Genomic DNA, 57,671 nt, shown 5'->3' with positions numbered 1-57,671 from the left:
CTATCCGCAAACTACCGAACAGCTACCACAGGTGATCAGGGAGGCTAACTCCAACAAATGGCGTGTTCTCCCTTGTGGTAGTGGTAGCAAGCTTAGTTGGGGTGGGTTAGTTAAGGGGGTTGATGTTGTAGTTAGCACAGAACGCCTTAATCAACTGATTGACCATGCTGTGGGTGATTTAACGGTGACAGCAGAAGCAGGGATGAAGTTCTCTGAACTCCAAGGGATTTTAGCCAAAGCTAACCAATTTCTCGCCCTTGATCCAGTCACACCATCAGCTACTTTGGGTGGAATTGTTGCAACTGCTGATACGGGTTCCTTGAGACAGCGCTACGGGAGTGTGCGTGACCAATTACTAGGGATTACTTTTGTTCGTGCTGATGGTCAAGTTGCTAAAGCTGGGGGACGAGTCGTCAAAAATGTCGCTGGATACGATTTGATGAAACTGTTTACAGGTTCTTACGGCACATTAGGCGTCATTAGTCAAGTTACGTTTCGTGTCTACCCAATTCCGGAAATCTCTGCAACGGTTGTACTGAAGGGTAAGGCGGAGGATGTGCGCCAAGCTGCTGCTATTTTACGTAATTCGGCGTTAACGCCTACTCAGGCTGATTTAATCTCAAACCAACTGGTGTCTGAGTTAGGTTTGGGTACGGGGATGGGGTTGATTGTAAGGTTCCAAAGTATTGCTGAGAGTGTGAAGGAACAGTCAAATCGGTTGGCGGAAGTGGGGCAAAATTTGGGTTTGCAAAAGGCGATTTATGCAGGGGCTGATGAAGCTGATTTATGGAAAAGATTACGAGAATCTATCTATTTTGCTGGCGATGAGTCGGCAATTATTTGCAAAATAGGAGTGTTACCTACTGCGGCGGTTGAAGTTTTGACACGGGCGCAAAAGGGTTTAATTCACATAGGTAGCGGTTTGGGGATGTTATGGTTTGAGGGTGAGAAGGGATTGGTGGAGATGCGATCGCTCTGTGAAAATCATAGAGGGTTTCTAAGTGTGTTGACTGCGCCTGTGGGGGTGAAGCAAAAATTGGATGTGTGGGGTTACACTGGCAATGCTGGGGAGATGATGCGGCGGATTAAGTTGCAGTTTGATGAGAAGGGTATTTTAAGTCCTGGTCGCTTTGTGGGTGGGCTTTAGGAAACGAACCGCAAAGAATACAAAGGGCGCAAAGGAAGAGGGGAGAGGGATGATATGCAGGTTTCGGAAGGTTTTGAGGGAAAGACGGCGAGTTTGAAGAATTTGCAGGGTTTTGATGGGAAGAATCCGCCTGATCCGAAGTTGATTGATTCTTGTGTGCATTGTGGGTTTTGTCTTTCGACTTGTCCGAGTTATCGGGTGATTGGGAAGGAGATGGATTCTCCCAGGGGACGGATCTATTTAATGGATGCGATTAATGAGGGTGAGATTGCTTTGAATACAGCGAGTGTTGAGCATTTTGATTCTTGTTTGGGTTGTTTAGCTTGTGTGACGACTTGTCCTTCGGGGGTGCAGTATGACAAGTTGATTTCGGCGACTCGTCACCAGGTGGAGAGGAATTATTCACGTGGTTTGGCGGATCGGTTGATTAGGCAGTTAATATTTTCTTTGTTTCCTAATCCTGATGCTTTACGGATTTTACTTGTGCCTTTGTTGGTGTATCAGAGGTTGGGTTTTTCTAAGTTTTTTCGGGTGACTGGGTTATTGAAGAATATATCACCTCGGCTAGCGGCGATGGAGTCGCTTTTACCAGAGGTGACGCTGAAGTCTTTTCAGGATAATTTACCAGATGTGATCCCGGCGCGGGGTGAGAAGCGTTATCGAGTTGGGGTGGTTATTGGATGTGTGCAACGGTTATTTTTCTCGCCTGTGAATGAAGCGACGGTGCGGGTATTAACGGCGAATGGTTGTGAGGTGGTAATTCCTAAGTCTCAAGGTTGTTGTGCGGCGCTTCCGGAACACCAAGGACAAACTAAACAAGCTAAGGCTTTGGCGAGGCGGATGATTGATAGTTTTGAAGGTACTGGTGTGGATTATGTGATTATCAATGCTGCTGGTTGTGGTCATACTTTGAAAGAATACGGACACATTTTGAAGGATGATCCAGAGTATCGGGAGAAGGCGAAGCAGTTCGCAGCGAAGGTAAGGGATGCACAAGAGTTTTTAGCAACGGTTGGGTTGACAGCGAAGTTGTCACCGTTGGCTGGTAAATCACTGAGTTTGGTTTATCAAGATGCTTGTCATTTGCTGCATGGACAAAAGATTAGTGTGCAACCGCGTCAGTTGTTACAGCAAATTCCAGGGGTGAAGTTGAAGGAACCTTTAGATGCAGCTATATGTTGTGGTAGTGCAGGGGTTTACAATATGCTGCAACCGGATGTTGCTGAAGAGTTGGGTAGGCAAAAGGTGCGGAATTTGTTGAATACTGGTGCTGATTTGATTGCTTCACCAAATCCGGGTTGTAGTTTGCAGATTCAAAAGCATTTGGAGTTGCAAGGAAAGGATGTTGCGATTATGCATCCAATGGAGTTGTTAGATTGTTCGATTCGGGGTGAGAAGTTGGAAGTTTAACCTCACCTCTAGTCCCTTTTCTTGGTAAAGAAAGGTGAATAATGGTGAGGATTTGATAGTGCGATCGCATTCCCTGTTCCCTTATTTCTGTAGCGATCGTACACGCAAATATGGTTCTTGATTTAGGTGCAATTAAATTTCAATCAGACTATAAGCATCTACCTGATGCATAAACCTATTGGCGACTTCACCCGGATGATACTGGCAGAATCTATTTATGGTAAAGTCCTTATAGGATAAGAATATTAACCTTAATTAAAAAATACCGAAATCTCTGTTTTCACCTGTATAATAGAGCCTTTATATTATGTTCGCTTGAATACTTCTGCTATTGCGTAGGCTGATAAGGGGTAATTGGTAATTAAGATACTGATAATTCCATGCCCAATGCCCAATGCCTAAAAACAAAGCATAGCATCACAAGCAATTAGCCAAATGCAGCCAAATTATTTACATTTCTTGAAATTCTCTGTATGTAGCTAAATATCAAATTCTTATCAGAGAATTTATAAAATATTATACATAATTAAACTTGATAATTGTATAATAACTTGCAAAGGGGATTTAACCCCCTTGTTTTTCACCCGCAAGCTAGTTATCAGGGTAGCCAAGTAATTACCAGGGTATCTACCTTTTTTATAGGCATTTACCGTTAATCTTAAATTTTACTAAGTTGCAGTAGCTGACTGATTAATTGTGTCAGTACTGCCATGCTAACACTTGTCATTTTTTCATGTCAATGATTCATGTAAAAATGACAAAAAATCATGTCAGACAATTTAGATATCATGAGAGAGAATAGAAGACAAATGTGATATCTATACAGTTCACAAAATGACCGACAGAAGGCGTTGTGAGGATTACAAACAAGTCAGCGGTTACGTCCCGGTAGGGTTGGCACGGGAATTCAAAAGCATCTGCGCTCGTGAGGGTGTGTCTCAAAGCGACGCATTAGAAGAGATGATCCGTGAATGGCTGGGCAAAAAAGCAGCTTCCAACTCCTCCCAACTAGAACAGGCAAATCGCCTGATTACAATTGCTGATGTAGTTCGAGCCAACATGACAAAGCTTAAGCGCTGTGGAGTCAAAAACCTACAAGCGCTTGCCAAAGGAGAAGTTCTGCCTACACCAGGGGACTTCGCCATTATTATGTCTAGTTTGGCTATCCCTGAGGAAGAACAAAAAATGATTTGGCAAAAAACTTTTAGTTCCCTAAACAATGATTTTGGTGGTGTGAATGAGTGCGAGCGTTCTGAAAGTCCTAAACCAACCGGGCTGGAACTATAAATTGTCTTATGATGGGGTTTCTATCCTTGCCCCAACCAAGAAAGATGCTACCAACCTTGCTCAAAGTTACGGATATGCTTTGAGTGAAACCGCAGCCAAAATCAATGGCAAGGTGCGAATTGGGTGGAGACACTGCAAGCGACCTATCGAGTTTTATGGGTGGATGGCATCCCAGAAACCCCCAACACCCGCCGAAACTGCCGAGTGCATGTTACCTATAGGAGGTGAAGTTTTTTGCAGTCAGCTGTCATTACCGGTAGGGTTATTAAAACGCATGGTTGCTGCTGCTGAAAGTGAACGCCCGATTAGTATCATCAGACAAGATAACAATAAACAAATAATTGTTAACCAGTTAATGTCTGATATGTTACAAACTCCCCCAGAGGTTGCTACTCAAAGAGTGATGAATAGGTTCTGGCTACCAGAAGATTTAGCAGAACTGGAACGAAGATTAAGTCAGCAAAGCAGATTCACTATGACTTACCGGGGTGGGCTAAACGAACAAACTTGGGCAATCCTCACAACCCAATTCGAGAGTTTTGAAGTTGATGGCATCTGGTACAGACAGGCAACCACCCTAGCAACTCCTGAATTGATACCGATCCCGCCAGAGGCTTTTGTTCCAATTTAAACAGATAATTTGAGCTACTTCAACACATGAAAAATCATCATCAGGTGCATAACATCAATATATTTGTTCAGGGATGCACTGCCGCAAGTGTGGGGAGATGGGGTGGTGGGGGGAGTGTGTAGACGCGCTTTGCACGGCTTCCCGTAGGGTGGAGTGTGAGGAGTAAACAACTAACAACTAACCACCAACCACTAACCACTAACAATTAACTAACTTTCTTTATTCAAAACCGAAATTTCCCGAATACGCCATCCATCAGGTTTGCGAACCAAGTTATATCTAACTCGCACCGTTTCTTTAGAGGACTTCTGCTGGTTTAGTAAGCCGTTTTCATAAAAACTGGTTGCTTCAGTTACGGAAGCTTGCACCGCAGCATGTTCCTGGTCAGTAGGAGCAATCTCTAAAGATTCTATTTTTAGGCTATGTTCATACTTGCGATAACGGTTATCAGCTTTGTCCTGTCGGGCAATGAGTCGCCATTGAGTAAGGGCTGAGCCTATTAAAATATTCTCCAAACTATCAATTTCATGATTTGGCCCCAAGGCAGCAGATTTAGTTGCTAACCAAGTCTGAATCACCTCTTCTGCTGTCGCTTCCGTGAGATTCCCGGTGGGAAACTGAGGTTTACTGTTACGCTCAGGAATAGTTAATGGTGGTTCATTTATTTGGATTGATAATTGTGGATCTTGTAAAGTTGGTGCTGGTCTCAATGCGTTATGTACGAATTTTACAGTTGTTGAAATTGCCAGCCATAAAACTAATAGACTTGCTAAAGTAGTCCCCAACACCCACAGTAACCGCATTTTGGCATTGCCCCCACGAGAAGCAGAACGCCTCCGCCGTTTAGCAGCAGCCACCTGCTGCTCTCTATTGTGTCCTCTGGAATAAGCAGATGGGCTGGATTTGCGCCTTCTTGGGGTTTGTGCTTGAGAGGGTACACCACCTCTAGCAGAACCATTCATGTAATAGTTATTACTTCTGCTTACACGTTCCACACCAGAAACGGGAGTAACAGGCATGTCTAGCCCTGTACCCTCGTTGGGTGAATGGGTCGGTGATGTTGGAGAGGATGAAGATGAATGGGTTCTAATATTGGGAAATTGCCCGTAAACTACATTAGGGTTGCTGCGGTAACTTTTAGGATTGATCTGGGTTGGAGAATGTGAAGGTTGGTTAGTTATTGACCCTTCATAATTAGTTTCTGGCTGCGTGGGTAGCTGTTCTAGATAAGTTTGTACCCGTCGGTCAGCAAAATAATCTTTCAGGGAAGCTTGCTGCTTGGCTAAATCTCGGAAGTTAGGAAAAACATCGTTTTGCAACCAATGTTCACCGTATAAGCACAAGCCTGGAAGTAGATCGGGAGAGTTTTGAGAATGTTCCCGAATAAAAGCTAGGGCTTCGTATTCCTGACTCAGTTCTAAGGCGCGAGTAGCTTCTTCTGTTTGACCCAACATCAAGGCACATAAAGACTGTTCTAAATGCACATCTTGGCGCTTGCCTAGGCGAATCAGCATCTGTTTTGCTTGCTGAATCAAAGCTGGTTGACGTTGGCTGAATCCGCGTGCTATCAATGCATAAACAGCCAAGTATATAGCTACGGCAGAAGGACGTCTACTTTCCGCTTCAAATAATTGATGTTGTTCTGCTACTGTCAGGTGGTTACGCAGTTGCTGGATAAAGCGGAGAAAGTCATCAATGTTGAGACCAGAGTAGTCATTTCCTGTGCCATCAATACCACCCCGATCGCCTAAGATATCTTGTAGTAATTGCAATCCTTGCTTGCGTTCGGCAGTTTTTTCTAGGGGTAAGGCAAGTAACTCTAAAATTCTGTATGGTCGCAGTCTGTAAAGATCTGCCTGAATTTCAGCTTGCACCTTTGGGAATAGACCAAAATGTGCTAGCAATTGGTCACCTGTTTCCAGGGAAGCAGCTGCATTTTCGTAATGACCCTGTTGCCATTCTTCTCGACCTAGTTCTAGGCAAGCCAGAGCAACTGTCAAAACAACGTCTGCTCTTTGGGGGTCTGTATCACTAAAATCACTAGTTTCTGAAGTTTTGCCTGCTTGGACACCAGTACTGTTGTTGTTAGTCAAGTACGGATGACCTAGCTTTAGTACCAGTTCGTATTCTCCTAACTCTTGCAGAATCAGCAAAGCACCTGCTAATTCGTCCGGGTTAATTTCGATGCTGAGACCTTGGGACTCAATTGAGTCACTGTCAGCAGCACGGTTTTCCACTGCTACGGTAGGATTGTTTTCCCTCTCGGAACCATAGGCATGGGCAAGATAAAGTTGATCGTAGGCTCTGCGTTCTTTAGGATCTGATAAAACCACGTAAGCTTCTTCAATAAGTTGTTTGCGAGAGTTAATCGCTACCTGGGAATACTCGCGTCGCGGCAATTGCTGTCGGCGATCGCTATAAGCCTGCCGCAATTGTTCCTCACTTGCTGCCAAAGGCAGTCCTAAAATTCGGTAGTAATCTAGCGGGATTCGCACAGCCTACTTCCCCTGCAGCGCGATCGACATAATTCTAAGAGAGTATTCCAAGAGTGTAAAACCGTGCCATAATAATAACTCGTTGTTTTCAGACAACAAGTGTGTTTTGCAACAAGTTTTATTCTGCCCCTGCAATTTATTTGAGAGCAGCGCCAATCATATTCTATTGGCAGATATTTACTATTTTTTTCCGGCGGGAATGTAGGAGTTAAACATTCCTGCGACTGCTTCTGAGCAAAGTTTCCAAACATGCCATCAGGCAGACGCCGTTTCATAGGTTTGCCGCTGCTGGCGAGCGAACCGAAGTATAACATAGTTAGATATTTATGGCAATTATCTGGGGAAGTAAAAATATAAAAGATTCAATTTTTTAATTTGTTAATGGCTACGCAGAAAGCAAGCTATCCTGGTTGATAGTCTTGGGTCTAGGGTTGTTATCTTAACTCCTCCAAGAAAAAAAATAAAACAGTAATAGCAAAGGACTGTTTAATTTTTAACTCGTTTTTCGAGTCTAAATTATTCAATTCTTTTAAAAATGGTAACTTTAAGTGTTACTACAGGGATACTAAAAAATAATGGTTCAAGAACGCACTTTACCCAAATTTGACATTGCTAGCGCCCAGATAGACAGAGAAGAAGGACTGCGATTGTATCAAGATATGGTACTCGGACGCACCTTTGAAGACAAATGTGCCGAAATGTATTACAGGGGCAAAATGTTTGGTTTTGTCCACTTGTACAATGGTCAAGAGGCAGTCTCCACAGGCGTGATCCAAGGAGCAATGCGACCAGGAGAAGATTTTGTTTGCAGTACCTACCGCGACCACGTTCATGCTTTAAGTGCGGGAGTACCAGCAAAAGAAGTAATGGCAGAGTTATTTGGTAAAGCCACAGGTTGCAGTAAAGGACGTGGTGGTTCCATGCATATGTTCTCTGCTAAACATCGTTTGCTGGGTGGTTATGCTTTTGTCGCAGAAGGTATTCCAGTAGCAGCTGGGGCAGCTTTTCAAAGTAAATACCGCAGAGAAGTGCTAGGTGATACCAGTGCTGATCAAGTTACAGCTTGCTTTTTTGGTGATGGTGCTTGTAACAACGGTCAGTTTTTTGAGACCTTAAATATGGCTGCGCTGTGGAAATTGCCAATCCTTTTTGTTGTTGAGAATAACAAATGGGCTATTGGTATGGCTCATGAACGGGCAACTTCCGACCCCGAAATTTATAAAAAAGCCAGCGTCTTCAACATGGTGGGTGTGGAAGTAGACGGTATGGATATTATGGCAGTGCGTGCAGTGGCCCAGGAAGCCGTAGCCCGCGCCCGCGCAGGTGAAGGCCCAACATTGATTGAAGCACTGACTTACCGCTTCCGGGGTCACTCTTTGGCAGATCCCGATGAGTTACGCAGCAAAGATGAGAAAGAATTTTGGTTTGCCCGCGATCCAATTAAGAAATTTGCTGCTTATCTTACAGAAAGAAACCTGGCGACAGCGGAAGAATTAAAAGAGATTGACCGCAAAATCCAGCAAGAAATAGAAGAGGCGGTGAAGTTCGCTGAAAGTAGCCCAGAACCAGATCCAAGCGAACTGTATCGCTACGTCTTTGCGGAAGACTAGTAGAAATTATGAATTATGAATTATGAATGCTGAGACATTTTATAACTTCATAATTCATTCTTTAGTCCTAATGTGAATTCAAACTATGGCAAAAATCCTGTTTTTAAGGTCGAACACAGATGCACACAGATGAACACCGATAATCTATCTGTGTTCATCGGTGTACATCGGTGTTCGTTAAACAAAATTAAAATCTGGACTATTGCCAAAAAACCTGATATTGCTTCTTTAATTTACCTTAGACGTTATTTATTATTCCATCACTCCAAAGCAGTGTTTTCTATCTCTATTCAACAAAAACAATACAAAACCTACATTCTCACGCACGAAACCGCCAACTCTCAGCTAGAAGTTGTTCCAGAACGTGGCGGTATCATTACTCGCTGGCGTCTTCAAGAGCAAGAAATTCTCTACCTAGATGCAGAACGCTTTGCTAACCCAGAGTTGAGTGTTAGGGGTGGTATCCCGATTTTGTTCCCCATCTGCGGCAATCTACCCGAAAATACTTACACTTACAACGGTAAGCATTACACTTTAAAACAACACGGTTTCGCTCGTGATTTACCTTGGCAAGTAACTGATCAAGTTACTCAAGATGCAGTGATTTTGAGTCTTACTCTCAATAGCAATGAACAAACACAAGCAGTTTATCCTTTTGATTTTCAGCTAATTTTTAATTATAGAATCCAAGGCAATACCTTAGAAATACAGCAACAGTATACAAATCTCTCCTTGGAAGCAATGCCCTTTTCTTTTGGGTTTCATCCTTACTTTTTCACCCAGGATAAAACACAATTGCAGTTTGAGATACCTGCTCAAGAATACCAAGACCAAAGAAGCAAAAAAATCCACTCTTTTGCAGGTCAATTTGATTTCAATCAAGATGAAATTGATGTGGCATTTAAACAACCAGCTAGTCAATCAGCCAGTGTGATTGACAACAGCCGGAAATTACAACTGACGCTGGAATACGACAACATCTTTTCGACGCTCGTGTTTTGGACACTCAAGGGCAAAGACTTCTACTGTCTAGAACCCTGGAGTGCGCCTCGTAACGCCATTAACACTGGTGAACACCTGACAGTTTTGCAACCAGGAGCTACTTGTACAGCAAATGTGAGAATTTTGGCAAAATTTTTCTAAACCCCTTTACAAATCCCAGGCTATATGTGATATAGTGGTGAAGTTGCAAATCGCGACATGGGTCGCTAACTCAAAGGTAGAGTACTCGGCTTTTAACCGATTAGTTCTGGGTTCGAATCCCAGGCGACCCATATAGAAAAGATGGATAATAAATATAGACAACTATCAGGTAGATTTATGTTGAGCCATAGGCAAAGTTTTTCTACAGAAATCACCCATCACTAGTTATAATTTCCTATAGGCTCACAATATTTTCTTAAGATTGGCGTAATATTTATTTACGCTAGATTGCAAACCGACTAGCTGACAACACAATTAGGAGGACTATCTATGGCGCTCGTGCCAATGCGGCTGCTGTTGGATCACGCGGCTGAAAACAATTACGGTATTCCAGCTTTTAACGTGAACAACATGGAGCAGATTCAAGCAATTATGCAAGCTGCCCATGAAACAGATAGCCCCGTGATTTTGCAAGCTTCTCGTGGCGCTCGTAAATACGCTGGTGAAAACTTCCTGCGTCATTTGATTTTGGCAGCTGTGGAAACCTATCCCCATCTTCCCATTGCTATGCACCAAGATCATGGTAACGAGCCTGCCACTTGCTACTCAGCAATTAAGAACGGCTTTACCAGCGTGATGATGGATGGTTCCCTGGAAGCTGATGCTAAAACCCCAGCTAGCTACGAGTACAACGTTAATGTCACTCGTGAAGTAGTAAAAGTTGCTCATGCTTTGGGTGTCAGCGTTGAAGGCGAACTCGGTTGCTTGGGTTCTCTAGAAACTGGTATGGGCGACAAAGAAGATGGTCACGGTTTTGAAGGTAAGCTATCCCATGACCAACTGTTAACCGACCCTGACCAAGCTGTTGATTTTGTTGAGCAAACCCAAGTAGATGCTTTGGCTGTTGCGATTGGTACTAGCCACGGTGCTTACAAGTTCACCCGCAAGCCAACTGGTGAAATTTTGGCAATCAGCCGCATTGAAGAAATTCACCGCCGTTTGCCTAACACTCACTTGGTAATGCACGGTTCCTCCTCCGTACCTGAAGATTTGATTGCTTTGATTAACCAGTACGGTGGTACAATTCCTGAAACCTACGGTGTACCTGTAGAAGAAATCCAAAAAGGTATCAAGAGCGGTGTACGCAAAGTAAACATCGACACCGACAACCGCTTGGCAATTACTGCTGCTGTGCGGGAAGCTTTGGCAAAAGATCCTAAGGAATTTGACCCCCGTCACTTCCTCAAGCCTTCTATTAAGTACATGCAAAAAGTATGTGCTGAACGCTACCAACAATTTGAAACTGCTGGTAATGCTAGTAAGATTAAGCAGGTTTCTTTGGACGAGTTTGCTGCTAAGTATGCTAAAGGTGAACTCAGTGCTGCTATCAAGAAAACTGTTGCTCTGTAATTTAGACACATAAGTAAATAGGATAGGGACACAGCAGTGAGGTGTCCCTAAACTGAGGATTCTCATCCTAGTTGACTGAACCGGGTAACAATTATGTTCCCCGGTTTTTTAATTTGATGATCTTAACTATTGTGCTGTTGGACTAGAAGTAGGACTTACTTGAAAATTAGGAGGTAAAATTACCTGGTCGACTATGTGAACAACACCATTGCTAGCTAAGATATCGGCTTGAGTAACTTTCGCACCGTTAACTGATATTGTTCTGGCAGTACTATTAACATCGATTGTGACAGGAGTACCCTCGACTGTTTTTACGTCTCCAGATGTCAATTGAGTAGAGGTGACTTGTCCAGGGATAACGTGGTAGGTGAGGAGTTGCACTAGTTGTTGTTTGTTTTCTGGTTTGAGGAGATTTTCTAAAGTACCTTGTGGTAAAGCGTTGAAAGCAGCATCAGTAGGTGCAAAGACTGTGTAAGGCCCTTGTGCTGTTAGTTGTTCTTCTAAACCTGCTGCTTTTGTTGCTTGCGTCAAAATTTTAAATGATCCTTGGCTGGCTGCTGCCTGGGCAAGTTCTGCAAAGTTTTTGTTTGCAGTTGTACCAGCAGGAGTTTGTGTTGCAGGTGCAGTAGTTGTGGGAGTTACTTCAGCTACGGGTGAAGTATTTTCTGTAGGTGTTTGGGCTGAAGGGGTGGTATTTTCTGCACTTGGTTGACCACAGGCAGACAAGACAAATAGACTACCCACACTAACTATACCGAACAAAGCTTTTTGTAAAATGCCTTTGTTTACTTTCATGGCTTTTGACCAAAATCAAGCTAAATAAACTACATATTTACAAAAGTTAATTTTTTTGACAAAATGATCCCTCAACCCTGCGACATAGTTTTTATAATATGGGTTAGTTAGCTGCGATCGCACAAATAAACTGAAGCAATTCAAAAGATATCGATGAATAGGCGCTTCACTGAAATGTATTGAGAAGTAGGATGTAGGATGCGATCGCGCCTTAGGCATTTGGTTAGATTGACAACGCCGTTAGTTGTTTAGCTAAGGAACGCTGGGAAAAAACACACATAAATCAGCTAGCCTTTAAATTATCAAAGTTTTTCAACACAACTTGGTACAATATGGATCGATCTTGTCAGTCCACTCTTATGTTGAATAATTCAAAGCAGGACTACATGACAACCACCAATACCCCCACTTCACTGCCTTTACCTCCCGGTAGTTTTGGTTTACCTTTAATTGGGGAAACAATACCATTTTTAAACGATCCAAATTTTACCGAAAAGCGATACAAAAAATATGGTTCTCTATTCAAGACTCATATATTTGGACGTCCAACTTTAATAGTTACAGGTGCAGAAGGGAACAGATTTTTATTCAGCAACGACCATAAATATTTTTCCAATAATTGGCCTTACAGCACCAGAATACTGTTAGGCCCTGCATCTTTATCAGTTCAAAAAGGTACAGAACACCAAAATCGCCGTAAACTACTATCTCAAGCTTTTCAACCAAGAGCTTTAGCTAGTTATGCCATTACCATGGAGCAAATTACCCATCAATATTTAGATAGGTGGGAAAAACTTGCTACATTCGCTTGGTATCCAGAACTGAGAAATTACACTCTTGATATTGCCTGCAAGTTGCTTGTAGGAGTTGATTGTGCTTCCCAAACTCAATTGGGTGAGTGGTATAAAATCTGGGTGAATGGTTTATTCACCCTACCAATAAATTTACCCTGGACTAACTTTGGTAAAGCATTACGTTGTCGAAAATTATTGTTAGCTGAAATTGAAAAAATTGTCCATCAACGTCAAGAAACCGGAAACTCATATCAGGACGTTTTAGAACTACTTTTACAAGCAGAGGATGAAGAAGGTAAACGCCTCAGCCTCAACGAACTTAAAGACCAATTGTTAACTTTGCTATTTGCTGGTCATGAAACCCTGACCTCAGCCTTGGCATCACTGTGTCTATTATTAGTACAAAATCCAGAGGTTTTAGCAACTGCCCGCAGTGAACAACAGCAGCTTGGTATAGACACACCTCTAACTTCGGAAAATCTCAAACAAATGACTTACTTAGACCAAGTTTTAAAAGAAGTGATGCGGCTGATTCCGCCTGTTGGTGGTGGCTTTCGGGAAGTAATCCAGTCCTGTGAATTCAATGGTTTTCGCATTCCTCAAGGTTGGTCTGTACTATATCAGGTAGGTAAAACCCACACAGATCAAAGTGTCTATAATCACCCAGAAGTATTTGATCCAGAACGTTTTAGTCCACAAAGAGCAGAAGATAAACCCAAACCTTTTAGTTATATACCCTTTGGTGGCGGGGTACGGGAATGCCTGGGTAAAGAATTTGCCAAACTAGAAATGAAACTGTTTGCAGCCCTTTTACTGCGTCATTATCAGTGGGAACTACTACCCGAACAAAACTTAGAGATGACTATGGTTCCAACTCCGCATCCTCAGGATGGTTTAAAGGTAAGCTTTAAAAGATTCTTGAGTTAGACTCGTGCTATTTCGGATAGGAAATACCATTAATCTGGCGTTCACCTGTATACAGCCCAGGAAATTGAGAAGGTGATGAGGAGTTATTTTGTGGTACTTGAGTGGGCTGTTGCAAACTAGAAGCATCGCCAAAGTTGCTGGAATTAACAACGCTTTGACTTGGTATTTGGGTATAGGATGGCGTTATATTAGAGGATTGGGTAGAGGTAATAGATGTGACCACTGATGTGGGTAATTGGACGTTGGTTGTCGCGAGGTTGGGAATGTTAGCAGCAGGGGGAGCGAAATTTTGATTAGGGTAGTTTGTACTATGATTGACGGGAGCGATCGCATTTGTATTTAGTCCCGTCGTCGATGGTAAATTTTGATTGGGTAACAATAATGAATTTGTCTGAGTTGAGGTTGTACGACTCCCCAAAGACCAACTTTGATTAGTTGATTGATTAAGAGCAGTTTGTAAGGGACTAACTGAAGTAGTATTGTGGTTATAGTTGACGGGATTCGTGAATCCTATCCCCACATTCGTAGAGGTTTGTACTGTACCTGTTGGCATAGACGACGCTGTTAAACCGTTTACCCCTAACAGCTGGCCATTATTGTAATCATTTTTGAATTGCAACAAATTTTCTGTTTGTACCACAAATGGATTTTCTAACTTTGGCGTAGATGCTGGATTCACTAGCTTCAAGCCAGAGTTGGAATTTGCATCGGTGGCTGTTGTCTTTTGTTTGCTTAAGCCGTCTAAAATAGCATTGGTATTGTCTACCTTAGTCTTTTGCTTCACATTAGTTGCTGTAGAAGGTAGAGTTCCATGAGTAAAGTCATAAAATAAGACTGGTAAGTTATCAATATCGGCGGCAATAGCTTTATCTTCTGCTGAAAGAGAAGAATTTTCATCCTTTTTGGCTTCTATTTGCTTATTTTGCCTAAAATTCAAAAAATCTGGGTGTATCCAGTATTCTCTAACTGTCAACCCCATCACAGCTAAAAAGATTGCTGTTCCCCAAAAACTAGGTCGAGCCAAATTCCATAACCTGGCTTTGAGATAACGTAAGTAGGCGGGAGGATAGCGACGACCTGACATAAATAAATCTGATGGAATGAAGAGAGAACGAGTAAGAATTTTATCCTAGCCTCTCAATTGTTATTTAGTCATTATTGATATATGACTCTTAGTATAAAATTTACATTTGGGTGTATCAGGTCAGTTTTTCCCTTTTCCTCTTTCTTCTGTCAGTTTCGATATCATCTGAAATTTGAATCTGCTTTAACTTAGTGCTTGTGGCTGGGCAATCAACAGGAGCAGTAGCATGAAAGCAGAAGATATCATGACCAAAGAGGTTGTTAGCATCCGCAGTTCAGCAACAGTCGCCGAAGCAGTAGGTGTGATGAAGGAAAAACGATTGCGAGCTTTGGTCGTGGAGCGCAATCATGAAAACGATGCTTATGGTATTGTTACGGAGACGGATATTGTCTATAAGGTAACAGCTTACGGTAAAGATCCCAAACAAGTACGGATCTACGAAATTATGAGTAAGCCCTGCATAATCGTCAATCCTGAATTGTCTATAGAATACGTCGCCCGGTTATTTGCCAATACAGGTATCCGCAGAGCGCCCGTAATTCAAGGTAAGCTGTTGGGCATAATTTCTGTCACTGATATTTTAACTAAAAGTGATTTTGTCGAAAGTCCACAATCAGTTTTGCTAGAGTACAAAATTCAGCAAGCGATCGCAGATGCTCGTGCTATTTGCTCTTTATACGGTACATTATCTTCAGAGTGTGCAGCAGCTTGGGTGACAGTAGAAGAAATCCAAGCAGAAGCAGCCCATCAAAAAGCTGGGCATATGGCATTTACCAAAACATCCTTTGAGCAATACTGTGCAGCCAACCCAGATGCACCAGAATGCCGCATTTATTATGAAGATTGAATAGGAAATTGTTGATTGTTGATTGTTGGTTGTTGGTGGTTAGTAGTTAGTGGTTAATGGCTAGTATTCCCCACACCTCTCACACTCCCCACACTCCTCATACTCCACCCTTCACCGAAGCCCTACTCTACCTTGAAGCCTATGAGCGCGTCTACGGCTTTGCGCTTACGCTCATGGGGCCAGTGAGTTCCCCATCACCTCAATCCTACCGCCGTGCTGTCCGTACCAGTAAAAATAAACCTAATGCCAACCCCAAAAAATTGGGTAGCCAAGCTGCCACAAAAGGAGACAGAAAACCCGTGTCCCCTAATGTCCGGGCAACCTGTAATGTTGTGTAATAAGTAAAAATAACTGCTAGACTAATCCCAAAACTGGCTGCTCGACCTGTACGTTGGGGTATTGTTCCCACAGTAGCACCAACTAATCCACAGACGACGCAAGCAAAAGGAAAGGCAATTTTTTGTTGAATACGGACTCTTAGTTGACGAACTTTTTGCTCATTACCACTAATGCTTTCTATTTCCAGTTGTTCTAGCGACTGAGCAATATTCATCTCTTCAAAGTCACGGCTTCTATTTGCCACATCTAATGGTGTGCGAGGAAGTTGTAATTGTTGATGTTTAAATCGGGCGATGTTGCGATAAGAACGGTCAGGCGCAACTAGATAGATAGTACCGTTATAAAAATCCCAAACGCTTTGTGAGCCATTCCATTCTCCTGACTCTGCTACAACAATTTGATTGAGACCTTCTTGAGAACGGTCTATTAGTGTCAGACCCTTCATACGCTTGCCATCAAACTTATCAGCATAAAACAAGCGTGTCAATATTCTTTCTTTACTACCATCCGGCTGTTTAACATTTTGGTATTCGGGATAAAAGATATTCTCTTGCTTAAATGTTGGTTTGTCGGACTTGAGAGCTCTATCTAGAGTCACAGAGGCTTCATAATTGGCTGCTGGTGCAATTTGCTCACTAACAACAAATGTTATCCCTGCCACTAAGAAACTCATGACCACAGCAGCGAGTACCATACGATACACACTTACCCCGCAGCTACGCAGAGCGATAAGTTCACTTTCAGCAGAGAGACGACTGTAGGTCATCAAAGTTGCTAGCAGTGTCGACATTGGAAAGACATAAACAATTACCCGTGGTAGCTTTAACAAAAAAACCTTTAAAGCTATTTCTAGTGGTAATCCTGCTTGTACGACTTTTCGCAGCAATTCATATAAGCTGTCCGCCGTGAACACAAGGGAAGCAAAAATCCCAAAACTAAATAAAAAAGGTGGGATTAATTCGGTCGCAAGGTAGCGATCCATTATGGAAAGGGACAGCAATGAACTGAGGTTGTGGAAAGATTTAGATTTAGCCATGAGTCATTAGTCACTGGTCATTGGTCAAAAGTCATTTGTCATTTGTCATTGGGTATTTGGTTAACCACTAACTACTAACCAATGTACAGACGTGCCATGGCACGTCTCTACAACAAGTAACCAACAAATGACTAAACCTGAAAATTATCACCTAAGTAATATTGCCGCACCAAGGCATTATTGTAGAGTTCGTCGGCATTGCCAGAAGCAAGAATTTGACCTTCGCGCATGATATAGGCACGATCTGTAATGGCAAGGGTTTCGCGGACATTATGATCTGTAATCAAGATCCCCATGTCGCGTTCCCGCAATTGTCCAATCAGATGCTGAATTTCTGAAACTGCTATTGGGTCAACTCCTGCAAAAGGTTCATCTAAAAATAAAAATTTTGGTCCTTCTCTACCCGCTGCTAATGCTCTTGCTAATTCTGTCCGGCGTCGCTCACCTCCAGAAAGTTGAATTCCTTTGCTATTAACTACTTTTTCTAAACGAAACTCTTGTAATAATGTTTCTAGTCGCCGTTGCCATTGCCAACGAGGTACGTTTGTTTGCTCTAGCACCAACAGTATATTATCTCGTACTGATAATTGGCGAAACACACTGGCTTCCTGGGCTAAGTAACCAATACCTAGTCGTGCCCTTTTGTGCATAGGCAGTGCAGTGATGTCCTGATGATCCAACCATACAGTTCCCCGGTCTGGTTTTTCTAAACCTGTGGCAATGTAGAATGTTGTAGTTTTGCCAGCACCATTTGGGCCAAGTAACCCAACTACTTCACCCTGGGCAACAGAAACGTTGACGCGATTGACAATAACTCGCTTGCCATAAGATTTGCAAATATTTTCTAGGACAATTTTCACGTTCTGTATGCTTTGTTGGTTGTTGGTTGTTGGTTGTTGGTTGTTGGTTGTTGGTTGTTCCAAACAACAAACAATTATCAACTACTAACCTTAGATCTTGCACCTACTTTTTCGCCTGCCAAGAAATAAATTTCCAGAGTATTGAACTCAAGTAAGCTAAAGCTTACTGGATATACATTCTGGATATACATTTGAGTCCGTTTTAATGGACTTGGGCTATGGGTGCTCAGGTGAGCCGACCACAGGCGCGATTAACGCTCCTGCAAAATATGAAACAAGCACATTTTGATGAGATTTCTCAAAACTTTCCTGTATAAGGGTTATAAAATGTGCAAATTAGGAGTAACACTATTAATTAGAACGCTGAAGGGGAGGTGTGTTTGGGGCCGGTGTAGTCGCTTGATTTACTTGACTGTCGTTGACAATGTAGATAGATTCTACTTGACGGCCACTTTTGGGTGTAGCGACAAATCGTCCTTCATCAATAAGATATGTCACTGTCTCACCCCGAATACTATTGCCTCCCTTTTGTAAAATATAAACATTACCACTTAGAACTATGCGGCGTTCTTTGCTGAAATATTGAGCTTGGGCTGCTGTTGCTTGAATTCCTCGGGCTTCATATACCATTTGTACATTGCCACGAGCAGTTGCTACTTGTGTTTTGGCGTCGTATTCTTGCACATCAGAATGAATAGTCAGAGGGCGATTTCCAGCTGATGTCTGGGCGGTAGCAGTTTGTAGTTGACTGGGAAATGCGATCGCACCAAAAAATGCAGCTGGTAGCATGAAGGCTAATCCAAAGCGGCGCATTGGCAATAAAAATAATTGATACCAAGAGATCATAGCAATTTAAGAATTAAGATTTCAGCTTGTATTCTAATTATCTCAACTACTAGAGTATGCCAAGATAACTACTAGCTCAGACAATTGACGTTCGCCATAAACTCAAGGTTTCACCGAAAAAAGGCAAGATGAGATGGCAGAGGGCAGATGGCAGATGGTTTAAGAATAAATTCCTGACATTTTCAATGATTTCTCCCTTGTCTCCCTTGTCTACTACTCTTCAGTCCCCATAACTATCTTGGGTAAGGGCAATCCTTCAGTTTCCCCCAATTTCATCGTGGCTAGCTTCTCTGGTTCTGTTTGCTGTAATGTTCTTAATAATGCAGCGCTTTGCTCTAATAATTCATCTACATCAATACCGCCGTAAACTGATGGATAACGTCGCAGGCGGTTGCTACCTTCTCCTAACAAAATTGCTGCGCCTCGCCAATTGTGATTACCCAAATGATACAGTGCTACCGCTATTTGTAAAATTCCTTGATAAAAAGTTTTTTCTGGCTCTGTTGCTTCCATCCATAGAGCTTCTAGGGTATCATGACAAGCGTAGAATTCTCTAGTATTAAACTGTTCTACACCTTGCCAGAATTGCTGGGGTTGATCATCAGTCATCAGTTATCAGTTATCGAGCATTTTCAATAACAATAATTTTTACTTTTATTAACAAATATATTTCTTTATAAAGAGACCAGTGAGCAGTAGATAAATACCTGGTAACTGTTCACTGGTAATTGTTTGCTGATTCTGTTAACCCATGCTGTCCCGCACTTGTTTGATCGTTTCCAAAGAAATTTCTTGTTTGTCGCCAGCAAACTCATTATCTGGAGTGAGGAAAAGCATACAGTGGCACTCTTTACGTTCCCGCATTGGTACACAAGGACAGTTCCAAAAAGCAGCGTTGACCTCTGCTTCTTTATCTTCGTAGTGGCGACAGGGACATAAAGGCGCTCCGAGTTCATCTTTGTGTTTAGCAAGTCCCTCTATTACCACTGCGGTTACAGAAGGTTCAGAACAGAAGTAAGTTCCAGTGCGCTTGGCGTATTGTTCGGAAAAATGCCGCATTGCTTCTAAGTTTTTATCGCTGGATTTTGTGTTTACTTCTGGTGAGATCATAGGAACGGCTACTCATAATTTACACATTTCTTTGCATTGTACCGCAGCCTTGGTAAGCTATAACCGGGGGTAATCCCTCTTTTTTTAGCTACTATTACGCTAGGTATATCCCTTAAATATAGTCTTTTGCCGATTCTGTGGCGATCGCAAATCATCAACTGCCCTTGACTCACTCAAGCATTGTAATAATGAATAGACAGAATTGAAGTAGCCTATCAACTCAAAGCCTGTTGTAGCTGGAGTTGTAGAGGTTGGTCTGGTTGCACGACTATACCAGGATAGTCTCGATTCACTACTACTTGTTCTGTTGCTGTTTGCAGATTTTGCCATAATAACCAACGACTACCACTCGGAAGCGAAGAGAGGGTTAAGGGGTTTTGGGTGAGCCAAATCAATGGTTCACTTATAGGAGGAAGATTTGTGGCATCTTCACCAGGATGAGTTGCTGCTAAGGTTTCCATGACTGCGCGATCGCCTCTAACTAAACCTGTAAATGCTGTCCACAGTTGTACTTGTATTTGCTGTTTTTGTGCGTAAAAATACAGTGAACCTGCGGCAATTACTGCTTGTTCAAAACTTGATTCTTGCCATTTAGCACTGCTATCAAGGGCAATAACTGTCTGTTGCCCGGCAGTAACAATTTCTAGCTCTCGTACCCGTAATTCTCCGTAACGAGCACTGCTACGCCAGTGAATGAGACGCATGGAATCACCTATGCGGTAAGGACGTAGCGATCGCACCAGTCCTTCGTTGGCTGTTTGCAAAGGTACACCACGAGGATCGCCCTTGCGACTGTCTTCTTGCCCAATTCTATCTATCAAAGGACAACTGGCAAGGGTTAACACGGGGGGATAGACTATCACCCTCGCTGTACATTCACGCTGGCGACGACACCAAAACAGCCCTAAAGGCGCACCACTAGCTAGTTCAACGGTCTCCCAGCGATAGATACCCCGGCGTTGGGTAGGGTAATAGTACACCCAACGGTAAGTGTTCTCAGGCAAAATAGTTTCTATGGTTTGCTGTTGTGGTTTTCCCAAGATGAAGGGTAACAAATCTGCAACTTGCAGCAAGTTCACTGGCTTCTTTGTCGGATTGAGAATATCTAATTCAACCTTTAAATCATTTCCAGCTGTGACTGGTGAAATTGGATGGCGCTTCACTACTAAATTAAAGAGCGATCGCGGTGGTAACACAGCTGCTATACCAAGTAAGGCAAAACTAACTCCACTAATTACATAAAGCCAGCCAGCCATTGTATTAATCGCAGCCCCAAAAAAGCAAATAGCAATTCCTGCCAAAACCCAACCACTGTATGTAGGAGTAGAAGCACGGATCTCTAACCAATTAGTAATGCGTTTGATAATTTTCATTGTTGATAGGTAATGGGTAATAGGTAATAGGTAATTGGAAAATATCAACAAACAACTTAACCTATCAATGCCTGAAATTCACAATACCTACGTGTTTTTCTGAAGAGTTGATGAAGTTAATTATTTCAATAAGTAGATTGACTGATTAGATTTACAATCTAAGAAAGTTCAAGGTTTAGTTTGTTGATTTTTAAAGTTTAATTAAACTTTTGTCTGACATTTATCTGTAATTTATTTTTACTAGAGGATACGGCAAATGACTGATGAAATAACTTCTCCAATGGTGAATTTTAAGCTTTCACATTTACCACTGCCACCACCACCAAATAAAGCTTTGTTAGAAAGGATTGGACAAATCCATAAAAATCCTATTTCTCTTGAGAAAATAGTGCGTGATGCCTATAAACAAAAAGCCTCTGATATTCATATCCGTGTTGGTGAAATACCACGATTGCGGATTCGGGGTGAAATGGTTTCTTATCAATCAGAAGAAATAGTGACACCACAAATTTTTGAAGCTTATTTATCAGAAATTCTCACTCAGTCTCAACGCCAAAAGTTTGCAGAAACCAAAGAATTAGATACAGCGATTTTTTACCCAGGATTTTTGCGTTGTCGTGTCAACTGTTTTGAAACCTTGACGGGTGGAGCAATAGTATTAAGGCTAGTTACACTCGAAGTTCCTTCGATTGATAGTTTAGGTTTGCCATCTATACTCAAAGAAATTATTCATAAAAAACAAGGCTTAATATTAGTTACTGGTGCAACAGGCGCAGGAAAATCTACCACACAAGCGGCGATGATTCGCCATTTAAATGAAACGACTAGAAAACACATTATTACAATTGAAGATCCTATCGAATACATTCACTCTTCCAAAAAAAGCTTGATTAGCCAGCGAGAAGTGGGATTACATACCCAGGAATTTCACCAGGCTTTGCGCTCGGCTTTGCGTGAAGATCCGGATGTAATTTTGATTGGAGAAATGCGCGATCGCATTACAGTAGATACTGCGATCAAAGCAGCACAAACAGGTCATTTGGTGATCGGGACTTTACATACAAAAAATGCGATCGCTGCTATTAATCGCTTGGTCAATGTTTATAATCCAGATGAACAATCAGCAGCAAAAGTACAAATCCTTGACTCATTAGTTGCAGTAATTGCTCAAATTTTGTTACCCACAACCGATGGAAATAGCACAGCAGCAATGGAAATTTTAATTAACACACCTGCCATGCAAGATTATCTCCTCAAAGGTGAGGAAATAGAAGCCTTGCAACTAATGGAAAATAGCACTAACGAAGGGATGCAAATCATGAATCAAGCCCTTTGCAAATTAATGTTATCTGGTCAAATTACTATTGAAGATGCGCTTAGTTGTTCACCCGATATTGGTGACTTGCGGCGTCGCGCCCGCAATGATGGGATTAACCCATCTCATTCAAGTCGACGGAATTTAGGTTATTCTGACTTTTTTCCAAAATAAAAATCTTCAAATTTCACCAGCTTTTTTTACCGCCAAAAAATAAATTTCTTGGCTCAAAGTTCAACGAAGCTAAAGCTAACTCAATATACATTGAATATTAGCCCAAAAACTCCGCGTTTCTTTGCGTTAAAAAAATATATGATTTCGACTTTCCTAATACCGCAAATTAAGAACCTTTGCGAGGAAAAACAGAAGATAAATCTAGTAATGGAGATGACGCTATAGGTAGTTCAACTGATTGATTCGCTAAAAATATGCGTTTGAAGCGGTAGCCAAAATTATTTAGAGAATCTTTATAAGGTTCGCTGTAAGCTTCTAATTGGTTAGTAACTAGATTAAATATCCAGTAGTGAGAAATTTCAGCCTCAGCATACAAAGGCATTTTAACATCGCGATCGTAATCTAAAGACGAATCTGCAATCTCAATGACAAGAAAAATATCTGCGGGTGTAGGGTGTGCAGATAAGTAATTATCAGCAGTGGAACGAACTATGGCAAAATCGGGTTCGGGTTCACTGCTTGATAGTAAAGTTATAGGATCTTGGCATCGTAACTCAGCTTTACCAGCGACTAATTGTGCTAGTTCTCGAATTAAATTACTGCAACAGGTTGTGTGTGCTGTTCCTTTGGCTACCATCTGTACTAGTTCACCGCGAATGAGTTCGACACGTTCGTCTTCGTGGAAAAAACCTAGTTCAATTAAACGATGGTATTCGTCCAGTGTAAAGCGCCGCGTTGTTGTCTGACTCAGCATTTGAGTTACATTCGGAGTTTGTATGTCTTTTCTATTTTTACAAATTTACTACTTTGGGGAGTTTTAGTCTCGTAACCAACTAAACAAATTTTCCACAGTTAAACAAAAATCTTTGGCAAATTCTGGTACTGGTAACTGTACCTCTGGCTGATCATAAAAAGTTGTTGGTTGATCCGGTAAATATACGAACACTAGTTCTTCTGCTGGATCTATTAACCATCCCATTTGAGTTCCATACTTCAAACAGTGCAAAATATTTTTTGTAACTTTCGTTTGACTTTGATCAGGTGAAAGAATTTCAATTGTCCAATCTGGAGCGAGTAAGAAAGTATTAGCAACTGCACCATTTTCTTTACGAGGAATCCTGCTCCAAGTAAACACACAAATATCAGGTACAATTGAGCGTCCACCAAATGTACAACGCAGTTCTGAAAAAGCTCTTGCAATCTGTTTTGGTTTCAATATAGAGTTAATCGCAGGTGCTAATTCCGTCTGAATTGCACTATGTTCTCCTTGAGGCATTGGTTTTTGGATTACATGCCCATCAATATACTCGCTAGCAGGTTCTGTTTCTGGCAGTTTAAGAAATTCTTCTAGTGTGAGGACTCCAGTAGGTGTTTGCACCATTGTTATTTTCCTCAATAATCTTTATTCGCACAGCTTGTATTTGCCATTGTACAAATTCTGACAGACAAAAAAATAGAGACGTGCCATTGGCACATCTCTACAGATAACCTATTGTTAATTAACGTTTTGCCAACTTCTTCGCCATCTTCCGCAGACGAATTGACTGGGGTGTAACTTCCACCAATTCATCTGGCCCGATGTATTCCAAAGCACGTTCCAGACTCATTTCCACTGGTGCTTGCAACTGTACTAACTCATCACCACTAGCAGCGCGGTGGTTGGTAAGCTGCTTAGTTTTGCAGACATTTAATTCTAAGTCTTGGGGGCGGTTGTGTTCACCGACAATCATACCCTTATAGACTTTTGTACCGGGAGTGATAAAGAATACACCTCTATCTTCAGCATTCTTCATCGCATAGAAGGTAGAGACACCTTCTTCAAAAGCAATCAGCACACCTTTGTTACGGGCTTCAATATCACCACTGAGTGGACGGTAATCAAGGAAACTGTGGTTCATAATCCCTTCGCCCCGCGTCATCCGCATGAATTCACCCCGGAATCCAATTAAACCACGAGCGGGAATGACAAATTCTAGTTGGGTGCGTCCATTACCACCAACTTGCATATCTTGCATTTCACCGCGACGTTGTCCGAGGCGTTCGATACAGCTACCAACAGCATCTTCGGGAACGTCCAGTACTAGAAGTTCGTAAGGTTCACAAGGTTGACCGTTTACTTCTCGGTAAATTACCTGTGGCTGGGATACTTGGAACTCATAACCTTCACGGCGCATAGTTTCAATCAAGATACCTAAATGTAATTCACCACGACCGGAAACCAGAAATTTATCAGGAGAGTCAGTTTCTTCAACGCGGAGGGCGACATTAGTTTCCAATTCCCGGAAAAGGCGATCGCGCACTTGTCGAGATGTCACCAACTTACCTTCTTGACCTGCAAAAGGCGAATCATTTACCCAAAAGGTCATTTGTAAAGTCGGTTCATCAACTTTAATTAGTGGTAAAGCTTGGGGTTCATTAGGATCAGTGATTGTTTCACCGATATTAGCATCAGCAAAACCAGCCACTGCCACAATGTGACCAGCAGTTGCTTCCTCCATTTCTACCCGCTTCAAGCCTTCAAAGCCCATCAATTTCGTGACTTTAGCCTTGACAACGTTACCGCTTTCTGTCACCAAAGCCGCTTGTTGTCCCATGCGGATTGTACCGTTGTGGATTCTACCAATAACAATCCGTCCCAGATATTCCGAATAATCGAGGGTGGTGACTTGCAATTGCAATGGCTTGTTGACATCACCGACTGGTGGTGGAACATGACGCAGAATAGCCTCAAATAAGGGCTGCATGTCCTTAGGTTCGTCATCCAAATCATTTTTGGCGTAGCCACTCAAACCAGAGGCGAACAGATACGGGAAATCACACTGATCTTCATCTGCGCCTAGTTCTAGGAACAAATCTAATACCTTATCAATTGCACCGTAGGGATCAGCTTGCGGGCGATCGATTTTATTGACTACAACAATCGGGCGGAGTCCCTTTTCTAACGCCTTCTTCAAAACAAAACGTGTCTGAGGCATAGGGCCTTCATTAGCATCTACAATCAGGATACAACCATCAACCATGCCAAGTACCCGTTCCACTTCGCCGCCAAAATCAGCGTGTCCGGGAGTGTCAACAATATTAATCAGCGTTTCTTTGTACTTAACAGCAGTATTCTTAGAAAGAATAGTAATGCCTCGTTCCCTTTCCAGGGCGTTGGAGTCCATGACGCAATCCGGAACGTCTTCCCCTTCACGGAAAATGCCGGATTGTTTGAGGAGAGCATCAACGAGGGTTGTTTTGCCGTGATCTACGTGGGCGATAATAGCAACGTTACGGATTGGGAGCGTCATAATAAGCGCGTTCCAGTACTCTAGAAAGGGTTACAGTTTATATATATTGGTGGACTGCTCTAACAGAATTTGAGGGAATGTACAGATTCTGTAAATAAGCCTTAACAATTCTACAATTCTATCGTAATCTAAATTATTCCAAGGCAACGAAAAAGCTTTAGGCTCGTACGCCTGGTAGCAGGAAGATGAAAATTGCTTGGTGTCTTAGTGTCTTGGTGTTGAAAAAATTATTTTTTCACCACAAAGGCACAAAGACACAAAGAGGATATATAAAATTACTTATTTTTTTATTTGGATGTCAGTATAGAAAGAAGGCCCAGCCCAAGTAATTTTCATCCAAATGCTTCGCCCCTACATTTGTTTGCGTTACCATTTCTCAAAATGTTATCAGAACGCTTTACCCAAGCTCTTATCTACGCTACCCAACTCCACGCGAACCAGGTTCGCAAAGGTTCAGGTGTTCCCTACGTTGCTCATTTGTTGGGTGTTGCTAGTATTGCCTTGGAATATGGGGCAAATGAAGATGAAGCTATAGCTGCACTTTTACATGATGCTGTCGAGGATCAAGGCGGTGCTGCTACACGGGAAGAAATTCGCCGTCGTTTTGGTGATAATGTAGCTGCAATTGTCGATGGTTGTACGGATGCCGATACTACACCTAAACCGCCGTGGCGAGAACGTAAAGAAGCATACATTGCTCATATTCTTAGTGCTTCTTCTTCTGTGTTACTTGTGAGTGCGGCTGATAAACTGCACAATGCCCAGTCAATTCTCAAGGATTATCGGATTGTGGGTGAATCGCTTTGGCAACGTTTTCAAGGTGGTAAAGCAGGTACGCTTTGGTATTATCGGGCATTGGTAAATGCTTTTTACCAAACTGGTTCTAGTCCAATTTTTGCGGAATTAGAACGGGTAGTTTCGGAGTTGGAGAGGGTGGTAGTAAAAGATGAGAGGTAATTTACGTTTGCTGTGAATTATCGCAATGACCACAGTCGTTGGAAAAATCGACCACCGATGCACACGGATAAACACAGATGACGCAGATAGTTTTTCTGTTAGTGGCAATAGTGATAATTGATAGGACGCTATTTGTGAGGGTAAAAAATGCTGTTTCGTTTGTGGCGATCGCGTTATGTTCTTTTTACTGTGATTGGTTGTTTTGTTTTACTGCTGATGATGAGTTTTGGTGTTCGTGTTCTTAGATGAAGATATTTAGGGCTTGTCTAAACATTTTTCGCAACGACAATAGACATGCGTAAGCCTTTAGATGCACTTCTGCGGATTGAGATTACACGACCTAGTCTCAAGGATTTAGGCTTGCTGTAGTCAAGCGATCGCTTCCGGCAACATTTGGTAAAAAAGATAACACCCTGAAAATGTATAAAATATATAGGTTCGGTTAGCGCAGGCAAAAAAGCCTGCGGCATTCTGCACAATCGTAACGGTGATGACAGTATTTTTGATGCTAGCGGAACATACTACTTACAGAGCTATCTTCATGAATCCGCCAAATCGTTTCCCCTAAAAGATTCGCCACTGACAACACCTGCAATTGGGGAAAGCGATCGCCCTCGGGAATGGGAATTGTGTTGGTGACAATCACCTCTTCAAACAAACCGCTTGACAACCGTTCAATCGCAGGAGGGGAGAACACCGCATGGGTAGCACAGGCGTATACTTGACGCGCTCCTTCTTCACGGAGTAGCTTGGCTCCTTCTGTGATTGTGCCACCAGTATCAATCATGTCATCTACCAGCACTGCTGTTTTACCCTTCACATCACCGATGACATTCAAGACTTCAGCGACGTTGTGAGCTTGACGACGTTTATCAATGATGGCTAAGGGAGCATCATTCAGCTTTTTTGCAAATGCTCTTGCTCTTGCCACGCCGCCAACATCTGGGGAAACTACCACAATGTCAGACAGTTCTTTACTAACTAGATAATCCAGGATTACCGGTGAACCGTAAACATGATCTAAGGGGATATCAAAATATCCCTGAATTTGGGCTGAATGTAAATCCATTGCCAGAATTCGGTTAGCACCTGCTTGGGTGATCAGGTTGGCGACTAGCTTGGCAGTAATTGATTCTCTCCCTGCGGTTTTTCTGTCAGCACGGGCATAGCCATAATAAGGAATTACTGCTGTGACTTGTCGCGCTGATGCTCGACGACAGGCATCGATCATTATGAGTAATTCCATCAAATGATCGTTTACAGGTTGACAACAGGGTTGAATTAAATAAACATCACAGCCCCGAATCGATTCCTGAATTTGAATGTAAAGCTCTCCATCCGCAAATCGTTTGCGGATCATTGGCCCCAAGTCCATGCCCAGATAACGAGCTACTTCTTGAGATAGGGGTACATTAGCAGAACCAGAGAACAGCCGCAGGCGATGGTTTTCAGCTATTCCTGTTGTAGTTGATGGCAGTTTGAAAGTTGCGGTACTCAGCACAGCAGATCCTCGATGTGCATTCATGGCAATATTATCATCAGATATTTAGATTGTTTAAGAGCAATAGTCCGAAAAAACATCTGTGAGTTTTGTTGAAGCTTTTATAAAAACTTGATACATACCTCCATGAAACTACAAGGTTCTAATTTTTTGTTTTTGTGGTAAGCACACTCTTACTAGCTCACACCTGTAGTCGGGATTTTTAGTTTGCTCTAAAAAACCCAAGTCTAAATAGATTTGTTTGATGAACTACTTAACTTTTATGCACCCTATTCACAGAGATAGGAGAAGACTATTCTAGTTTACTTAGTAATCGTTAAGAACACCTATAAATGAATCAATTATGGACGGCTGAATCCCCTATGATACTAGCTGCAAATTAATACATTAGCAGACTTGCTAGATAGTTTTCCATCACCAAGGAAAAACAAATGAGCAACAAGCTCAGAAAGCAACGGGAACTGAAATAGTAATTTTTTTATCTTTTCTACTATTTTGTACTGGACAATGAGTGTGAAAATAGACTATGAGCAAGTTTGTTAGGAAGTTACTTTAATATACTTACAAATACAGCAGTTGACAAACTGCAACTGTTGGGTATGATTTTTTGCGGGTGAGTTCCTCCGAGTAGTGCCGTTACACTCAATTAACTAAAAGATGCAACCACCAATTTCAGCTGGTACTGTTCTGCAAAACCGTTATAAGATTATTCAAATTCTCGGTCAGGGGGGATTTGGTAGAACCTATCTGGCAGAAGACCAGAGGCGCTTTAATGAATTTTGTGCCATCAAAGAATTAATTCCTAACACAGTAGACCCTGTTGCTTGGCAGAAAGCACAAGAGCTTTTCCTCCGAGAAGCAACGATTTTGTATCAAATCCAACACCCACAAGTACCGCAATTCCGGGAAAGATTTGAACAAGACCAGCGATTGTTTTTGGTGCAAGACTATGTAGCCGGTAAAACCTACCGTAGTTTGCTTGATGAGCGTAAGGCTGTTGGTAGTGCGTTCACGGAACAAGAAGTATTACAATTAATGCGCTCTTTGTTACCTGTTTTAGAACATATTCACAGTCGAGGCATTATTCACCGCGATATCTCCCCAGACAATATTATTTTGCGTGATCTTGACAATAAGCCAGTTTTAATTGACTTTGGGGTAGTAAAAGAACTAGCAACACGATTGCAAGCTGGTAATCCGACAGCACCAGCAACCTATGTCGGCAAATTGGGTTATTCCCCCAGTGAGCAAATGCAAACAGGGCAAGCTTACCCCAGTAGCGACTTATATGCATTGGCAGTTACCGCGATCGTATTGCTAACTGGTAGAGAACCGCAAGAATTATTTGATGAAAATCTCCTGAGTTGGAATTGGCAACGCTGGGTAACAGTAAGTCCACACTTTGCCCAAATTTTAAATCGGATGTTGAGCTTTAGACCAGGCGATCGCTTCTCAAGCGCAACAGAAGTAGCCCAAGCATTGGCATATCCAGGACAACAAACACCCCTAATTCCAGCTTCTATCCCAGCCGCACCCAATCCTGGGTTATCCAACATACAAACAGTCCCGGTTGGTCGTCGTCCTGAACCAGCATCACCATCTGCACCTAGTACACCAAGTCACACAATTCCCGAACCTAGCACCAGGTCATTTTTAGATAACCCGTTGGCAATTGGATTAATTACTGTTGGGGTGGTGAGTATAGCAGGAATCGGTTCTTGGGCACTGGTACGTACTCTTCGTGGTACACCATCACCACAACCAACCGAAGTCCCAACCCAAACTTTCCCTTCTCCAGTAGTTCCTGACAATTCTACAACTTCACCCACACCGACAGTTACACCCACCACCAACGAGCCGACAATTATAAGTAAACCCCTTGCTTTAGATACATCTGGCACAACCCAAGTAGAGGGTACAATCGCCAGCAATCAAACCATCCGCTACACTTTTCGAGGTCGGAAAGGGCAAACTTTAACCGCGGTGCTGGCGCAAGAAAGGGGTGTTGTGTTAACAGTATTAGCTCCAAATAGAGAACCAGTTGAAGCTTCTGCTGAGAATACCACCTTCTACCAAGGCACTTTACCTGTTAGTGGTAGATATGCGATCGACTTAACTCTATCTCCAGGAAGTTCCGAAAGCGACTATAACCTCAATATCGAATTAGAAAACCCACCTCAGCCCACACCTACCGAAACCCCCACCGAAATTCCAACGGAGATACCTACAGAAACACCAACCGACATTCCAACAGCAACACCCACCAATACTCCATTGATACCTTTTCCTGATCAGAATCAAAACAATCAGCCTACTGATGACACATCTAACCCAGATGTCAATCCCACAGATATTTTGCCAAGAAGGTGAGTAGTTGTTGGTTGATAGTTGGTAGTTGGTGGTTTTTGGTTAAAGCAATAAAGAAAGTATAAGAGGAATTAGCCATAATGTATTATTGGCGTTAGTGAAAAATATATAAATTCAGCAATCAATTATTCAGTCAACAGTGCAACTGAAAACTAATAACTGCTAACTGATAGCTGTATTCAACCCTCTCCCTTTTACTTCTATGGAGTGCACAGCTGCTCACTGTGCACCCCTACCAACAATCAACTAGCAACAACTAACTAACTACAATTGAACGCACTACTAATTACAGGAACAGACACAGAAGCAGGCAAAACTGTTTTAACCACAGCATTAGCAGCCTATTGGCAAAAATATTGCTCTGGCCGTAGCTTGGGTATTATGAAACCCATACAATCAGGAGTAGGCGATCGCGAATGGTATCAACAGCTATTTAGCTTGGAACAATCTGCTGAGGAAATCACACCTTTGTATTTTCAAGCACCCCTAGCCCCCCCAATTGCCGCAATTAAAGAAAATCGCCATGTAGATTTAGCAGTAGTTTGGCAAGCTTACACAGCCTTGTGTCAGCGTCGAGATTTTGTTTTAGTAGAAGCTTTGGGTGGATTAGGCTCACCCGTAACTGAGGAATTAACAGTAGCAGATTTAGCAGGTGAATGGCGTATACCTACGGTGTTAGTCGTACCAGTGAGATTAGGTGCGATCGCTCAAGCTGTAGCAAATGTGGCATTAGCAAGACAAACACGAGTCCAACTGGTAGGAATTGTTCTAAATTGCATCCAACCCCGCACAGATGAAGAAATCGCCAACTGGACGCCAGCAGATTTAATTCAGTCTTTGACAAATATCCCTGTTTTAGGCTGTTTGCCCTATTTGGAAAATCCAGCCGAGTTAGACAAACTAGCCCAAGTAGCGTCAGACTTAGATTTAGAGTGTTTGTTGTTAACAGGGAATAGGCAATAGGTCAGGGAAGAGGGAACAGGGAACAGCTTGAAGAATGTGTAATTCAATTGGCGTTGCTGAATTTGGTCATGAATTATGTTTGCATACATTTTTGTAGAGACGTAGCAATGCTACGTCTCTACAATGCTACGTCTCTACAATGCTACGTCTCTACAATGCTACGTCTCTACAATGCAATGCTACGTCTGGTCATACCCGTGAATCGTAAATTCATATCTTGATTCAGCAACGCCATTCAATTTATTAGTTGTTAGCAAAGAACAAATGACAAATGACAATTCCGACTCACAATATAAATAACCGACAGTAATTTAAATAAAATGGTTTCGACCTTTCCCAACTCTACCAATGTTGACTCATCTCGCGTTCGCCTGTCGATTCGTTCATTGGAACCCCAATTAGTCGAGTGGCGACGTAGGTTACATCAAAAACCAGAACTCGGTTTTCAAGAAAAACTCACTGCTGAATTTGTCTCTGGGAAATTACAAGAATGGGGAATTGAGCATCAAACTGGGATTGCTGAGACTGGTATCGTTGCGATTATCCAGGGTGAGAAACAACCAGAAGCATCCAATCCAAAATCGAAAGTCTTGGCGATCCGTGCGGATATGGACGCTTTACCCATAGTCGAACAAAACGAAGTACCCTACCGTTCCCAACATGATGGGATCATGCACGCTTGTGGACACGATGGACATACTGCGATCGCTCTTGGTACAGCTTATTATCTCCAGCAGCATCGTCAAGATTTTGCCGGGACTGTGAAAATGATCTTCCAGCCAGCAGAAGAAGGACCAGGAGGCGCAAAACCAATGATTGATGCTGGGGTGTTGAAAAACCCAGATGTAGACGCCATTATTGGTTTGCACCTGTGGAATAATTTGCCTTTAGGGACAGTAGGTGTACGTGCAGGTGCATTAATGGCGGCTGTAGAAACCTTTGACTGCACCATTTTTGGCAAAGGCGGACACGGTGCAATGCCCCATCAAACTGTAGACTCAGTAGTAGTTGCAGCCCAAATTGTCAATGCTCTACAAACAATAGTGGCTCGTAACGTCAATCCGATTGATTCAGCAGTGGTGACAGTCGGTGAACTCCATGCCGGAACAAAGTGCAATGTGATTGCAGATACAGCCAAGATGAGTGGTACTGTCAGGTACTTTAATCCGTCTTTTAGAGGCTTTTTTGCCCAACGGATTGAGCAAATTATTGCTGGAATTTGCCAAATTTTTGGTGCTAATTATGACTTTCAGTACTCGGAATTATACCCAGCCACAATTAATGATGCAGGGATGGCGGAACTAGTGCGATCGGTTGCGGAAGAAGTAGTAGAAACGCCGATGGGTATTGTACCGGAGTGCCAAACTATGGGCGGTGAGGATATGTCCTACTTTTTGCAAGAAGTACCTGGTTGTTATTTCTTCTTGGGTTCTGCTAATCCAGAGAAGAATTTAGCCTATCCTCATCATCATCCCCGTTTTGATTTTGATGAAACAGCATTGGCGATGGGTGTGGAAATGTTTGTGCGTTGTGTGGAGAGGTTTTTGCATCAATGAAGTCCTGGCGATATTCGTAATCGCGGCTACACATGCGAAACCCGCCTACGCGGGTTTTTCAGTCCACAGTGACCTGGGGGCGTTGCAGCGTGATCTCTGATATCAAGTATCAAGCTCGGCTAATGGCGGAGAATTTGGAGCCGCCAGAAGTCACACTGACGGCTCCTGCTTGCTAAGAAACTTTGGCTTCCAATGATTTTAGCAACTCTGTATTCACTCCTGATTCACGAGTTAAAGCAATTTTGCCAGTGCGGGCAATTTCCTTCAAGCCAAATTTTTGTAACACTTGCACGATCGCGACCATTTTACCTGGATCACCGACAACTTCTAAAGTTAGGGAATCTTCTGCGACATCCACCACTCGCGCCCGGAAAATTTGGGCTAACTCGACTATCTCGGAACGGGTGTTGCTGGTAGCATTCACTTTGAGTAGCATTAATTCGCGTTCTACACAGGGAGTTTCAGTAATATCCTGCACTTTCAGAACGTTGATCAGCTTATATAGTTGCTTGGTCAGTTGTTCAATTACACGATCATCACCTGGTACAACCATTGTGATCCGAGAAACTCCTGACTGTTCTGCTGGACCTACAGCAAGGCTTTCGATGTTAAAGCCACGACGGGCAAATAAACCAGAAATGCGGGAAAGAACACCCGCTTCATCTTCTACAAGTACTGATAGGGTATGTTTCATGTCGCCAACAGAGGCTAGGGAGAGGATTGTATGGATTTTAGATTGCAAGCCTGGATCATATATTTTAAACTTAAATGCCCCTCTCAAATCAGACTATTGAAGTTAAAAAGCATCTCCTGATCAACCAAAGGTAATACTTGCACGGGATATTGCTTCAACCACTCCTGAAATGATCGCCCGCCCTGCTCAATATACTTATTTAATTCTGGTAGACAGCGACGGCGATAGAAACCACACAATGGTTCCCATCTATTATTTCTATAAACTAAAGCTGCGATCGCTTCTTCTGGTACTTGCTGTAATCTAGAAATCCACTCTTGCAAAACTTCTACCCGCAATTTCGGTAAGTCACAAGCTAATAGTAACACCCAATCTGTTTTTACTTGCGTTAGTCCTTGGGCAAAACCCACCAGTGGCCCGTGGGTTTTTGATTCATTACCAGTTTCATCTGGTAAAGGTAATTCCTGAATAAACTGACTTTTGGGTAGTAACAAATGCTGATAGCGTTCTGGCCAAGGAGTGACTATATAAACCTGTTCAGCACAAGTCTCCGCAATTTGGCAGATACGTTGCAACATAGGGACATCTTCAATGGGGATCAGGGCTTTATCCCTACCCATACGTCTACTCTTACCGCCCGCTAAAACGATAGCCGTCAATTGGTCATTGGTCATTGATCATTCATTGGTCATTGGTTAGTAGTTAGTGGTTAGTAGTTGTTTCATACTTACTCCTCACACTCCCCATTGCCCCCCAACCCCACAAAGTGGGGACCCCTAGCCCCCCATCACCCCACCTCCCAACCTCCCCACCTCCAAACTCACCCTCTCACCTGACTTTGGCGAACTTGCTGCAACATTTGCTCTAAACTTGAGGCTGCTGGTAGGCATTTTAACCCTTGACAAACTAAGCCAACACTGTTGTCTGGTAGTTTTGATGCGATCGCAAACACAACGCTTGGTAAGTATTGAGACATGAGTGAGTGTAATTGCTCGGTGGTGGTGCGAATCAGGGTACTATTGCGATACCAATCCAAGGCTGTGAACAAACTCGGACAGGCTTGGGGAGTACTATTCATCACAGAGCGAAAAGCATTTAAGCCTTGCTCTGCTAAATCTAAATAATGCAGATTATCTGTAAACAGGGCAAGACGCACGAGATTGGCGATCGCTACTCCATTTGCTGACGGTGTCGCATTGTCTACATAACTACGTTCGCGCACAATTAAATCTTGACTTGCATCACTTGATGTGTTATAATACCCTCCTAATTCTACACTCCAAAGATATTCGTCAAATTCTTCTTGGAGAGCGATCGCCCTTTCTAACCATTTGTTTTGTTCAGGGCTGCAAGTTTGCAAATCTAGCAGTGCTTTGATAAAAAAGGCGTAATCTTCTGACTGAGCTAATACGGTTGGTTGATTTTCATAGTTAAGTCGGTGGAAACGCCCATCCACAAACTGATGATTGACAATGAAATCTGCGGCTGTGGTTGCTAGTTCCAAATACACAGGTTCTCGGAAAACAGCATACGCCCTTGCTAAGCCAGAAATCATCAAGCTATTCCAAGCAACTATCATTTTGGTATCTGTCACCGCCGGAATCCGACCAGGCCAATGACGAGATTTCGCTTCTTGGTTGTTACGTGCGGGAGGAAATGTTTCTAGTGATTCAGGAGTTGCACCGTAACGCGCTACGAATAATTTTTTCAGGGCTGTTTCTACGGTTGCGCTCAGTTCCCCACTACGGCGTCTTTGTAAGACGTTTTTACTTTCAAAGTTACCATTAGCGGTGACTGTAAATTGTTGTTGCAATTCTATGAGTTCTTCAGCAGTGAGCAGTTGTTCTAGTTCACTGAAAGTCCAGACGTAAAAGGCTCCTTCTTCTGGTTCTGACCCCCCCTTGTCCCCCCCTTGGTAAGGGGGGGTGAAACTATCAGCATCTTGAGCAGCATAGAAATAACCTTCTGGGGCGGTCATTTCTCTTTTGAGCCATTGGACGGTACCAGCGATCGCTCTTTTAAAAGCAGGCTCTTCTATACCTGCACTCCAAAGATTTGCTAGATACTCTACAATTTGACCGTTATCGTAGAGCATCTTTTCAAAATGTGGTACTGTCCAGGTGGGATCAACGGTGTAGCGGTGAAAGCCTCCGCCTACATGGTCATAAATACCACCTAATGCCAGGTCTAATCCCCGTTGAGTACAAACTTGTTTGCCATCATATTCAGATGTCACTTCAAATCGTGTTCCGCGCAATGCTAATTCTGCATAGGGGATCATGGGGAAACTATTACCATATTGATTCGGAGTAATGATCCCCGTGCTAGTTTCCCAGCCTTTGTGTAATAACTCCTTGTCTTGAGTTGCGGTAGTACCTTGTTGCTGCAATACTGCGGAGGTGAGGAGTGATTCGAGAATTACTGCTTTGCGATCGCGCAGGTCTTGTTTTTCTGTATCGTAGTAGTGGCGAATCGCTTGTAAAACTTGTAAAAAGCCAGGACGTCCGTAGCGTGGTTCCACTGGGAAGTAAGTACCTGCGTAAAATGGTACTAAATCATCTGGAGATAAAAAAGCATTTAAAGGCCAACCCCCTTGACCACTCATCATTTGCAAAGCTTGCATGTAAATGCTGTCGATGTCTGGTCTTTCTTCCCTGTCTACTTTGATCGGGATAAAATTGGCATTCATGTACTCGGCAATGCCTGGGTCAGAAAATGCTTCTCCTTCCATGACAGTACACCAGTGGCAACTGGAGTAGCCAATAGAGAGAAATATAGGTTTATTCTGTGCTTTTGCGGTGGAGAGTGCTTCGTCGCACCAAGGCCACCAATCAATCGGATTTTCAGCGTGTTTGCGGAGATAGAGACTCTTAGCTTCAGCAAGGCGATTAGTCATGATTAGACGCTAGTATTTGCCTTCTGTGTTCAGTCTACCTCGAATGTTCTTTGTTGATTGTTGGTAGTCGGTTGGAAAATTAACAACCAACTACCAGCCAATAAGTGACAACCAAATCAACATACTTTTGATGCAACCAGTGATTTTTTACTCTAAAGAACGCAAAAACGAACTAGCCACTGGTATTGAAACTGTACCAGAGGGGGGTACTGCTTCGGTACTAATTTTAGTGTTGGGGTTGAGTCCGACGATCAGGTGCAGTAAGAAGGTAATGATAGCGGCTTGTACAAATTTTTCTAGCATGGCGATTTCCTCTGTTTCGGTCGATGTCTTCTAAATTCGGGATCGAATCTTCTAGATACACCTTGTAGTAAGGATCTACCCCATTAGGTAGATATAACCGGATTTTTTCAGTAAATTTATGGGATTTTTTACAAAACTTTGAAAAAATAATACCGGAAAACTGCTGAGTTAATAGGGTAAGCACCATCTGCTATATATGACTACACAGTGGTTAACATGGTTTCGGAAAACAATCAGCCTTTGTAATCGATAGAATGTATCTACACTAGTTACAAGCTGGCTACATGATTCCTATCGTTATTGAACAATCAGGTCGTGGCGAACGCGCCTTTGATATCTACTCACGCCTGTTACGTGAGCGTATTATCTTTTTAGGACAAGCGATTGATGACAACGTTGCTAACTTGATTGTTGCCCAACTGCTGTTTTTAGACGCCGAAGACCCAGAGAAAGACATATATGTGTACATCAATTCTCCTGGCGGTTCGGTAACAGCAGGGATGGGTATTTTTGATACTATGAAGCACATCCGTCCGGATGTGTGTACAATTTGTACCGGATTAGCAGCCAGTATGGGTGCTTTTCTCCTTAGTGCAGGTGCTAAGGGTAAAAGAATGAGTCTTCCTCATTCTCGGATCATGATTCACCAACCTTTGGGCGGCGCTCGTGGACAAGCAACTGATATTGAAATTCAAGCCCGCGAAATCCTTTACCATAAGCGACGGCTAAACGAATATTTAGCCGAACATACAGGTCAGCCTTTGGAAAAAATCGCCGAAGACACAGAAAGGGACTTCTTTATGTCACCAGAAGAAGCCAGAGACTATGGCTTAATAGACCAAGTGATTGACCGTCATGCAGCTGGTAGCCGCCCAATGGCAGTTGTATAGTCAGAAATAAGGGTTAAAATTAAGGGTGAAAGGAAGTAAAAATTTCTTTATCCTTTAACTTTTGCCCTTTCCCTAGACGAGGCTATTTTATTTTTTGTTTACAAGAGTTTAGACGCCCCTGAAATTTGTTGAGTTTGAAGCTGGAATTTTAAGCAACTTGAATTCCAGCAATCATTTTTCAGTAAGCAAAGAATGATGCAACTGTGATAATTGCTTTTTAGATATCACAGCCTTTACTTTACTGGTAGGTCTAAGGATAATTATTGTATTAATTTTGCCCATTATATACCAGTCTCATCTCAAATTCCATATTTTTAGTTACAGTTTTTTAGTAGTTGTTTGTCAATTGTCATTAGTAGTGAATATGAACCAACTACCTATTACCCATTACCCATTACCATGAAATAATCAAAATCCCGCTAGCGGATCTACAGGTGTAGGCTGGGATTCTAAATATTTGAGGAAATCACGTAATTCTTCGGAATCAAGTAAATGGCGCGATCGCTTGCCATAGGTTTGAATTAAATAGTCTCTACCCTGTTCTGTCGTCCAACCCAAGCGCTGCATTTCGACTCCTATTTTGGCGATATCATCTGACTGATCCACAGGTTCACTTTTCTTCTTTTTCCTCGTTGTAGGTGCTGGCGCAGCCATTACTTCATTTGGCGTATTGTTATGACTGCGTTGGGGAAAGAGTGTGACGTTACTAGAACCAATCTCTGGTAAAGGTTGATGTTCACTTTGGTTGTTGGAAATTACCCCAAAGTCTTCCGGTTGAATATCCAAGCGTAATTCTGGGCTTGGACTCACAGCTAAGTTTTGCTCAAAGTCCTGGCTGTTGTTTTCAATTGTGGGCGTTGCAGAAACAGTTGGTGGAATAGGTGTCCTTGGTTGTGTCTCCAGATTGGGGGTATCTATGGAACTTGGGGTGAAAGCAGAGACAGGGATACGCGGAGGTGTTGATGCGGGGAAATTTTCCTTTGTTTGAGCCACATCACTACTTTTAGTCGTCTTCGCCTCAGCCATACTCTTCGCCTCACTCAAACTTTCTATTTGTGGTTGTGGCGTAGTAGTGATTCCCAAAACCATCAAAGCCCTACTTCTAGCTTGATCTTCTGCTTCCTCTACTGTTGAGGCTGCTGCCATACCAGTAGCACGGGTGATACCTTCAATTTGTACGCTTGCCCGAACAATATATTTGCCGTGATCAATTTGCACTAATTCAGAGATTAAACTAGCTGTAGGATACAAGCTCTGAAGTTGAGACAACATAATTTCACCAAATCTACGTTTTAATTATCAAAGGAAGCAATAGGGAAGAACAAAGAAGCTAAAATATGGAATCAGCAGGATAATTTTACCCAAGTGATAAAGCTGATAAATGTTAACTGTTAAATATTGCTTTTGATTTACCCACCCATTTTTGTTTGATTAGGTTGTGGATTCATTTTCGGGTATGGCCCCATTTTACCGAAGAAAGGCAGGGTCAGAGGGCATAAGCAAAAAAAGTAATTTTTGATACAAACATAATCCTCTGTGCTCTGCCCTATGGTTTAAAGCCCCTGAATTTACTTATGGAAAATAAATAAACGCGTAGCAACTGTGTTAAATCCCCTGAATGTATTCGTGAGGTTGCATCTTCCTACATCCACCAAACTGCTCAGCGTCTACCTACTTCTACCTTCTTAAACCTTTATTTATACTCATAGTTAAACCCTGAGTTACCAAAATGCTATTTAAAACTTAAGTACACTGATTGTAAAATTAAGATTTTTGAGTAAATATTGGTTACAACTAACTAAATTTAAGTGTTATTGCTAGCAATGCTATACTATTTAACCAATTTAATATCCAGAAATCTTTTCTGGAAGTACGACTAAATTTACAATAATAAAGTAATGGTTCGTCCTCACAGCTTGTTAAGCTGCTAACCTATTTGTTACTGATTCTACATATGGAACATTTAGGTTGCTCAGCAGTTTCTCCTAGTTAACAATCAGAGTCTAATCGCGAAAAGTACCTTTCAATTAGGCGATTGAACACCTGCGGTTTAAGGTGCGTAGCGCGTTTGGGCAGTTCTACTGAGAGCGATCCAAACACAGCCTCTCAAAAACCCGTTGCGTAAAAACCTAGCACTTTACCAACCCAACTTGGCAGGTGTTGGTTGGGAAAAGGGTATATTGGATTGACCAAGTGAAAGGACTTGAACGAACTGGTACTCTGAGATGATTGTGTAGCGCCCTACCTGTTGGGAAGTTCGTTTACCGCTAGTGTCTGTGGGTCGTGAGGTAATCAACCAAGAACCAGATTCAAACAATGGACATGTTGCAAGGGTGGGGGGAATCCCCACACGCAAGTGTTCTTTACTCTCAACAAAAAAAGATGTTTTGACCAAAGGTCGGTTCACTGCATGGAATTTTCAATCGCTACACTCCTTGCCAATTTCACTGATGATAAATTGGTAGCTCGTAAACTTCTAGAAAAGAAACTTGGTTGTGAAGATGAAGAGAGTTTACAGAAACTTCACATCATCTTAGAGGTACTAGAGAAAATTGGCATTTTAGTGAAAGAACGCGGTAAATATCGCCGCATTACTGAAGAAGGACTAATAGAAGCTAAGTTGCGTTGTTCCAGCAAAGGCTTTTGCTTTGCAATTCAAGATGTAGAGGGAACTGAAGACATTTACATTCGAGAAAGCCATTTAAGTAATGCTTGGAATGGCGATCGCGTTTTGGTACGAGTTCTCAAAGAAGGTAGTCGGCGTCGTTCTCCAGAAGGAGAGGTGAAATTAATTTTAGAACGTTCCAACCACACCTTGTTGGCACGGATCAAACAAGTAGAAGGGGGCTATCGTGCTGTACCTTTAGATGATCGCCTACTATTTGAACTGAAACTGTACGCCAATGGTGTGAAATTGCAAGAAGCGATCGACCATCTCGCCCATGTGGAAGTTCTACGCTATCCACTAGCACAATATCCCCCACTAGGACGGGTTGTGCAAATCCTTGGTAGTGATGCAGAAGCAGCAGCTGACATAGATTTAGTTACTTGCAAGCATGACCTTTCCCGTAGTTTTCCCGAAAACGTCCAAGAAGCAGCCACCAAGCTACCAAAAAGGATTTTAAAGGCAGATTTAAAAGAGCGGCTAGATTTACGTAACAAGTTTACTATTACGATACAGGGTAATAATGTTGACACCAAAACAGTAGAAAATGCCTTTTCCTTGGAAACAACTAGCGCTGGCAATTTGCAGCTAGGCTTTCACATCTGTGATGTTTCCCACTACGTGCAGCCAGATGAAGCACTTGATCGGGAAGCGCTTAGACGGGGCAGATCGGTATATCTGGGAGATTTGGTTCTGCCAATGTTACCAGAAAACGTGGTAGAGCGGTGTTCTCTAGTAGTAGGAAGTGATCGTCTTAGTATCTCTTGTTTAATTACCTTTGATCCAGAATCAGGAGAAGTACTGGAGTGGGAAATTCAACCCAGTGTAGTGAAAGTAGACGCTTCGGTGAATGCTCAGCAAGCAGAAACTATTCTTCTGGGTAAAAAAGTTACGAAAGTGCCTACCGAAGCAGTAGAAATACTGCAACAGTTGAAAAAGTTGCAAGTAGCCCTGAAACAACAACGCACTGCACGCGGAAGTTTGCAGTTAAACCTGCCCACGAATAAAAACCCCTTCTATGATGAAGGTATTCTCGGATGCGTAGTCGAAAAAGATTCACCTGTGCGATCGCTGCTGACAGAGTTTGTATTGCTGGTGAATCAAATCATGGCCAATCACATGAGTGCTTTAGGTGTTCCCAGCATTTGGCGAGTCCAAGGCGCACCTGATCCTGAAGATGTGCAAGAGATGCTGAAACTAGCGATCAATTTGGGCATCGAATTGTCATTAGAACCAGATATTGAGATCCAACCTCTGGATTATCAACAATTGACAAGGGTATTTGCCGAGTCGTCCTCGGAACAAGTTTTGACTTATTTGTTACAAGACACCCTCAAACAAGCTGTTTACAGCACCAATAAAGCACCCCACTTTGGTTTAGCACTGCCAGAATATGTCCACTTTACCGCACCCTTACGACGTTACCCAGATTTACTGATGCAGAGGGTATATCACTCACTGCTAGAACACGGACGCGATCGCCGCAATACTCGTGTGAAAGAGCGTGTGAACTTGCGTTCTTCTACCAGCCACGGAGAAATTAACTGGAACGTCCTACCACCAGAATTGCAACAAGAGTTGCAAAGCGAGCTGACAAGAGTAATTACCCAAATCAACGACAGAGAAAAAGAAGTCCAAGAAGCCGAAACTGACTTAGAAGGCTTACAGAGAGCCTCTTTAATGAAACAACGCATCGGTGAGGTTTTCAATGGTGTAATTACAGGCGTCCAATCCTACGGGTTCTTTGTCGAAATTGAAGTACCACCAAAAGATGGAACTGATGATCATAACGTACCTTTACGAGTAGAAGGATTAGTACACGTCAGTTCCCTCAAAGACGATTGGTACGAATATCGCGCCAGACAACAAGCCTTGTTTGGCCGGAAAAATCGCGCTTCCTATAGATTAGGCGATCGCGTCGCCGTCCAAGTTAAAAGCGTCGATTACTACCGTCAACAAATTGATCTAGTTACAGTTGGCAGCGATGGTATTCCCTATCGCCAGGATATCAGCGTCAATGGTGAAGAACCAGATATGTACTTACCTGGTGACATAGAGCAGGACGATTTAGAATCCTATGAAGAGGATGAATAAAAAGCTGGTTAGTGGTTAGTCAATAGTAGTTAGTAGTAAAAAACACTAACTACTAACTACTGTAGGCCGCGTGCATTTATACCAAAATATTTAGTTTTGCATTTAAGATACTCATACAAATGCTATCTCCCTGAAGGGAGACGCTACGCGAACGACCCTACTAACTCTTCCCAAATAATAGAAACGTGTCAAACAACAACAAGCCACTCATTTTAGGAATTACAGGTGCATCTGGTTTAATCTACGCAGTTCGCGCTTTGAAATATTTGCTTACAGCCGACTACGAAATTGAATTAGTTGCTTCTAAGTCAACCTACATGGTTTGGCAATCTGAGCAAAATATTCGTATGCCCGTAGAACCTGTTCAACAGGAACAATTTTGGCGACAACAAGCAGGAGTAGAAACGAGGGGAAAACTACGCTGTCATCCTTGGGGAGACGTGGGGGCTAATATCGCTAGTGGTTCCTTTCGTACCCTGGGAATGATTGTAATTCCCTGTAGTATGAGTACAGTAGCTAAGTTAGCAGCAGGGTTAAGTTCCGACTTGTTAGAACGAGCCGCAGACGTACAGCTAAAAGAAGGGCGAAAGCTAGTCCTAGTTCCCCGTGAAACTCCTTTTAGTCTGATTCACTTGCGGAACTTAACCACCCTTGCAGAAACCGGAGTGAGAATTGTACCTGCAATTCCTGCTTGGTATCACAATCCTCAAACTATTGAGGATTTAGTTGATTTTGTAGTTGCCCGTGCTTTGGATCAACTCGATATTGATTGTATTCCTATTCAACGTTGGCAAGGTTCTGAACAAAGGCAGGAGGCAAAAGGCAGGAGGCAGAAGGAATATTGAACAAAGGCAGCTATGCAAAAGGCAGGAGGCAGAAAGAAGACGTTGCAGAGAAAGCAGGATGATTTTATTTTCTATTACAAATAAAAAACTCAAAACTTAGTGTCTTGGTGACTTAGTGGTTCATTATTCATCCCTAATTTGTGCAACGCCAGAAGGAATATTAGATCTGTTGATTGCTAATAATATTAAGAGGCTAGGTTTACGAACTGGAGAATAGAAGCTAGACGGTCATGTGATAAATCACACAACGAGGGAATGAAAATTTAACTCCTCCTACACCCCTACACCCTTAAATCCCTACACCCAATTTCAAGACAGGGGTGAGAGGGTAAGAGCTAGTATGAAACTAATTTCTCATTCTTCATCTAATATCTCAATGTCTAATTCCCAATTCTCAGTCTCCAGTGCCTATTGCCCCTATACCCAGTTCCTAGTCTTCAGTCGCTAATCTCTATGGCTCTTTTTCGATTAATTTTATTAGTAGCAACTATGGGAGGACTAGCACTGTTATTAGTGCAAAATTGGTCTCCTATCCTCCCATTAGTCTTTTTTGGTATGCAAAGTCAACCATTGCCTTTGGCAATATGGGTTTTGTTCAGCATTGCTGCTGGTGCTGCAACTTCCTTGTTGATCTCTGGGTTATTTCAATTGTCGTATTTAGCAGGGCCACAACAGCCAAAACCTTTTGCATCCAAGTCTCGTAGAACTTCAGTAAGTGGTAGCCGTTCCTCACAAGAAAAATATGCTGATAGCTATACTAGCCCCCCACCATCGGCTGCTAAAACTTCATCTCAATCCAATCCAGACGATGATTGGGACATCGACAACAGTGAAAGTTGGGATTTTGAGGAGAAATCAGACGCAACAAAAGCTCAAGATACGGAAATTAGAGACTCGAAAAGCTATGAACGTCGCCAAGAACCTAAAGACAGCTTTCGTTCAGGTTCTTCATATTCTTATAGCTACCGCGAACCCAAAAATTCTGGAGTCGGAAAAACTGAATCAGTTTATGATGCTGACTATCGAGTAATTATTCCCCCATATCAACCATCAAGCGATGATATAACTGATGAAGATAATTCAAGCGAGAAAAATCATCAAGCTGATGAAGATGATTGGGGGTTTCTAGAGGATTTTGAAGATGACGAGCAGCGTAAGCGTTAATAAATAGAGACATCACCGAGCAATTCTCTACCTGATCCCGCAACGCTCACGAGACTCCTGCTTCACCCTACCTGTCATAGCAGCTTCTTGTAAAGTCATAAAAGCATTAAAATCTTCTAGGTCATAGCGTGTACTCAATAATTGCCGTAGCTGATTTTCAGCTTCTACAGTCAAGTACCCTGTTGATAAAGCCTTTTGCACAACATCTCTGATCCGAATCATGCTTGAATCCTCAAACGACCACACTTAATGTATTTGGCTTATTCAAGCCAGATATGCAGGTTCTTAGTGTTTTCCAGCATTAAGTTGGCCAGGCTTTTTGCAACTGAATAAGAAAATAAGTCATTTTTTACACCTTGTATTGAAAAATTGCTATTTGTGCTAATCGAGAAACTCACTAAATATTAAGAATAAGTAGAGCTGTTTATATGTAAGTACTGAGATAAGCACATTGTGCTGGTAGAAACACAGTGCTGTATAAAGCTCCATTACTAGTGAGTTTGAACTACTTAGGTAGACGCACAAAGCTTCGATAAAGTTTCAATCAAGCTCAATCAAATCTTATTAAATTTACCTTAACATAAGCAATATTAATTGATTTATGTGAATTTACTGCAAAGATTGTCATCACTCAAGTAGTCGCAGGGGGTTGCATGAAATATATTGATGTCATATTCGCTTGAATACTTATATTTTCGTGTAAGCTGGTAATAGGTAATTGGTAATCGGTAATGGGAAAAACCAATTACAAACAGCGAAGCATAACATTGTAAGCAATAAATCGAAATTGACATAAGAGGGCGATCGCACGCTGTCGCCAAATTCAATGCAGGGATATCAAACCTGACACAGTTCCTCAATTACCCGTGCAAACTCCTCAGTCATCAAGTCTGAACCATTTTCACGGTAAACTCGTAAAAGTTCCTGGTAAAACCACAAAGTTCCTTCTTTACCAGCTTTAAATTCATTCCAAATGCTGTTGCCATATTGTCGCGAGTCTGCCAATAACGACCTGGCATTGTGTAGTTTATCCGCCAAAGACACTCGCCGGATGGAGGGTGAAGCATGACGCAAGTTATGCAAATATCTTTTTTTGCGTTCTTGCCAAGGTGGTTTTGGGTAAATGTCGCATTCAGTACAGCCATCAATGATTGCTACTACTGTGTCTCCAAATTTCTGACGAATTTCCTCGCGGGTTTGACTTCCACCTTGATCTTCGATCGCATCGTGTAACAAAGCTGCGATCGCTTCTTCTTCAGTCCCTCCTGCTTCTAGTACCAGTGCTGTCACGCTTAATAAGTGTGTGACATAAGGAACACCGCTAATTTTACGGGTTTGATGAGCATGGAGACGAGTTGCATAAACTAGTGCTTCTGCAAATTTATCTGTTAGTTTCAATGTATTCATCACAACAGGGAATCTTGATGGTAAAACAGGGATTCTTTTGCTACCTCAGCAGCAATACTTTTTCGTAAATCAAAGGGAAGCAAGACTTCGCATTTAGGACGCCAAGCTCGCAGGCGCATAATGACGTTATTATCTCTATATTTATGATCTTGGTATCGGATACTTACTTGATAATAGGCATCATTCGGTGAACGATTCGCCAAAATCTTCAACAGTGCTCGCTGTGGTTCCGCTTGTTTAACCTCGCGCCGAATTAAATGTTGTGCTTGTTGGTAAGTAATTTCCGCAAAGGTATCGTGGCGTTCAGTACCTTTAACGTAGCGATCATGAAATTCTCGCTCAAATCTGAGTAGCATCAGTTGAGCAGGCAAATAGAAATCAAAACCCCATGCTTTGCTCATTGCGACTGCGATGTCATCTGGAGTGGGTAAAGATTTCTGTTGGTAACTTTGTTGCAAATTATGGGGAAGCTGAGGGTTTGTCCACTCTAGGGAGATCATGTTTTGAATGCGATCAAGGCGAAAATTATACCAATCGCCTTGTCGTAGGGGACTTTCACCATAGGCACACAGATAAACTGCTCTCTGCACGTAGTAGATGCATACTGGATAAACGATGCAATCAACGGTATCTCTCACCTTAGCGCTGTTGTAGGTGAGCTTAATCGGTGGAACTGGAGTTTTTGTCCAAAGTTGTCTTAATTCGTATTGCCAGTCTTCAACTAAATCAATTGTACTACGGGGAATAACGTAATCAAGTTTCAGGAAAAAGCGTTGTACACCGTTGATTTTTTGGGAATGGTTTTCAGCGATCGCACTCAAATCTTCCTCGAGAAAATTTAATTCGTAAGCACCAAGTTTCGCTATATTTACTTCATTATTTATAGTTGTAGGGCGTAACGGTAATTCAGTGACGCGATCATACTTTTGGTTTTTGTATACCAACCATCCCAACTCAGCTAAAGTTTCCAAATCAGCTTGCAGGGAACGGCGAGTTACTCCAAACAAACGTGTTTTGAGTAATTCATCCAGTTGAGATTTATTTATACCTGCGTGGGACACAACTGATTGTTTCCATTCAGTTTCCGAAATTCCTATTTTTGGATCAAATAGCCATTGTGCGGTAGTTTTAGCACAGGGACAGTTTTCATCGTGTAGTTTGGGAACAGTTTCACCTTTGGGGTGCGTGGAAGTAAAAAACACATCCCGCCATTGAGCATAGGTAAAACCGTCATTTAAAGCCAAGCGGTTTTCACCATAAAGCGAAGACAACCACACCCATAAACGAACTGCTCGCTGTAGATTTTGTTTGAGAGAACCACGTGCTAACCACTGCAACAGTTCGACGTTGGGAATATCTCGAAAAACTGGCTCCAGCACAATTTTAACCTTTGCTGTGTATTACGTGTTGATTTCTCTCCTACCTTTGGTTAAGCCTTCAAGGGAAGAAGAGACTGAGTGGTTCAATCTGTATTGAACTCAAGTAAAAACCATCATTACCTCTAGGTTAATCATAATTGGAAGCAGCCTCTTCCAGCAGGATTTATGATGTATCCATGCAACCAGCCAAGGTAATGACTACTTAGCAAAGATTCCCAATCCAAAATCTAAAATCTAAAATTGGCATGATACCAAATCAGGAAAATATGTGATTTGTATCACACATAATCCTGAGTATAATCTGGGACACTTGATTAATTAATATTTGATTATTAAAATTTTAAGTAGAAATACTGTTAATTTCTATGACTTCGTATCAGATAAACCTTGAAGGTGACGTGTTAAAAGTCAGGTTTGGTCAACCTGCAATGGGCGACCAAGTAGTGCGGGATGCGGCGGCACGTTTAGATGAGATGATAACACTGGGAGAACTTGCTGGGGGCAAACTACTTAAAATTGATGGGCCTGCATCTGTAGCTGTTAGTTACCTGATAGCACACAAGGTATCTCATTTATATAGTGCGATCGCAGTTTTTGACCCAAAAATAGGTATAAAAGGCTACAAATCCTTTATTGTAGCAGTCTCTCATACTCCCGCATACAAGATAGGCGAACTGATCGAAACAGACGAACCGCACAAGGATAAAATTTACCCAAAAGTTGTAATTTGTGGCCCTTCCCAATCGGGAAAATCTTGTTTGCGCGAAGGTTTAAAGCAAGCAATTTCTAACATTGCAGGCGCACCCTATCCTTATGTGATTACCGCTTGTCCAGATGGTGAGGGTGCATGGTATTCCGAGGCTGCACAGCGCGATTTAGAATTAGCACAACAGTTAAAAGCAACATACAAGGCGAAATTTACCCCAGAGTTTGCAACCAAAGCTGCAAGTTGGGTGCGGAATGCAAACACACCCCTAAATATCATTGACGTTGGCGGAAGAATAACTGACGAAAATCGCATCATTATGCGAGAAGCAACACATGCGGTAATTTTATCTGGGAAAAACGAGAAAATTCCCGAATGGCAAGAGTTTTGCGAATCGCTGGGGTTGCGGATAGTTGCAATCATCCACAGCGATCTTGAGGATAAAGAGGATGTGATTGAGTCTGAGTCGCCTGTGTTGACAGGTAAAGTTCACCGTCTTGTGCGAGGAGAGGATGTTTCCAGGAGGGGGATGGTGCAGGTCTTGGCAAAAGTTTTAGTAGGGTTGGGTAGTAAACAATGAAACAATTACGTGTTGCTGAACAAGCTGCTTTGCAAGTCATCCAAGAAGCCGTTAGGGTTCTAGCGGATTGGACAGACTCGAAATTAAAAGATAAATTGTCAAGGTTAATAACAGCAAATAGTAATGAGGATGTCATCCAAAAAGCTGTTGCAGAAGCACAGGGATTACTTTCTTGGAATAGCGAGGAAAACCCAAAAGCCTTGCGTCTGTTATTTGACTTAGTAAACTTGGAAAAAGACGAAGAGAAAAAGAGTCAAAATCAGCATCAACAACATTATTGGAAGCCAGATGTTATTGGCGATTGTAATCCTAAAATATCTTACCCCGTAGAAAAGGAACCTTCATTAGAAGATTTCAGTAAACTGAAACATGAAATTAAACAAGAATTAGATAAACTCGATGACGATAGAGATTTAAATAACCTATCTTTGCTGACTTTGATTCTGGAAAAATATGGTTCTTTCATCAGTTTTGGTGGTTTGGATATTGCATTAATAGATATAGCTAAAAGTACTGCTGCTGTTGCTGCTGCACTAGCAAATAATCCTGAAAGCAATAATCTAACTTTAATTGCAGGCGATTTATCAGGTATTCAAAAATTTATTTACACTATATCTTCTGATGGTGCGCTGAAATCTTTGCGTGCGCGCAGCTTTTACTTGGAACTAGTTACGGAAGAAGTAGTACAGCAACTTTTGGAGACGTTAGAATTACCACGTACAAATGTTATTTACGCAGGTGGTGGTAATTTATATATATTAGCTCCTGCAATAGAATCAGTTAAAAGCATAGTTGAGGAAATTTGTCAACAGTTTAATGAATGGCTTTTGGGTGAGTTTCAAGGCAAAATTTTTCTCGCACTTGATTGTTTAGACTTCCCCATCACAGATATTACCACTGCAAAGTTTGCCGAATATTGGTCAGAATTGACAAGTAAAAAACTAGCTGCACAAAAGTCTCGTAAGTTTGCTGAAAATATTAGCAAATTTATTCAAGAAAGTGAAAGTCACGAACCTTGTAAAGTTTGTCATCGTGATGATGTGGAACCAGAGAAATTAAAGCAGCTTAATAAGAACGAGCCAGATTCGGTGCTTGCTTGTGAAACTTGTTGCAGAATGTTTGAGTTAGGAGGACAGTTATTAAGAGTTGAAGTGATAGTGCGATCGCAAAGTGAAAACTTTGAGGATAAGTTTGACACACTTGCTTTTGAACTTCCTGCTACTGATAAACGTGATGCTAAAAATGTTTACTATCATTTGTTTCGCAGATGGAAACAAATAGTTCCAGATAATGACACAGCCTTGTTAGTAAATGACTGGAATATAGAGCATTATAAATTCTCCCAATTTAAGAAATCTTTTCCTTTACTGCTGGGAAACTATGCTCAAGAAAGTAGTGAAGAAAAAGGTTTTATTATCCGTGCTAACGAAATGGCGAAAAAAGCCAAAGGTATAGATAGACTTGGATATCTGCGAATGGATGTAGATAATTTGGGGAGAATCTTTGCTGAGGGTTTAGGAGAAAATAAAACTTTGCCAAGAATTGCTGGACTTTCGCGCCAGATGAGTTATTTCTTTAAAGTTTATCTCAACAGTTTAGCTGAATTTAGGCAAGAAAATTTCCTTGATTCAAATAAATTAATTGCAGATATTTTACAGAAAAAAGCAGAATTTTTAACTGCAAATAGGCGAGATAATTTACTATTTATCTATGCAGGAGGCGATGATTTATTTGTTAGTGGTACGTGGAATGAAGTTGTAGAATTTGCCTTTGATGTTTACCAGTCATTCCGTGCTTATACAGGAAATAACCCAGATATTACTTTATCAGGTGGTATTAGTATTGATGATGTTAAATTTCCCTTTTACAAAGCAGCGGATGAATCAGGAGAAGCAGAAGAAAATGCCAAAAGTAATGGTAAAGATAGCTTAGGTCTATTTGATCAAGTATTTAAGTGGGATGAATGGCTGGGAATAGAAGATATCAGCATGATTGATTCTGAAATTCAAAAATATTTACATTCAGAAACTAGACCAAAGCTACTGGGTATATTACCATTTGTCGAGAGATTAGAACAGCAAAATATCGGGGTTAATTATTCCCGTAATTTTGTGCGTAACTTACTTATCACAGCAGAAACACAAGAAAAAGCATTAGAAAAGTTTGAAGACAATAAAAAATCGGAGGAGGCTTTAGGAACTCGCTATTATTTGCATCTACCTAAGATTGCTTATACTTTAGCGAGATTACCCAAAAATGTACTAGATGACAGTGATTTTCGGACTTCCTTAAAAAGTCCATACAATGCGCCTTATTTTCGGGCGATCGCAACTTGGATTGAACTTTTAAATCGCCAGTAATTTATATGACAAAACTCAAAAAACCATCTAACCCATCAATTCCTCAAACTAACGTGAGTAAAACACAAAATACAGTTGACGAAAATGCTAAAACTATTAAAAATGAAATTATTAAAACTATTAAAAATTTACCTGATGGATTAAAAACATATCCCATTCGAGACTTAGTTAAACACGCCGAGCAATTTGGGCCTTATCTCAAACAGCAACGATTAGAAACGAACCAAGTTCGCAAATTTTTAGATGCTGTAAATCGCTTAAAAGCTGACTTAGCGGAAACAGGTGAATTTGCCAAAGTTGAAACAGAAGTTGTTCTGCTGAAACCAAAATTAGCATATGCTGCTGCCAGACAAAAAGCAGCAAAGCCATTAGATGAAGTTATGTCAGCTGCTATTGACAAAGTTCACAGCAAAGAAGATTTTGAACGGCTAGTTCAATTACTTGAATCAATTATTGCTTATCACAAAGCTGAAGGTGGAAAGTAAATATGCCAGTATCATACGCACAAAAACCCCTACTTGGTAAATTAACCCTCACTAGTCAACTTTCTGCTGAAACAGGATTGCATATTGGTGGTGGTGGCGAAAATTTGGATATCGGTGGACTGGATAAACCTGTAATTCGTGACCCTCTCACAAAATATCCTTATTTACCTGGTTCTTCAATTAAAGGTAAACTGCGTTCTATCTTAGAAAGGTTATTAAATAAACCCCTAAATCGTTCAGGAGGAAGCGGTACTTGGCGCTATGAAAGTGACGATTTAAAAGATGGATTTACTGAAGTAGAAGCAGGTAGATTTATTGCCTACGAAGGTGCTAACACCTGTCAAATTAGTCGTCTATTTGGTTCTACCGGGGGTTCCAAATTTTGGATGCCAATTGAAACTGCTAGAGAAGAAGGATTATATGAAGAAAATAAAGATAATCCTACTTCTACAATACAAAATCAAAATTGTATTAAAATCAATCGCGGACGTAACGCGCCAGCTCGATTGATTATTCGAGATTGCCATTTAGTACCAGAATCAGCAGAAAAACTCAAGCAAGTCGACACTGGTTTATACATGACTGAGTGGAAATTTGAAAACGGTATTGACCGAGTAACAGCAGCAGCAAATCCCAGACAGTTAGAACGTGTACCCGCTGGATCAAAATTCCAGTTTGAATTAGTTTACACCGTTGAAAACAAAAACCAAGTCATTGAAGACTTGCAAAATATTGCGATCGCACTGGCCATTTTAGAAGATGATGCACTTGGCGGACATGGTTCTAGAGGTTACGGAAAAGTCAGATTTCAGAACTTTCAGTTTTCCTATCGCAGCTTGGCACAGTATCGCCAAATGACCAGTACTCCTCCTGGTACATCAGCTTTACAACCATTAGAAACCATTCCCAACACCCAAGCACTCTTAGATAACTTTGGAAGTTTAAGCGAGTACGTAAATCGATTATTACCAGGAGATTAATCATGAGTGTCTGGAAATTAGTAAAACTCAACTTTGGTCGCAATCCCGCGCATTTTGGGGAAGTGGGAATAGGGATGGAAAAAACGAGCGATCGCGTCCGTTCCGATACTTTATTTAGTGCATGGGTTAGTGTCTACGCGCGGTTATTCGGTAAAAATGCAGTTGAGGAATTATTGCAGATATTTCCTTCAAAAGAGCAACCTGAATTAACTCCCCCTTTCCGTATCAGTTCCACCTTTATTTATCGACAAGTTGGACAAGAAACAATTTACTATCTTCCCCGTCCCCTGAAGTTTCCCATCAACTATCCTGATGACGATCTAGCTTTTTTCAAAACCTACAAAAAGCTTAATTATTTGCCTTTAGAAATATGGCAAAGATGGTATCAAACAGAAGGGTTTCAAGAGAGCGATCGCCAAGAATTAATTGCTCAAACTACTGGTAAAAAAGCAGCAGGAACCTTTGACTACAAAAAAGCCTTTAAAATTAACAAAGTTCCGAAAGTTGCTGTAGACCGCGTAACCAGAGCAACAAACTTTTACCATACTGGTTTTGTTCAATTTGAGTGGGAGAAAAATCCGGCTGGTTTATACTTTCTCATACAATTATCTCCAGAAGGAGAGAAATTAGTAGACAAGCTAAAAGCTGCTTTGTATCTATTAGGAGAAGAAGGACTGGGAGGAGAACGTTCGAGTGGTGCAGGAAGATTTCAAGTTAAGTGGTTAGAATTACCAGAAACGTGGCAAAAAGTGGTAGATTTTTCCGCTGGAAATCATCACGCGCTGATGAGTTTGTTTTGGGATACACCCATAACAACTGACTTTTTAAATCAAGCTAGCTATGACATTCAAGAACGGGGTGGTTGGATAGCAGAAAATCAACTCCGACGTAAAATGGTGCGCATGTTTAGCGAAGGTTCAGTTTTTCTAGCACCACCACAAGGAAAGCTAGTAGATGTTACACCCAACGGTTTCAACAAATATCGAATTTACCGTAGTGGTATTAGCTTAAGTTTGCCAATTAAAGCACAGGATAAATAATATTATGGTGGTTTCTCCCGAATCTGCTCTCAAGAAACCTGATTTTTATCAATCAAAAAAGATACTAATGACAAGTCCAATTTTACATATTGGCTCATCAGTATCAATATTAAATCCTTTTGAATATGTACAGACAGATAGAAAAGTCTATTTCCCCAACCAAGAAGCCTTAGCAAAGGGTTTATTAGCGCAAGGAGGACGATTTTTCAACGATTATATTCAAGCAATTGAAGAACGCCAAGACATCACAGGACTTTTAAAACAAGCCTTTGGTTCCGAGTGGTGGAAAGCTAAAGATACACAAGGCTGTCCAATTTTCCCCAAAGAAGCCGTCAGCCAAAAGTTGACATCTGAGAGAATTACAGATTTGCGTCCCATGATTCGGAATGGGATGGGACAATTATTTATTCCTGGTTCTTCGATTAAAGGAGCAATTAGAACTGCGATCGCATATTATCTATTGAAACACGCAGATCGTTTTCAATTACCTTTGCCAAAGCGGGTGAGCGAAATCGAGAAAAAATTGAGAGAAAAATTAGGAAAAATTAATCAACATCAGCAGAAATTTCTTGATGATGAGCTATTCATGGATAGTTTATTCTCAGAATTCCACCTCACATATCAAGAGAGAAACTTTCCTGGTAAAGGGCCAAATACAGACTTTTTCAGAGCTATCAAAATTACAGATTCAGCACCACTTTTAGAAGGCAAAATTAAAACAAAGAAAGGTCAAGAAATACCTGTTAACATCCCTGTTGTTGCGGAAGTAGTAGTTTCTAGCAGATTTTCAGATTACTTAGCTAAATATAAAGCATCTATCTATACTGAAATGGTGCGAAATGTCCAAACAGAATTCACCATTACATTAGATACAGAAATGCTTTCATGGTTCACACACAAACAGGGAATGAAGTTACCCTTTAATAACTTGGACGAACTCTTACAAATATGTCAAGAATTTACTCAAGAACAATGGGACTATGAGCATGATTATTGGCAAGAAATTAAGAACAATCCTCAAGCATCAGGGAAAAATTTAGATTTTAATTATATCCGCGAATTTTACGAACCAGAAAAATGTCCCTATAGTTTGAGACTGGGTTGGGGTAGTGGAATGAATGGGACTACTATTGGCTTGTGTCTTGATGATGAACTGCGGGAAGATATTCGCGATACTTGTGGTTTAAAAGCGCCTGGTTTTGAAGCACCAAAGTCTAGGCGAACTGTGATGAATACCAAAGGTGAAATTAAGTTTGTACCGGGATGGGTTAAATTCAAAAATCTACAAGACTAATGCTAATTCGTTCTACCTGGATATTAAGTGTATCAGAACCGACAATTTTACCCCGTTCCTATAGCTTGGAACTGGTAAAACAACTGCATCAACAACTAGGTTTAGAAATGGGAAACGAAGCAATTCCTTCTGTTTCCTGCTCAGGAATTATCGGTTTATGCTCCACTTCTCGAGATTTCTTCACCTTCCATCCAGAGGAATTTTACAAATTATCCCTATCTGGATTGCAGGAAGTTTCAGCAAAAGCAATTTCTCATCTTCATCTCTCAGACTCTTTAGAATTCCTTGGAGCTAAATTTAACGTTATCAACCGTGAAGATGAAATCACCAGCTATGAAGAATTGTACACAAATTTAGTAGCAAATGAACCAGAAGCAATCAGACGGTTTGAGTTGCAGTTTATCACTCCCACAGCTTTTTCTCAGGGTGGAACAAATCTACCTCTACCTGTACCAAATTTAATGTTCCACAGTTGGCTAGAACGCTGGAATAATTTTGCGCCTGTTTATTTGGGAGGTGATGAATTAATTGCTTACCTCAGCAATGCGATTTTGCTGAAAAATCACAAAATTCAAACCAGAAGTTGGCAATTACATAGAGGTTATGTGAATGGATTTGTGGGTGATGTAACGCTACACATTTTTAATCGTGCTGACTCTTTATTGGCAAATGTGGCTAATTTATTAGTTCAATATGCGCGTTTTGCTGGTACGGGGATGAAGACAAGGTTGGGGATGGGACAGACATTAATTAATATATCAAATAGATAATTATGAAAAAGATTATTACATTTTTGGGTATTCAGGCTAAGAAAACAACATATTGTTTTCAAGGTCAAAATTATGACGGAGAAGTATTTGCAGAAGCTTTACATAAGTTTTGCAATTATGACTCGATGTTAGTTTGTGTGACAAGTGAAGCCAAAGAAAAAACTTTTCCTATTTTAGAGAAATTAGAAGAAAAACGCATACAAGCAGTTGAAATCCCCACTGGGCAAAGCACCGAAGAAATGTGGGAAACTTTTAAAATTATTAATCAAGAAGTAAATGAAAATGACAGCGTTATATTTGATATAACTCATGGTTTGCGTTCTTTACCATTTTTAGTATTTTTATTTGCAGCATACCTTAAAGCAGCTAAAAACGTTACAATTGAGGCTATTTACTACGGAGCCTGGGAATTAGGATTTTCCAATAATGGAATAGCACCAGTTATTGATTTATCTGAATTTATTGGAATGCTCGACTGGTTAACTGCAACTGAGCGTTTTGTGGAAATAGGAGATGGACAGCCACTAGCTGATTTATTAAAAAAAGGAATGCCATCCAAAATCGAACTACGTGATAGTATTTCAGCACGAGAACTTAAAAGGGATCTTGAAGCAGCGTCTAAGGCAATTGAATCTATTTCTCTAGCATTACGCCTAACTCGACCAATAGAAACTATGGAGGAAGCAACTAAGCTAAAACAAGCTTTAAAAAAAGCTGAACCTAGTATTGCTAAACAAGCACAACCATTTAGTATTTTAGGTAAACAAGTAGTCAAAGAATACGGCCAATTCGCCCTTGAAAACCCAAGAGAAAATTCGCAATTAGCTAATAATTTACGGCTGCAACTAAAAATGATTCAGTGGTACCGTGAAAGACAGCAAATCGTACAAGCAGTAATTTTAACACGTGAATGGATTGTTTCTGTTTTAGCTCTCAAGTTTGGAGAACCAACGTTCTCTAATAAAAATGGACGTTCTGAAGTAGAAAGAGCTTTAAATAATGGAGTAAGAATACAGTCAAAAAAAACTGTTGATACTATTAGTAGTTGCGATGAAAAGCTTAAAAACTTAGCAAACAAAGACGAACTAATAGACCTTTGGCAGCAAGTTACAGAGTTAAGAAATGATATTGCCCATGTTGGCATGAATCCCGATCCTAAATTAGCCAAAACACTTAAAGATCGTTTTGAAAAGATATATCCATCTCTTTCAGAATTAGTAGCATCACTACTACCTCCACAATAAAATTATTAAACTTCATCATATTAAGTCACATTCATGTCCAAAATTCTCCTTGTTACCGTAGGTGGTTCCTTTCAACCGATCATCACCGCTATCCACAGCCTACAACCCGATCGCGTTATTTTTATTGCTTCCGATGGTGAAAAAGGAAGTAAATCACAAGTTATCGGCGAAGGAACCCCCTGTGAAGTGCGTCGGGGTGCAGAGGTGATCGAAAGATTACCCAACATTCCCACACAGGTAAATTTAGGAGAAAACTTTCAACCAGAACGAGATTTAATTTTAGTGCAAAATCCCGATAATTTAGCCGAATGCTATTCCAAAATTTGCAATTGTATCCGCAAATTACAACAAGAAAGCGGACACCAAATCATGGCTGACTACACTGGTGGAACCAAAACCTTGTCCGCAGCATTGGTAATGGCTGCTGTTGACTGCGGAATTTCTCTGTATATTACCATTGCAGCTAGGGATAATCTCGTGAAAGTAGAGCGAGGAGAGTTAACCCAAAAGGTAGACACCAGCTTTAAATGATCTTTTGTAGTATTGATTCAGAAGGCAGAAGGCAGAAGGCAGTCCCGATGAAAAAAATTCACCACTAAGTATGAAAT

49 protein-coding genes and 1 tRNA gene (1 of these 50 running past the window's edge) are annotated in these 57,671 nt (G+C 41.6%); 28 read left to right on the top strand and 22 right to left on the bottom strand.

The window, feature by feature from the left end:
- From UYK_RS0108430 to UYK_RS0108415, 4 genes are all read left to right on the top strand, one after another.
- A protein-coding gene (locus tag UYK_RS0108430) for an FAD-binding oxidoreductase (protein ID WP_016871256.1) crosses the window boundary here: on the top strand, positions 1–1,147 show its 3' portion. The gene continues 155 nt to the left of window position 1, outside the view; the window shows 1,147 of its 1,302 coding nt (coding positions 156–1,302); the start codon falls outside the window, past its left edge; it ends in the stop codon at positions 1,145–1,147.
- A gap of 54 nt (positions 1,148–1,201) precedes the next feature.
- Positions 1,202–2,557: a (Fe-S)-binding protein gene (locus tag UYK_RS0108425; protein ID WP_009756658.1), complete on the top strand. Its 1,356-nt coding sequence runs from the start codon at positions 1,202–1,204 to the stop codon at positions 2,555–2,557.
- Between the two features lie 834 nt (positions 2,558–3,391).
- Positions 3,392–3,844 (top strand): ribbon-helix-helix domain-containing protein, encoded by a 453-nt coding sequence (locus UYK_RS0108420; RefSeq protein WP_009756659.1) that lies wholly within the window; start codon positions 3,392–3,394, stop codon positions 3,842–3,844.
- Positions 3,795–4,475: a hypothetical protein gene (locus UYK_RS0108415; protein WP_009756660.1), complete on the top strand. Its 681-nt coding sequence runs from the start codon at positions 3,795–3,797 to the stop codon at positions 4,473–4,475. The genes UYK_RS0108420 and UYK_RS0108415 overlap by 50 nt, the downstream gene beginning before the upstream one ends.
- A 209-nt stretch (positions 4,476–4,684) precedes the next feature.
- Here UYK_RS0108415 and UYK_RS0108410 read toward each other — a convergent pair whose 3' ends face one another.
- Positions 4,685–6,970 (bottom strand): IMS domain-containing protein, encoded by a 2,286-nt coding sequence (locus UYK_RS0108410; protein ID WP_016871253.1) that lies wholly within the window; start codon positions 6,968–6,970, stop codon positions 4,685–4,687.
- A gap of 575 nt (positions 6,971–7,545) precedes the next feature.
- Between UYK_RS0108410 and pdhA the strand changes: the two genes are divergently transcribed.
- From pdhA to fba, 4 genes are all read left to right on the top strand, one after another.
- Entirely contained in the window at positions 7,546–8,580 is a 1,035-nt protein-coding gene (pdhA, locus tag UYK_RS0108405) for a pyruvate dehydrogenase (acetyl-transferring) E1 component subunit alpha (RefSeq protein ID WP_009756662.1), read from the top strand.
- A gap of 273 nt (positions 8,581–8,853) precedes the next feature.
- Entirely contained in the window at positions 8,854–9,723 is an 870-nt protein-coding gene (locus UYK_RS0108400) for an aldose epimerase family protein (RefSeq protein ID WP_026086405.1), read from the top strand.
- A gap of 59 nt (positions 9,724–9,782) precedes the next feature.
- Positions 9,783–9,854, top strand: a tRNA-Lys gene (locus tag UYK_RS0108395).
- Positions 9,855–10,053: 199 nt separating this feature from the next.
- Entirely contained in the window at positions 10,054–11,133 is a 1,080-nt protein-coding gene (gene fba / locus UYK_RS0108390; RefSeq protein ID WP_009756664.1) for a class II fructose-bisphosphate aldolase, read from the top strand.
- A 126-nt stretch (positions 11,134–11,259) separates the two neighbouring features.
- Here fba and UYK_RS0108385 read toward each other — a convergent pair whose 3' ends face one another.
- Complete coding sequence (locus UYK_RS0108385; protein ID WP_009756665.1) at positions 11,260–11,928, bottom strand: fasciclin domain-containing protein; 669 nt, start codon at positions 11,926–11,928, stop codon at positions 11,260–11,262.
- A gap of 386 nt (positions 11,929–12,314) precedes the next feature.
- On the opposite strand from UYK_RS0108385, the gene UYK_RS0108380 reads away from it, so the two are divergent.
- On the top strand, positions 12,315–13,649 hold the full coding sequence (locus UYK_RS0108380) for a cytochrome P450 (protein ID WP_009756666.1): 1,335 nt from the start codon (positions 12,315–12,317) through the stop codon (positions 13,647–13,649).
- Positions 13,650–13,656: 7 nt separating this feature from the next.
- Here the strand turns inward: UYK_RS0108380 and UYK_RS0108375 are convergent, their stop codons facing one another.
- Positions 13,657–14,733 (bottom strand): hypothetical protein, encoded by a 1,077-nt coding sequence (locus UYK_RS0108375; RefSeq protein WP_009756667.1) that lies wholly within the window; start codon positions 14,731–14,733, stop codon positions 13,657–13,659.
- Positions 14,734–14,959: 226 nt separating this feature from the next.
- On the opposite strand from UYK_RS0108375, the gene UYK_RS24665 reads away from it, so the two are divergent.
- Positions 14,960–15,580 (top strand): CBS domain-containing protein, encoded by a 621-nt coding sequence (locus UYK_RS24665; RefSeq protein WP_016871252.1) that lies wholly within the window; start codon positions 14,960–14,962, stop codon positions 15,578–15,580.
- Between the two features lie 205 nt (positions 15,581–15,785).
- Here UYK_RS24665 and UYK_RS0108365 read toward each other — a convergent pair whose 3' ends face one another.
- From UYK_RS0108365 to UYK_RS0108340, 6 genes are all read right to left on the bottom strand, one after another.
- Entirely contained in the window at positions 15,786–16,901 is a 1,116-nt protein-coding gene (locus UYK_RS0108365; RefSeq protein WP_016871251.1) for an LptF/LptG family permease, read from the bottom strand.
- Between the two features lie 185 nt (positions 16,902–17,086).
- Complete coding sequence (gene lptB / locus UYK_RS0108360; RefSeq protein ID WP_009756672.1) at positions 17,087–17,815, bottom strand: LPS export ABC transporter ATP-binding protein; 729 nt, start codon at positions 17,813–17,815, stop codon at positions 17,087–17,089.
- A gap of 351 nt (positions 17,816–18,166) precedes the next feature.
- Positions 18,167–18,661: an LptA/OstA family protein gene (locus UYK_RS0108355; protein ID WP_009756674.1), complete on the bottom strand. Its 495-nt coding sequence runs from the start codon at positions 18,659–18,661 to the stop codon at positions 18,167–18,169.
- A 213-nt stretch (positions 18,662–18,874) separates the two neighbouring features.
- A complete protein-coding gene (locus UYK_RS0108350) occupies positions 18,875–19,270 on the bottom strand; it encodes a DUF309 domain-containing protein (RefSeq protein ID WP_009756675.1) in 396 nt (131 codons plus the stop codon).
- A 135-nt stretch (positions 19,271–19,405) separates the two neighbouring features.
- Positions 19,406–19,771 carry a ferredoxin thioredoxin reductase catalytic beta subunit gene (locus UYK_RS0108345; RefSeq protein ID WP_009756676.1) on the bottom strand — a complete coding sequence of 122 codons (366 nt, stop codon included), beginning with the start codon at positions 19,769–19,771 and terminating at the stop codon, positions 19,406–19,408.
- Between the two features lie 215 nt (positions 19,772–19,986).
- Positions 19,987–21,144: a DUF58 domain-containing protein gene (locus UYK_RS0108340; protein WP_016871249.1), complete on the bottom strand. Its 1,158-nt coding sequence runs from the start codon at positions 21,142–21,144 to the stop codon at positions 19,987–19,989.
- Between the two features lie 256 nt (positions 21,145–21,400).
- On the opposite strand from UYK_RS0108340, the gene UYK_RS0108335 reads away from it, so the two are divergent.
- Positions 21,401–22,633: a type IV pilus twitching motility protein PilT gene (locus UYK_RS0108335; protein ID WP_016871248.1), complete on the top strand. Its 1,233-nt coding sequence runs from the start codon at positions 21,401–21,403 to the stop codon at positions 22,631–22,633.
- A gap of 166 nt (positions 22,634–22,799) precedes the next feature.
- Here UYK_RS0108335 and UYK_RS0108330 read toward each other — a convergent pair whose 3' ends face one another.
- The 3 genes from UYK_RS0108330 to typA form a co-directional block, all read right to left on the bottom strand.
- Complete coding sequence (locus tag UYK_RS0108330) at positions 22,800–23,387, bottom strand: Uma2 family endonuclease (protein WP_009756679.1); 588 nt, start codon at positions 23,385–23,387, stop codon at positions 22,800–22,802.
- A gap of 63 nt (positions 23,388–23,450) precedes the next feature.
- A complete protein-coding gene (locus tag UYK_RS0108325) occupies positions 23,451–24,014 on the bottom strand; it encodes a Uma2 family endonuclease (RefSeq protein ID WP_009756680.1) in 564 nt (187 codons plus the stop codon).
- 118 nt (positions 24,015–24,132) lie between these two features.
- Positions 24,133–25,923, bottom strand: coding sequence for a translational GTPase TypA (typA, locus tag UYK_RS0108320; protein ID WP_009756681.1), 1,791 nt, complete (start codon positions 25,921–25,923; stop codon positions 24,133–24,135).
- 381 nt (positions 25,924–26,304) lie between these two features.
- Here typA and UYK_RS0108315 point away from each other — a divergent pair, with 381 nt between their 5' ends.
- A complete protein-coding gene (locus UYK_RS0108315; protein ID WP_009756682.1) occupies positions 26,305–26,880 on the top strand; it encodes an HD domain-containing protein in 576 nt (191 codons plus the stop codon).
- 508 nt (positions 26,881–27,388) lie between these two features.
- Here the strand turns inward: UYK_RS0108315 and UYK_RS0108310 are convergent.
- Positions 27,389–28,405 (bottom strand): ribose-phosphate pyrophosphokinase, encoded by a 1,017-nt coding sequence (locus UYK_RS0108310; RefSeq protein ID WP_009756683.1) that lies wholly within the window; start codon positions 28,403–28,405, stop codon positions 27,389–27,391.
- A gap of 633 nt (positions 28,406–29,038) precedes the next feature.
- Between UYK_RS0108310 and UYK_RS0108305 the strand changes: the two genes are divergently transcribed.
- The 3 genes from UYK_RS0108305 (at position 29,039) to UYK_RS0108295 (ending at position 33,267) form a co-directional block, all read left to right on the top strand.
- A complete protein-coding gene (locus UYK_RS0108305) occupies positions 29,039–30,751 on the top strand; it encodes a serine/threonine-protein kinase (protein ID WP_009756684.1) in 1,713 nt (570 codons plus the stop codon).
- Between the two features lie 267 nt (positions 30,752–31,018).
- On the top strand, positions 31,019–31,711 hold the full coding sequence (bioD, locus tag UYK_RS0108300; protein WP_016871247.1) for a dethiobiotin synthase: 693 nt from the start codon (positions 31,019–31,021) through the stop codon (positions 31,709–31,711).
- Between the two features lie 320 nt (positions 31,712–32,031).
- Complete coding sequence (locus tag UYK_RS0108295) at positions 32,032–33,267, top strand: M20 metallopeptidase family protein (RefSeq protein WP_009756686.1); 1,236 nt, start codon at positions 32,032–32,034, stop codon at positions 33,265–33,267.
- A 172-nt stretch (positions 33,268–33,439) separates the two neighbouring features.
- Here the strand turns inward: UYK_RS0108295 and ilvN are convergent, their stop codons facing one another.
- The 4 genes from ilvN to UYK_RS26705 form a co-directional block, all read right to left on the bottom strand.
- The gene (gene ilvN / locus UYK_RS0108290) at positions 33,440–33,961 is read right to left on the bottom strand and encodes an acetolactate synthase small subunit (protein WP_009756687.1); all 522 of its coding nucleotides are present in this window, start codon (positions 33,959–33,961) and stop codon (positions 33,440–33,442) included.
- Positions 33,962–34,044: 83 nt separating this feature from the next.
- On the bottom strand, positions 34,045–34,635 hold the full coding sequence (locus tag UYK_RS0108285; RefSeq protein ID WP_009756688.1) for a molybdenum cofactor guanylyltransferase: 591 nt from the start codon (positions 34,633–34,635) through the stop codon (positions 34,045–34,047).
- A gap of 146 nt (positions 34,636–34,781) precedes the next feature.
- Complete coding sequence (locus tag UYK_RS0108280) at positions 34,782–36,857, bottom strand: thioredoxin domain-containing protein (protein ID WP_016871245.1); 2,076 nt, start codon at positions 36,855–36,857, stop codon at positions 34,782–34,784.
- 147 nt (positions 36,858–37,004) lie between these two features.
- On the bottom strand, positions 37,005–37,160 hold the full coding sequence (locus UYK_RS26705; protein ID WP_009756690.1) for a hypothetical protein: 156 nt from the start codon (positions 37,158–37,160) through the stop codon (positions 37,005–37,007).
- 284 nt (positions 37,161–37,444) lie between these two features.
- On the opposite strand from UYK_RS26705, the gene clpP reads away from it, so the two are divergent.
- Complete coding sequence (gene clpP, locus UYK_RS0108270) at positions 37,445–38,050, top strand: ATP-dependent Clp endopeptidase proteolytic subunit ClpP (RefSeq protein ID WP_009756691.1); 606 nt, start codon at positions 37,445–37,447, stop codon at positions 38,048–38,050.
- 408 nt (positions 38,051–38,458) lie between these two features.
- On the opposite strand, the gene UYK_RS0108265 is transcribed toward clpP, so the two are convergent.
- A complete protein-coding gene (locus UYK_RS0108265; protein WP_016871244.1) occupies positions 38,459–39,322 on the bottom strand; it encodes a hypothetical protein in 864 nt (287 codons plus the stop codon).
- Positions 39,323–40,187: 865 nt separating this feature from the next.
- Positions 40,188–40,457 carry a hypothetical protein gene (locus UYK_RS0108260; RefSeq protein WP_016871243.1) on the bottom strand — a complete coding sequence of 90 codons (270 nt, stop codon included), beginning with the start codon at positions 40,455–40,457 and terminating at the stop codon, positions 40,188–40,190.
- Between the two features lie 3 nt (positions 40,458–40,460).
- Here UYK_RS0108260 and UYK_RS0108255 point away from each other — a divergent pair, with 3 nt between their 5' ends.
- The 3 genes from UYK_RS0108255 (at position 40,461) to UYK_RS0108245 (ending at position 44,818) form a co-directional block, all read left to right on the top strand.
- Complete coding sequence (locus tag UYK_RS0108255; protein WP_016871242.1) at positions 40,461–42,809, top strand: ribonuclease R family protein; 2,349 nt, start codon at positions 40,461–40,463, stop codon at positions 42,807–42,809.
- A 185-nt stretch (positions 42,810–42,994) separates the two neighbouring features.
- Complete coding sequence (locus tag UYK_RS0108250; RefSeq protein ID WP_009756694.1) at positions 42,995–43,654, top strand: flavin prenyltransferase UbiX; 660 nt, start codon at positions 42,995–42,997, stop codon at positions 43,652–43,654.
- 453 nt (positions 43,655–44,107) lie between these two features.
- Positions 44,108–44,818: a LapA family protein gene (locus UYK_RS0108245; RefSeq protein WP_009756695.1), complete on the top strand. Its 711-nt coding sequence runs from the start codon at positions 44,108–44,110 to the stop codon at positions 44,816–44,818.
- 27 nt (positions 44,819–44,845) lie between these two features.
- Here the strand turns inward: UYK_RS0108245 and UYK_RS0108240 are convergent, their stop codons facing one another.
- The 3 genes from UYK_RS0108240 to UYK_RS0108230 all read right to left on the bottom strand — a co-directional run bounded on the left by UYK_RS0108240 (position 44,846) and on the right by UYK_RS0108230 (position 47,604).
- Positions 44,846–45,040, bottom strand: a complete 195-nt coding sequence (locus UYK_RS0108240; protein ID WP_009756696.1) for a hypothetical protein — start codon at positions 45,038–45,040, stop codon at positions 44,846–44,848.
- A 615-nt stretch (positions 45,041–45,655) separates the two neighbouring features.
- Positions 45,656–46,225 carry an HD domain-containing protein gene (locus tag UYK_RS0108235; RefSeq protein ID WP_009756697.1) on the bottom strand — a complete coding sequence of 190 codons (570 nt, stop codon included), beginning with the start codon at positions 46,223–46,225 and terminating at the stop codon, positions 45,656–45,658.
- Positions 46,225–47,604 carry a TIGR03985 family CRISPR-associated protein gene (locus UYK_RS0108230; protein ID WP_009756698.1) on the bottom strand — a complete coding sequence of 460 codons (1,380 nt, stop codon included), beginning with the start codon at positions 47,602–47,604 and terminating at the stop codon, positions 46,225–46,227. The genes UYK_RS0108235 and UYK_RS0108230 overlap by 1 nt, the downstream gene beginning before the upstream one ends.
- A 365-nt stretch (positions 47,605–47,969) precedes the next feature.
- On the opposite strand from UYK_RS0108230, the gene UYK_RS0108225 reads away from it, so the two are divergent.
- From UYK_RS0108225 to UYK_RS0108185, 9 genes are read left to right on the top strand one after another with little or no spacing between them, the layout of a single operon-like run.
- Positions 47,970–48,890 carry a hypothetical protein gene (locus UYK_RS0108225; RefSeq protein ID WP_026086404.1) on the top strand — a complete coding sequence of 307 codons (921 nt, stop codon included), beginning with the start codon at positions 47,970–47,972 and terminating at the stop codon, positions 48,888–48,890.
- Complete coding sequence (gene cas10, locus UYK_RS0108220; RefSeq protein ID WP_016871240.1) at positions 48,887–51,250, top strand: type III-A CRISPR-associated protein Cas10/Csm1; 2,364 nt, start codon at positions 48,887–48,889, stop codon at positions 51,248–51,250. The genes UYK_RS0108225 and cas10 overlap by 4 nt, the downstream gene beginning before the upstream one ends.
- A gap of 5 nt (positions 51,251–51,255) precedes the next feature.
- Positions 51,256–51,735 (top strand): type III-A CRISPR-associated protein Csm2, encoded by a 480-nt coding sequence (csm2, locus tag UYK_RS0108215; protein ID WP_016871239.1) that lies wholly within the window; start codon positions 51,256–51,258, stop codon positions 51,733–51,735.
- Positions 51,736–51,737: 2 nt separating this feature from the next.
- Positions 51,738–52,715, top strand: coding sequence for a type III-A CRISPR-associated RAMP protein Csm3 (csm3, locus tag UYK_RS0108210; protein WP_016871238.1), 978 nt, complete (start codon positions 51,738–51,740; stop codon positions 52,713–52,715).
- A 2-nt stretch (positions 52,716–52,717) separates the two neighbouring features.
- On the top strand, positions 52,718–53,755 hold the full coding sequence (gene csm4 / locus UYK_RS0108205; RefSeq protein WP_016871237.1) for a type III-A CRISPR-associated RAMP protein Csm4: 1,038 nt from the start codon (positions 52,718–52,720) through the stop codon (positions 53,753–53,755).
- Between the two features lie 4 nt (positions 53,756–53,759).
- Positions 53,760–55,049, top strand: a complete 1,290-nt coding sequence (csm5, locus tag UYK_RS0108200) for a type III-A CRISPR-associated RAMP protein Csm5 (protein ID WP_016871236.1) — start codon at positions 53,760–53,762, stop codon at positions 55,047–55,049.
- Complete coding sequence (gene cas6, locus UYK_RS0108195; protein ID WP_016871235.1) at positions 55,049–55,819, top strand: CRISPR system precrRNA processing endoribonuclease RAMP protein Cas6; 771 nt, start codon at positions 55,049–55,051, stop codon at positions 55,817–55,819. The genes csm5 and cas6 overlap by 1 nt, the downstream gene beginning before the upstream one ends.
- A 2-nt stretch (positions 55,820–55,821) precedes the next feature.
- A complete protein-coding gene (gene csx2 / locus UYK_RS0108190) occupies positions 55,822–57,063 on the top strand; it encodes a TIGR02221 family CRISPR-associated protein (protein WP_016871234.1) in 1,242 nt (413 codons plus the stop codon).
- A gap of 33 nt (positions 57,064–57,096) precedes the next feature.
- Positions 57,097–57,594 carry a hypothetical protein gene (locus UYK_RS0108185; protein ID WP_016871233.1) on the top strand — a complete coding sequence of 166 codons (498 nt, stop codon included), beginning with the start codon at positions 57,097–57,099 and terminating at the stop codon, positions 57,592–57,594.
- Positions 57,595–57,671: the final 77 nt, after the last annotated feature.

This window comes from Fischerella thermalis PCC 7521 (genome assembly GCF_000317225.1).
Classification (GTDB): Bacteria; Cyanobacteriota; Cyanobacteriia; order Cyanobacteriales; family Nostocaceae; genus Fischerella; species Fischerella thermalis.
The sequence above is the reverse complement of the archived record's forward strand: the minus strand, read 5'-3'. Positions and strand labels throughout refer to the sequence as shown.

Excerpts from the sequence above, each read along its gene's own strand:
- UYK_RS0108425 (WP_009756658.1), top strand. The coding sequence starts at position 1,202 with ATGCAGGTTTCGGAAGGTTTTGAGGGAAAGACGGCGAGTTTGAAGAAT.
- UYK_RS0108420 (WP_009756659.1), top strand. The coding sequence starts at position 3,392 with ATGACCGACAGAAGGCGTTGTGAGGATTACAAACAAGTCAGCGGTTAC.
- UYK_RS0108415 (WP_009756660.1), top strand. The coding sequence starts at position 3,795 with ATGAGTGCGAGCGTTCTGAAAGTCCTAAACCAACCGGGCTGGAACTAT.
- pdhA (WP_009756662.1), top strand. The coding sequence starts at position 7,546 with ATGGTTCAAGAACGCACTTTACCCAAATTTGACATTGCTAGCGCCCAG.
- fba (WP_009756664.1), top strand. The coding sequence starts at position 10,054 with ATGGCGCTCGTGCCAATGCGGCTGCTGTTGGATCACGCGGCTGAAAAC.
- UYK_RS0108385 (WP_009756665.1), bottom strand. The coding sequence starts at position 11,928 with ATGAAAGTAAACAAAGGCATTTTACAAAAAGCTTTGTTCGGTATAGTT.
- UYK_RS0108380 (WP_009756666.1), top strand. The coding sequence starts at position 12,315 with ATGACAACCACCAATACCCCCACTTCACTGCCTTTACCTCCCGGTAGT.
- UYK_RS0108375 (WP_009756667.1), bottom strand. The coding sequence starts at position 14,733 with ATGTCAGGTCGTCGCTATCCTCCCGCCTACTTACGTTATCTCAAAGCC.
- UYK_RS24665 (WP_016871252.1), top strand. The coding sequence starts at position 14,960 with ATGAAAGCAGAAGATATCATGACCAAAGAGGTTGTTAGCATCCGCAGT.
- UYK_RS0108365 (WP_016871251.1), bottom strand. The coding sequence starts at position 16,901 with ATGGATCGCTACCTTGCGACCGAATTAATCCCACCTTTTTTATTTAGT.
- UYK_RS0108355 (WP_009756674.1), bottom strand. The coding sequence starts at position 18,661 with ATGATCTCTTGGTATCAATTATTTTTATTGCCAATGCGCCGCTTTGGA.
- UYK_RS0108350 (WP_009756675.1), bottom strand. The coding sequence starts at position 19,270 with ATGACTGATGATCAACCCCAGCAATTCTGGCAAGGTGTAGAACAGTTT.
- UYK_RS0108345 (WP_009756676.1), bottom strand. The coding sequence starts at position 19,771 with ATGATCTCACCAGAAGTAAACACAAAATCCAGCGATAAAAACTTAGAA.
- UYK_RS0108340 (WP_016871249.1), bottom strand. The coding sequence starts at position 21,144 with ATGAAAATTATCAAACGCATTACTAATTGGTTAGAGATCCGTGCTTCT.
- UYK_RS0108335 (WP_016871248.1), top strand. The coding sequence starts at position 21,401 with ATGACTGATGAAATAACTTCTCCAATGGTGAATTTTAAGCTTTCACAT.
- UYK_RS0108330 (WP_009756679.1), bottom strand. The coding sequence starts at position 23,387 with ATGCTGAGTCAGACAACAACGCGGCGCTTTACACTGGACGAATACCAT.
- UYK_RS0108325 (WP_009756680.1), bottom strand. The coding sequence starts at position 24,014 with ATGGTGCAAACACCTACTGGAGTCCTCACACTAGAAGAATTTCTTAAA.
- typA (WP_009756681.1), bottom strand. The coding sequence starts at position 25,923 with ATGACGCTCCCAATCCGTAACGTTGCTATTATCGCCCACGTAGATCAC.
- UYK_RS0108315 (WP_009756682.1), top strand. The coding sequence starts at position 26,305 with ATGTTATCAGAACGCTTTACCCAAGCTCTTATCTACGCTACCCAACTC.
- UYK_RS0108310 (WP_009756683.1), bottom strand. The coding sequence starts at position 28,405 with ATGAATGCACATCGAGGATCTGCTGTGCTGAGTACCGCAACTTTCAAA.
- UYK_RS0108305 (WP_009756684.1), top strand. The coding sequence starts at position 29,039 with ATGCAACCACCAATTTCAGCTGGTACTGTTCTGCAAAACCGTTATAAG.
- UYK_RS0108295 (WP_009756686.1), top strand. The coding sequence starts at position 32,032 with ATGGTTTCGACCTTTCCCAACTCTACCAATGTTGACTCATCTCGCGTT.
- ilvN (WP_009756687.1), bottom strand. The coding sequence starts at position 33,961 with ATGAAACATACCCTATCAGTACTTGTAGAAGATGAAGCGGGTGTTCTT.
- UYK_RS0108285 (WP_009756688.1), bottom strand. The coding sequence starts at position 34,635 with ATGACCAATGACCAATTGACGGCTATCGTTTTAGCGGGCGGTAAGAGT.
- UYK_RS0108280 (WP_016871245.1), bottom strand. The coding sequence starts at position 36,857 with ATGACTAATCGCCTTGCTGAAGCTAAGAGTCTCTATCTCCGCAAACAC.
- UYK_RS26705 (WP_009756690.1), bottom strand. The coding sequence starts at position 37,160 with ATGCTAGAAAAATTTGTACAAGCCGCTATCATTACCTTCTTACTGCAC.
- clpP (WP_009756691.1), top strand. The coding sequence starts at position 37,445 with ATGATTCCTATCGTTATTGAACAATCAGGTCGTGGCGAACGCGCCTTT.
- UYK_RS0108265 (WP_016871244.1), bottom strand. The coding sequence starts at position 39,322 with ATGTTGTCTCAACTTCAGAGCTTGTATCCTACAGCTAGTTTAATCTCT.
- UYK_RS0108255 (WP_016871242.1), top strand. The coding sequence starts at position 40,461 with ATGGAATTTTCAATCGCTACACTCCTTGCCAATTTCACTGATGATAAA.
- UYK_RS0108245 (WP_009756695.1), top strand. The coding sequence starts at position 44,108 with ATGGCTCTTTTTCGATTAATTTTATTAGTAGCAACTATGGGAGGACTA.
- UYK_RS0108240 (WP_009756696.1), bottom strand. The coding sequence starts at position 45,040 with ATGATTCGGATCAGAGATGTTGTGCAAAAGGCTTTATCAACAGGGTAC.
- UYK_RS0108235 (WP_009756697.1), bottom strand. The coding sequence starts at position 46,225 with ATGAATACATTGAAACTAACAGATAAATTTGCAGAAGCACTAGTTTAT.
- UYK_RS0108225 (WP_026086404.1), top strand. The coding sequence starts at position 47,970 with ATGACTTCGTATCAGATAAACCTTGAAGGTGACGTGTTAAAAGTCAGG.
- cas10 (WP_016871240.1), top strand. The coding sequence starts at position 48,887 with ATGAAACAATTACGTGTTGCTGAACAAGCTGCTTTGCAAGTCATCCAA.
- csm2 (WP_016871239.1), top strand. The coding sequence starts at position 51,256 with ATGACAAAACTCAAAAAACCATCTAACCCATCAATTCCTCAAACTAAC.
- csm3 (WP_016871238.1), top strand. The coding sequence starts at position 51,738 with ATGCCAGTATCATACGCACAAAAACCCCTACTTGGTAAATTAACCCTC.
- csm4 (WP_016871237.1), top strand. The coding sequence starts at position 52,718 with ATGAGTGTCTGGAAATTAGTAAAACTCAACTTTGGTCGCAATCCCGCG.
- csm5 (WP_016871236.1), top strand. The coding sequence starts at position 53,760 with ATGGTGGTTTCTCCCGAATCTGCTCTCAAGAAACCTGATTTTTATCAA.
- cas6 (WP_016871235.1), top strand. The coding sequence starts at position 55,049 with ATGCTAATTCGTTCTACCTGGATATTAAGTGTATCAGAACCGACAATT.
- csx2 (WP_016871234.1), top strand. The coding sequence starts at position 55,822 with ATGAAAAAGATTATTACATTTTTGGGTATTCAGGCTAAGAAAACAACA.
- UYK_RS0108185 (WP_016871233.1), top strand. The coding sequence starts at position 57,097 with ATGTCCAAAATTCTCCTTGTTACCGTAGGTGGTTCCTTTCAACCGATC.